The organism is Lentzea sp. NPDC054927, from assembly GCF_053610285.1.
Map to the genome: position 1 here is coordinate 1 of NZ_JBSGXZ010000043.1, position 57671 is coordinate 57671.

The following is a 57671-nucleotide window of genomic DNA, read 5'->3' on the forward strand; positions in this document are numbered from 1 at the left end:
GGGATCCTCGGCGTGTGCAACGGGTGCGTCGGGCGCGTGGTGCGGGTGCGACCCCCAAAGGACGTGTACCAGGCCGCGCAGTGCGGCCTGGTCGACGTTTCCGAGCGTTCGGCCCCAGTGCGTCACGACCGGCAGGCCTGCGCCCTGGAGGGTGATGACGACGCTGGAGGTGTCGTCGTGCAGGTGCACGACCTCCGTGTTGTTCATGCGGGCCCCGTCCACATCAAACACAAATGAACATTGTGCCGATCCTCAGATGCGGGGCCCACGTTGTCAAGCGTGTGAACTTGTTGAGTTTTGTCCGATCAGACAACCAGGCTGAGCAGCCCCGCGACCACGAAACCGACCACGGAGAGGATGGTCTCGAGGACCGTCCACGACTGCAGCGTCTCCTTCACCGACAGCCCGAAGTAGCGGGACACGATCCAGAACCCGCCGTCGTTGACGTGCGAGGCGATGATCGAGCCGGACGCGATGGCCATGACCACCAGGGCCAGCTGCGGTTGCGAGAGGTTCATGTCCGCCAGCACCGGTGCCACGATGCCCGCGGTCGTCACGATCGCGACCGTCGCCGAGCCCTGCGCGATCCGGATGACGCAGCTGATCACGTACGCCAGTGCGATCACCGGCAGGCCGAGGTCCGAAAGTTCGCCGGCGAGCGTCTTGCCGATGCCCGTCGCGGCCAGCACGGCGCCGAAGAAGCCACCGGCACCGACGACCAGGAGGATCATCGCGACCGGCCGCAGCGAGGCGGCGGACAGCTCCGCGATCTTCGCGCGCGTCATGCCGCGCCGGAAACCCAGCAGCCAGAACGCGATCAGCACCGAGATCGTCAACGCCACCGCAGGGGTGCCGAAGAACGTGGCGATCGAGTACGGCCGCGAACCCTTCTGCAGCAGGATCGAGCCGAATGTGCCGGCGAGGATCAGCACGAGTGGCAAGCCGATGATCGACAGCACCAGGCCGAGCGACGGCGCCTCGCGGTCGCCGTTCTCCTCACGGGCGGCCTCTGCCGCGACCAGCATCTCCTCCGGCACCGGCACGTTGATGCGCTTGCCGATCCAGTACGAGTACAGGACACCGCCGACGAACCACGACGGGATCGCCACCGCGAGACCCATGATGATGATCCAGCCGAGCGACACCTTCAGCAGACCGGCCGCCGCCACCGGTCCCGGGTGAGGTGGCATGAACGCGTGCATGACCGAAAGGCCCGCCAGCAACGGCATGCTGAACAGCACGATCGACTTGCCGCTGCGCTTGGCCGCCACGTAGACCAGCGGCGCGAGCACGAAGATGCCGATGTCGAAGAAGACCGGCACACCGAAGATCAGGCCGGCGAGACCGATCGCGACCGGCGCCTTCTTCTCGCCGAACGCGTTCATCAGCTTGTCCATCAGGACCTGCGCGCCACCGGACGCCTCGAGGATCGCGCCCAGCAGCGTGCCGAGCCCGATGATCGCGGCGATGTGGCCGAGGATGCTGCCGAAGCCCTTCTCCAGCAACGAGTCCGAGGCCTTCTGCGCCGACCCGACCAGCGTCTCCGTCGGCACGCCCGCGGCGAGCGCCACCAGCAGTGCGACGACGATCAGCGCGATGAACGGCTCGACCTTGAACTTGATGATGAGGAGCAGCAGCACCGCGATGCTGACTACCGCGAGGGTCAGCAGACCCGGTGTTGAGTGTTGCAACCAGTCGATCACGGGCGGCTCCTGAGTGAATGGCCTGGCAATGCGCCGGTGGCGGTTCCGTCGTCGATCACCGGCACCCCGTTGCAGAACACGAACGGGATGCCGGCGGCCTGCTGCCGAGGCTGGTCGAACGTCGCCGTGTCGGCGATCGTCGAGGCGTCGAACAGCACCAGGTCGGCCGCGTAGCCTTCGCGGACCAGACCTCGGTCGGTGAGCCGCAAACGCTTGGCGGCGCGGCCGGTGAGGTGCTCGACGCACTCCTCCAGGCTCAGCACGCCCAGTTCACGGACGTAACGCGCGAAGTAACGGGGGAACGTGCCCCACGCGCGTGGATGTGGCCGGTCACCCACGAGCAGCCCGTCGCTGCCGCCGGTGTGCGCCGGATGCTTCATGATCGCCTGCACGTTCTCCTCGTGCCCCACGTGCATGAGACACGAGGTGCCCATGCGTTCGTCGACCAACACGTCGAAGTACAGCTCGGCGGGGGCCTGTCCCAGCCGCAGCGCGGACGCGTGGACGCTGGCGCCGACCAGGTGGGAGTTGCGGTCGTTGCGGACGCCGTTGATCTCGATGGAGTCCCAGTCGACCGGTACGCCGTGGCACCCGTCCGAGCCGATCTCCTCGATCTCCTCCCGGATGCGCTCGCGGGTGTCCACATCGGACAACCTCGCCAGAGTGCTGTCCGGGCCGCCTTCGGTGGCCCACGACGGCAGCAGCGCGCTCAGGTAGGTCGCGCCCGGCAGGTACGGGTAGGTGTCGAGTGAGATGTCGGCGCCGCCCGCGATCGCGTCGTCCAGCAACGACAACAGCTCCGGCGCCCTTCCCTTGTTCACCGGGAAGTTCATCGTGGCGTGCGCCAGGTGCAACGGGCACCCGGACCGTTTCGAAACGTCCACCATCTCGGCGTACGCCTCCAACGCGCCGGCGCCGTAGCTGCGGTGGTGCGGGCTGTAGAACCCGCCGTAGCTGCCGACGACCTCGCAGAGCTGCACCAGTTCGGACGTCTCCGCGTACATGCCGGGCGTGTAGGTGAGCCCGGACGACATACCGAAAGCGCCCTCCACCAACGACTTCGCGAGCTTGTTCTTCATCACGAGCATCTCGGCGTCGGTGGCGGGCCGGTCCTCCCAGCCCACGGCCAGCATCCGCAGCGTCCCCTGCGGCACCAGGTACGCGGCGTTCACCGCGATGCCCTGGTCGAGCCGGTCGAGGTACTCGCCGACCGAGCGCCAGTTCCAGTCGAAGCCGGGCGGGTCGTCGTTCCACCCGGCGAGCTGACCGCGCAGCGTCGCCAGCACGTCGTCGTTCACCGGCGCGTACGACAGCCCGTCCTGACCGAGCACCTCGGTCGTGACGCCCTGCGAGACCTTCGCCAGGTGGTCCGGCTCGGCGAGGATCCGCAGGTCGGAGTGCGAGTGCATGTCGATGAACCCCGGCGCGAGCACCAGCCCGTCCGCGTCGATCGACCGCGTGGCCGAGATCGCGTCACCGATCGAGGAGATGACGCCGTCCTTGATCCCCACATCCGCTCGGTAAGCCGGTGTGCCCGTGCCGTCGGCGATCAGTGGACCGCGCAGGACGACGTCGTCCATCGGAACGCTCCCTCTAGAAGTAGGTGCGAATCAGGTCGACCACGGTCGTGCCCTCGACGACCGGGATGAGCTGCCACTTGTCGAACACCGTGCAGGGGTGCGAAAGGCCGAGCCCGACCCAGTCACCGACCCGGACCGTGGACTCTGGCCCCAGGGACAGGAACGCGTGCTGGTCGTTGAGCGCGGTGACCTTCGCCTGGGTCAGCGGGGCGACCGCGCCGTCGTACCGGCGCACCAGCTGCGGTTCCGGCAGACCCTCGTCGAACGACGCGTCGCGCTTGCCGATCGTCAGCAACGCCAGGTCGCGCTGCGGCCGGGACGTCACCTGGGCCCACGCCCTGAGCGCCGGGCGGAACGGTTCCACGCCCTCGATCCGCGAGAACGGCGAGATCCCGCGGTAGAAGCCGTCGTCGTGCGTGATGTACGCACCGCTGCGCAGGACCGGGGTCACCGGCACCGGCCACGGCTGGGCCAGCGTCGCCGCCACCTGGTCGAAGTACGCGCTGCCACCCGCGGTGACGATCACCGAGTCCAGCTCGTCGAGCATCCCGGCGTCGGCCATCCGCAGCACCAACGTCCGCAGGTCGGCCAGATAAGCGTCCACAGTGGACTGTGAGGACTCGGAGGCGTCGTGTGCCAGCGCGCCCTCGTAGCCGGAGGCGCCGGCCAGCCGCAGCACCGGGCTCTGGTCGATCGCCCGCGCCACCGCCAGCGCGGTCTCGAGGTCACGAGCGCCGGTGCGGCCGCCGGGAGCGCCCAGTTCGACCAGCACGTCGATCGGCCGCGAGGGTGTGAGCTCCCGCAGCGTCTCGCTCAGCCGCGTGACGCCGGCCTCGGAGTCGGCCCAGCAGCTGAACTCGAAGCCGGGGTCGCTGTCCAGCTCGGTGACGAGCCAGCGCAGCGCACCGAGGTCGAGCAGCTGGTTCGCGAGCAGGATCCGGCTGACCCCGAACGCCCGGTACACCCGCAGCTGGGACGCGTTGGCCGCGGTGAGGCCCCAGGCGCCGTGCTCGATCTGCCGCTGGAAGAGCTGCGGTGCCATCGTCGTCTTGCCGTGCGGTGCCAGCTTGACGCCGTGGTTGGCACACCACTTGGACATCGTCGTCAGGTTGTGCGTCAACGCGTCCGCGTCCAGCACGACGAGCGGGCCGACGAACTCGTCGGCGAAGAGGTCCAGCCGCCGGTCGGCGACCTCGCCGATGGTCGAGCCGAACGTGCTCGAGGGCAGGCCCTTGAACCGCCAGCTGATCCGTTCCGACCTGATGTCCGCGACGGCCGAGAGGTCCATCTCCATCAGATGTTGCATATTTTGCAACTCCCATTGCGCGATGTGATGCTGGAGTGTGTAGCATTCGGTCTCGCCGCCGTCAACGAACACCTCTGGAGCGCGCATGCGGTTCGAACACGTCGGCGGTGTCGTGTGTCTCGGTGAAACCATGGTGATGATGGTTCCGGCAGAACCCGGTCCCGTGCATCTGGTGCGCACCTGGCACCGGGCCGTCGGTGGCGCTGAGTCCAACGTCGCCTGCCATCTCGCGCGCCTCGGCGTGCGGTCGTCGTGGGTCAGCGCGGTCGGAGACGACTCGTTCGGGTTGGCGGTGCTCGACACCGTGGGCGGCTTCGGCGTGGACACCTCGCGGGTGCTGATCGACGCGACCCGGCCGACCGGCCTCTACGTGAAGGAAGCCTCGCCGAACGGCAGTCCGGTCCGGTACTACCGGCGCGGCTCCGCGGCGTCCGGCATGGGACCCGAGATGATCGACCGGCTCGGGCTCGGCGAGGTGAAACTGGTGCACGTCAGCGGAATCACGCCCGCTCTGTCCGATTCGTGCCTCGCGCTGATGCGTGAGTTGCTGCGCCGGCGGCGGCACGGGTTCCGGATCTCGTTCGACCTGAACTGGCGGTCCGCGCTGTGGTCCGACCGCGACCCGCGCGTGCTGCGGGAGCTCGCGAACATGGCCGACGTGGTGCTGGCCGGATCCGACGAGGCGGAGCTCGTGTGGGGCACGGGTGATCCGCAACGGCTGCGTGAACTGCTGCCCGGTCCGGCGTCGCTCGTGGTGAAGCAGGGCGCGGAAGGCGCGACGCTGCTCGAAGGGAGTTCGTCGTACTTCGAACCGGCGCTGAAAGTCGAGGTCGTGGAACCGGTCGGGGCTGGTGACGCGTTCGCCGCGGGGTTCCTCGCTGCCACGCTGGCGGGGGAGACTCCGTCGGTCCGGTTGCGTGCCGGGCACCTCCAGGCGGCCTCCGCTTTGCTGACCGCGGAGGACGTCGGAGATCCTTTGCCGGACGACGTGACAGATCCGCTGCTGCACGCCGACCCGCAGACCTGGGCGTCCGCCCGCCTGGAGGTGTAGATGAGCCAGAGTCTCGACAGAGCGCTCACACTCGTGAGTCAGCTCGCCACGGGACCGAAGACGCTGGACGAACTGTCCGGCGTGATCGGTGTGCACAAGTCGACCACGCTGCGGTTGCTCCGCACGTTGGAGTCGCATCGGTTCGTGCAGCGCGACGGCGTGCACCACTACCGCCTCGGCACCGCGTTGTTCGACCTCGCCAACCGCGCTCTCGAGGAACGCGACGTCCGGCGTGCGGCCGAACCGGCGTTGCGTGACATCAACTCCCGCCTCGGTTACACGATCCACCTCGCGTCCTATGAGGACGGTGAGGTGATCTACATCGACAAGTACGAGTCGACGCACCAGATGCGCATGTACTCGCGCATCGGCCGCCGTGCGCCGTTGCACTGCACTGCCGTGGCGAAGATCCTGCTGGCGGACTTGTCCTCCGTTGCGCTGCAGAAGGTTTTGTCGACGATGGAGTTCCCGCGCTTGACGGCGAACACCATCATCGGCCCGACGGCGTACATGGCAGAGCTGGATCGCGTGCGCACCAACGGTTACGCGGTCGACAACGCCGAACACGAGGACTTCATCCACTGCATCGCCGCCCCGATCAAGGGCGCGCGGGGTGAGGTGCTCGCCGCCGTCTCGATGTCGGTGCCCAAGGTGCTGCTCGACTTCGAAGGGCTGCTCGCCCACCTGCCCGACCTGCTCGCCACCGCCGAAGCTGCTTCAGTCGAATGCGGTTACGTTCCAAGATGAATAAGGGGAAGTCCGTTGTCCAAGGTTGAGATCAAGACCGCCGACGCTCCGCAGCCGGTGGCCCGTTTCTCGCAGGGTGTGCGCAAGGGCAACATCCTGCAGGTGGCCGGTCAGGTCGCGTTCGACCCGAAGTCCGGTGAGATCGTCGGCACCACCGTCGCGGAGCAGACCCGCCAGACGTTTGCGAACCTGCACGCGGTGCTCGCCGCCGGTGGCGCGTCCATCGACGACGTGGTGATGATCCGCGTCTACCTCACCGACACCGCGCACTTCGCGGAGCTGAACGAGGTCTACGGCGAGTTCGTGACGGACCCGGCGCCGGCCCGCACGACCGTCTACGTCGGGCTTCCCGCCGGTCTGCTGGTGGAGATCGACGCACTGGCCGTCGTCGACTGATCTGTTCGCAGCAACGGCGGTTCGGACGGTTCGCAGGGCCTCCGGACCGCCGTTGACGTTGTGACACCATCCGCACATGAAGTGGTACGCGGACAGACCTGCCAGGTTCACGCGTCAGCTGATCGCCGACCTTCTCGCCGTCGGGTGGGTGGCCCTGTGGATCTGGGTCGCGAGCACCGCCCACGACTGGGTGCTGGAGCTCAGAGCACCTGGTGACGGCCTGGTCAACGCGGGCGGCGACATTCGCGACGTCTTCACCAACGCCGCCAGCAAGGCCAAGGGCGTTCCGTTCGTGGGCGACGACCTGTCCGGCGCGCTGGGCAACGGCACCAAGGCCGGCGAGACCCTCATCGGCGTCGGCAACACGCAGATCGGTGTGGTGCAGGACACCGCGTTCTGGCTCGCCGTGGCCGTCGTCACGATTCCGGTGCTGTTCCTGCTCATCACGTGGTTGCCGGTGCGGCTGCGGTACGCGCGCAAGGCCGGCAACATCGCGAAACTGAGGGACAAGCCCGATCTGCTCGCGCTGAGGGCGCTCACCAGCCTGTCGCCGAAGGAGCTGAGCAAGTTCTCCGGCGATCCCGCGGTGGGCTGGCGCACCGGGGACACCGACGTCATCGACGACCTGGCCCGCAGGCAGCTCCTGGCGCTGGGGGTGCGGGCATGATCGCGCTCTCAGTGATCGCCGCCGTCGTGGCGATGTGTGCGACGGCCATCGCGTTGTGGCAAGCGCGTGAGGCGAAGACCGCTCAGGCCGCCGCCGGCAAGGCGCAGGACGCGGCCCAGCGGGCGCAGGACGAGGCGCAAGCCGCTCGCAAGGCAGTGGAACAGGCGACGGCCAGCGCGTTGCAGTCCAAGACGGCGGTCGAAGAAGCCAGGAAGGCCGCCACGGACGCACAGGACGCGGCGACGGCGTCCCGGCTGCTGGCGGACGAGGCCCAGTTCGCGGCCCAGCAGGCGACGGCGCAGATCAACGAGCTCACCGAGTTCCTCGCCGCCGAACGCAGCAGGAGGGGCATGCCGACCTTCGCGATCACGCCAGGCGCGCCCGACGAGTTCCGGCTCAGCTACTTCGGCGGGCCCGCGGTCATCGACGAGCTGACGGTGTCGGTCGTGCCCGGATCACGGGTGCTCGGGCTCTCCCAGTACGACGAGCCCCCTGCCGAGCACCTCAGCCTCGGCCCGCTCCACAACGGCTCCGCCGTCACGTTCCGGGCGGCCACCGGGCAACGGGCCTCGGCGGTGTTCCAGATCAGGGCGGAGCCGTGGGAACCGGTCGTGGTCAGGGCAGATCAGTAGTAGGTCAGTAGACAGGGCCGGTGAACTTCTCGCCGGGACCCTGGCCGGGCTCGTCCGGCACGGCCGAGGCCTCGCGGAACGCGCGCTGCACCGACTGCAGGCCGTCCTTGAGCGGCGCGGCGTGCGGGCCGAGGTACTCGGAGGTCGCCGTGACCAGGCCGGCCAGGCCCGTGATCAGGCGGCGGGCCTCGTCCAGGTCGCGGCGCGGGGAGTTGTCGGGGTCCGGGTCGGCGAGGCCCAGGCGCTCCGCGGAGGCGGACAGCAGCATCACGGCCGCCCGGCTGATCACCTCGATGCTGGGGACATCGCCCAGGTCACGGATGCTGTCTTCAAGCGGATCGGTCACCCCGACATTCAAGCAACCCCACGTCACACCTCCTCGATTCGGGGGTTGACAAGAGCGTCTGCTAGTATTTCTGACGCGACCAGCTCTCGTTAGTGCGAGAGCGGCAAGTGGAGCCCCGCTCCCACCCGCGTTCACCGTCTCAAGAGGTGGCCGGGTCCGGTCCTCCTGACACGCAGGGCACACGGGTGCCCCAGAGCCAGGTAAGTGATCGGTCGGAAGCGGGCCCTGTCGTCGAACATCGACGACGGGGCTCTTGTCTTTGGCGCAAACGAGTCTCAAAGGACGTGAATGACAAGTCCCTCGAACCGAGGTGCTCCCGTCAGCACCGAGCCGCGCATCAACGACCGCATTCGGGTGCCGGAGGTCCGTCTGGTCGGACCGAATGGTGAGCAGGTCGGGATCGTTCGCATCGAGGACGCGCTCCGACTCGCGCAGGAAGCGGATCTGGACCTCGTCGAGGTCGCCGCGCAGGCTCGACCGCCGGTCTGCAAGCTCATGGACTACGGCAAGTTCAAGTACGAGACGGCGCAGAAGGCCCGCGAGTCTCGTCGGAACCAGCAGCTGACCGTGATCAAGGAGCAGAAGCTCCGGCCGAAGATCGACCCGCACGACTACCAGACGAAGAAGGGCCACGTGGCCCGCTTCCTGTCGCACGGGAACAAGGTCAAGGTGACCATCATGTTCCGCGGCCGCGAGCAGTCGCGCCCGGAGCTGGGTTACCGGTTGCTGCAGAAGCTGGCGGAGGACGTCGCGGAGCTGGGCTTCGTCGAGTCGAACCCGAAGCAGGACGGCCGCAACATGATCATGGTGTTGGCGCCGCACAAGAACATCAAGGCGCGTCCGGTCAAGCAGGACGGCGACGTCGAGACCGACGAAGCCACCGAACCCGCTGAATAGGACGCATGGCCGCCCCCGACCCGGTGGGTAGCACGAGACGAGGACGGAAATGCCGAAGAACAAGACGCACAAGGGGACCTCGAAGCGAGTCAAGGTCACCGGCAGCGGGAAGCTCGTCCGTGAGAAGACGGGCAAGCGTCACCGCCTGGAGGTCAAGTCCAGCAAGGAGACGCGCGCCATGGCCGGCACGGTCGTGGTGTCTCCCGCTGACGCGCCGCGCTTGAAGAAGCTGCTCGGTCTCTGACCGTTTTCCCCTAGCTAACTCGGGGCGGCAGTGCCAGATCTTCTGGCGAACACCGCCCCCATGAGATCGACAGGATGGACCCGTGGCACGCGTCAAGCGGGCTGTAAACGCCCAGAAGAAGCGCCGTACCACCCTTGAGCTGGCCAGCGGTTACCGCGGCCAGCGCTCGAGGCTGTACCGCAAGGCCAAGGAGCAGGTGCTCCACTCGCTCAACTACGCGTACCGCGACCGCCGTGCGCGCAAGGGCGACTTCCGCAAGCTGTGGATCCAGCGCATCAACGCCGCTGCCCGCGCGAACGGCATGACCTACAACCGTCTCATCCAGGGCCTTCGCCTGGGTGGCGTCGAGGTCGACCGCAAGATCCTCGCGGACCTCGCGGTGCACGACGCCAACGCCTTCTCCGCTCTCGTGGAGATCGCCCGTGGCGCGCTTCCCGCCGACGTGAACGCTCCGGCCGGGGACCAGGCCTGAGCGAGCACCCTCGCGGCAGCTTTCATCGACCCGAGGCAGATCCGTTCACCGAACGGACGCCTCGGGTCGTTGCTGCTCGCCACCTGACCCGCCGCCAGGGCCGCGACAAGGCCGGCCGCTTCCTCGTCGAGGGAGCCCAGGCCGTGCGCGAGGCACTCGCCTGGAAAACCGGTGAGGTGCACGAACTCTTCGTCACGGCAACGGCCGCGGACCGCAACGCCGAACTGCTCCAGTCCGCCTCCGAGCGAGGCATCAGGATCAGCGAGGTCACCGACAAGGCCGCCGCGTCGCTGTCGGAAACCGTGACGCCCCAGGGCCTCGTCGCCGTCTGCGACGCCGTGCCGCAGCCGCTCGGCCAGGCACTGCGAGGCACCCCGCGCCTCGTCGCCGTGCTCTACGGCGTCTCGGACCCCGGCAACGCGGGCACCGTCACGCGCGTGGCGGACGCGGCAGGAGCCGACGCGGTGATCTTCGCGGGCGACACGGTCGACCCGCACAACGGCAAGTGCGTGCGTGCCTCCACCGGCTCGCTCTTCCACCTGCCGATCGCACGTTCCCGCGACACCGCCGAGGTTTTCGCCGCCTGCCGCGCAGCCGGGCTGAAGCTCGTGGCCGCCGACGGCTACGCGAAGGACGACCTCGACACCGCCTCGCAGCGCGGTGATCTGGAGGAGCCGACGGCGTGGGTGTTCGGCAGCGAGGCACACGGTCTGCCGGACGCGGTCGTCGCCGAGCTGGACACGTCGTTGAAGGTGCCGTTGTACGGTGGAGCCGAAAGCCTCAACCTGGCCACCGCCGCCGCCGTGTGCCTCTACGCCTCGGCACGTGCGCAGCGCATGCCCAAGGCCTGAGCACACCCTTTGCGAACCTGACGCCGCGGAGCCCGCACGGCGGGTAAAACCGTTGCGCCCCTTGTCCCGCCGGCGAGACAGGTCTCGCCGACCCCTTGTGGCTCGCATCACAGCGAGCTCCTCTTCGGTGCTGCTCGCGCAGCTGTGACTTCCCGCGCGCTGGAGCAGACCCTGGAAGGAGATCGCCGGGCCGGGGGCATGGCGGAACGTCAGGGGGTTTCGTGCCTGCAGTGCGTCACGCGGATTCGCGTCTGGTTCCCGCCTCGTCCGCGCAGCGCAGGATGTACTTCTCGTCGATGCTGCGGCCGGGCAACAGCGCTGACGCCTGGGGCACCGTGCTCGAAGTCAGCGGGGAGCTCGCGGTCGAGCAGCTACGACGTGCGCTCGAAGTGCTGCGGGACAGGCACGAGGCGCTGCGTTCCACCTTTGTGGAGCGTGGCGGTGCCGTGTTCCAGGTGGTGCACGACGACGCCGAACCGATCCGGATCGACGTCGTGCCGGCCGGAGGGGATTCGCCGGACGAGCGCCGCGAGTGGGCGGAAGCGCGGGCTCGGCAACTCCTCGACCGTCCGTTCGACATCGCGTCAGGGCCGTTGTGGCGAGCGGGTGTGGTGCGGGTCGCGCCAGGGCTGCACCTGGTGGCCTTCGTGTTCCACCACATCATCATCGACGAGATCTCCGCGCAGGTGTTCGCCGAGGAGCTCCGGCTCGCCTACGCCGACCCGGACGCGCCCGAACTCGCGGAACCGGCCGCGCAGTACTCCGACTTCCTGGCGGCGAACAGCTCCGAGGTGGATCAGGCCGGCCTGGATCACTGGCTCGGCCGGCTGGCGGGTCTGGAGCCGGCTCGGTTGCCGGAGGACAGCACGGGAAGTCCTGACGGGACAGTCGGTTCGCGGTTGCCCGTCGTCGTCGCCGAGAACACGCTGAAGGAGTTCGAGGCGTTCTGCCGGGATCGTGGGGTCACCACGTTCACCGGCATGCTCGCGGTGTACTTCGTTCTGCTGCAGCGCTGGACCGGCGCGCGGGACATCGCGATCGGCACACAGGTGTTCGGCCGGCCGCACTCGTCGCTCTTCGGAACGATCGGGTTCTTCGCCAACACGGTGGTGCTGCGCTGCCAGGTCGCGCCCACGCAGACCTTCGGTCAGTTCCTCGACCGGGTGAGCGACATCGTGCACGACGCGCTGGACTACCAGGACGTGCCGTTCGAGGCGGTGGTGGACGCGCTGGCTCCTCAGCGGGACGCCGATCGCAACCCTCTGTTCCAGGCCGCCATCGGCTACGGCTCGGTGGACATGAACGACTCCTGGGCGCTCGAAGGTCTCCAGGTGCGGTCCCTGCCGGACCCCGCGGACCTGTCCGGCCTCCAGTTCGACCTGTCACTGGACGTGCTGCAGGTCGCGGGCGAGGTCGCGATCACCGTCGAGTACGACCGCCAGCGGTTCTCCGAGGCGGCCGTGCGACGGCTGGCCGAGGCCTATCCGAGCCTGCTCCGCTCACTCACCACGGCACCCGACGTCCCGCTCGGCAGCGTTCCGCTGCTCGACCAGGAGGCGCTGGCGGACACGCTCGAGCTCGGCGAGGGCGAAACCGGTTACAGCCCAACGGATCGCACGTCGGTCTGGGAGCTGTTCGAACGGACGGCCGCGGCCGCGCCGGATCGTGTGGCGGTCAGCGCTCAGGGGGAGCGACTCACCTTCGCCGAACTGGCGAGCAGGGCCCGCGCGACGGCCGCCGGTCTGCGGGCGCGCGGTGTGCGGACCGGCACTGTGGTGGGTATCTGCCTGCCCAGGCGCGCCGACCTGATCGTGACGATGCTCGCCACCTGGTGCGCGGGCGGCGCGTTCCTGTTGCTGGACCGGCAGCAGCCGGAGAGCCGCCGTCGCGTGCTCCTGCGGGAGGCGGGCGCCGTGCTGGTGGTCGCGGACGAGTCTTTCCCCGACGTGGCAACGGTTTCCGCGGCCGTGCTGCGGACAGGGGCGGCCGAACCGGTGGCGGTCGGCCGCCCTGGCACCGCACCGGCCTACGTGGTCTTCACCTCGGGTTCCACCGGAAAGCCGAAAGGCGTGGTCGTCGACCAGGCCGGCCTGGTCGCGCTCGCCACCACCCAGCTGGCGCCGATGTACGCACGGCTGCCGGAAGGCCGTCAGCACAACATCGGTGGCCTGAGCTCCCTGACCTTCGACGCGTTCATCAACCAGTGCCTGGGCATGGTCGCCTTCGGGCATCGGCTGCTGCTGATCGACGAGGAGGAGCGGATGGATCCGTTCCGGCTCCTCGCCCGCGGCGGCGACCCCGAGTCGGCGATCGACGTGCTCGACTGCAGCAGCAGCCAGATGGAGGTCCTGGTCGACGCGGGCCTGCTCGAGGTGCCGCATCCGCCAGTGCTCCTGGTCATCGGTGGTGAAAGCGCGTCCGACCGGTTGTGGCAGCGGCTGCGCGACCAGCCGGGGCTGCTCGCGTTCAACACCTACGGCGTCACCGAGTGCACCGTCGAGTCGACCATGGTGGAGATCCGCGAGCACGCACAGCAGGTGGCGGGGCGCGCCGCCGGCACGTCCCGGCTCTACGTCGTCGACGACCAGCTCCAGTTGCTGCCGCCGACGTTCATCGGGGAGATCTGCGTCGGTGGACTCGGTGTGGCCCAGGGATATGCGGGACAGCCCGGGTTCACCAGCGAGCGGTTCGTCGCCGACCCGTTCAGCGATGTTCCCGGGCAGCGCATGTACCGCACCGGCGACATGGGCAGGTTGCGCCCGGACGGACAGCTGGAGTTCTGGGGCCGCCGCGACGACCAGGTCAAGGTCCGCGGTCTGCGGGTCGAGCCCGGCGAGCTGGAGGCCGTGCTGGAGGGGCACCCCGCCGTCGCCCGTGCGGCGGTCATCGCCACCGACGCGGGCACGCGGATGGCGCGGCTGGTCGCCTTCGTCGTGCCTGGCGAGGAGGGCCGCGACGGGCTGACGTTCTCCGCCGTGCGGGAGTTCCTGCGAGGCAAGCTCCCGGCACCGCTGCTGCCGGACCGGGTGGAGGTGCTCGACGGCTTTCCCGTCACCCCCAACGGAAAGCTGGACCGCAGGGCACTCGCGGCGATCAGGCCGCAGAGCCAGGAGCCGGACGCGGACCAGGACCGCACGACACCCGCCGACCCTCAGGAACGGCTGCTGTGCGAGATCGTGGCCGAAGTGGTCGGCGTGGCGCGGGTCCGCCTCGACGACAACTTCTTCGACCTGGGCGGCAACTCGCTGCTCGCCATGACGGTCATCAGCAGGGTGCGCTCCGCGTTCGGCCGTGAGCTGGGCATCCGGACGATCTTCGAGTCGCGGTCGATCAGGGACGTCGCGGCGCGGCTCGGTGCGCGGGACAGCGCGCCGCGGCCCGCGCTGCGCAGGAGGGAGAACCGGTGATGGAGTGGCTGCCGGCGCGACTGCGGGAGCAGGGCGGCGCCGAGGCGATGGCAGGGCACGAGGGCAGCGTCACCCACGCCGAGCTCGCCGAGCGGACCACCGGCTGGCTGACCGAGCTGGATCGGCTCGGGGTGGCGGCCGGCGAGGTCGTGGCGGTCGTCGGGAACATCTCGCCGGACGTGGTCGCGCTCTTCACGGCGCTCGCTGTCCGCGGCGGTGTCGTGGTTCCCTTCGCCCCCAACGATCCACCCGCGCAGGAGCGGGCGCGCCGGATCGCGACCGCGCACGTGACCAGGGTCGTCGAGTTCACCGGTGGCGGCGAGTGGACGGTCGAGCAGATCGCGGCACCCGACGGGCCGGCGCCGGACCTGCTGGCGAAGCTCGCCGAATCGGGCGAGGCCGGCCTGGTGCTGTTCTCCTCCGGTACGACCGGTGAGAGCAAGGCGGCCCTGCTCTCGTTGCCGCGGCTGTTCGACGGTTTCGCCGGCGCGCCGGCGAGGCCCCGGCGGACGCTGCAGTTCATGGCGCTCGACCACATCGGCGGCGTCAACACGTTGTTCCGCACGCTCGTCGCCGGCGGCACGGTGGTCACCGAGCCGCACCGCACGCCGAAGCACGCCTGCGAGGCCATCGCACGGCACCGCGTCGAGGTGCTGCCGACAACGCCGACGTTCCTCAACATGCTGCTGCTCTCCGGCGCCCACCGGGACCACGACCTGTCCTCGCTCGAACTGATCACCTACGGCACCGAGCCGATGCGGGAGGTCACGCTCGCGCACGCGGCGAAGGTGTTCCCGCACGTGCGTTTCAAGCAGACCTACGGCCTCACCGAGACCGGCATCCTGCCCACGCGTTCCGTCTCGTCGGACTCGCTGCGGATGGACGTCGGCGGGCACGGGTTCCGCACCGAGGTGCGCGACGGGGTGCTCTGGATCAAGTCGCCGAGCGCGATGCTCGGGTACCTCAACGCACCCAGCCCGTTCGACGAGGAGGGCTGGCTCGACACCGGTGACGCGGTCGTCGTGGCGGAGGACGGAACGCTGCGCGTGCTGGGACGGCTCTCCGCACTGATCAACGTCGGTGGCGAGAAGGTGTCACCGGCCGAGGTCGAGAACGTGCTGCTCGAAGCGGGCAACGTCCGGGACGTCGTCGTGACCGGACGCCCGAACGCGGTCACCGGGCACATCGTCACGGCCGTCGTCGAGGTGGTCGAACCGGAGGAACGGCGTGCGCTGAACAAGCGGCTGCGCCAGTTCTGCGCCGAACACCTCCCACCGCACAAGGTTCCCGCGGTCATCACCGTCTCGGACGTGCCGTTGCACGGCGAGCGCTTCAAGCGAACGGGAGGTGCCGGGTGAACACCCCGGTGGATCAGCGTCCGGTCGCGGTCGTCAGCGGTGGCAGCCGCGGCCTGGGACTGGCCCTCGTCACGGACTTCCTGGAGCGCGGCTACCGGGTGGAGACCTTCAGCCGCAGCGAGTCCGCCGAACTGGCCGCCCTGCGCGAGTCGACCGGTGCCCTGTCCTGGTCCGCGGTCGACGGCACGGACGCCGACGCGGTCGAGGAGTTCGTGCGCGCGGCCGTGCGCCGCCATCGCCGCATCGACGTGCTGGTCAACAACGCGGCCGTGGGGCTGGAAGGTCTGCTGACGCTGACCTCGGCGGCGGCGATCGACGCCGCGCTGCGCACCAACCTGACGCTGCCGGTGCTGCTCACCAGGGCCTGCCTGAAGCCGATGCTCGCCCGCAGGACCGGTGTGGTGATCAACCTGTCGTCGATCAACGCGCTGCGCGGGCAGACCGGTGTGGCGGTGTACGGCGCCGCGAAGGCCGCGCTCGACGGGCTGACCCGCGGCCTGGCCAAGGAGGTCGGTCCCGCCGGGGTCCGGGTGGTCAGCGTCGCCCCCGGCTACTTCGACAGCGACATGACCTCCGGGATCGGCGAGGACCAGCTCCGCCGCATCGTGCGCAGGACACCGCTGGGCCGGATCGGCACGGTGGCTGACGTGCTCGGTGTCGTCCGGTTCCTCACCTCACCCGCGGCGAGCTTCATCACCGGCCAGACCATCACTGTCGACGGCGGCTACACCTGCTGAGCCTCGCGACCACGAACGGGAGTGTGATTCGAATGAACAGGCGCGAGACGGTCATGGCCGCTCTGCTCGAGATCGTGAACGAGGTGGCGGGGCCGGTCGAGCACCTGGATCCCGACCAGCTCCTCGTCGACCAGCTCGGGCTGGAGTCGCTGCACCTCGCCCGGCTCGTCGCCGTGCTGGAACTGGAACTCGACGCCGACCCGTTCTCCGACGAGGTGCCCATCACGGGCGTGCGCACCGTCGGTGACCTGCTCGACGCGTACGACCCGGTCGTGCGGCCCAGGCTCGGCGCGGTCGAGTCGTCATGACCCTGCCGCACTCGGGCGGGGGCCCGATCGCCATCGTCGGCATGGCCGCGCGCTTCCCGGGAGCCGCGGACCTGGACGAGTTCCGGGACGCGGTGCTGACCGGTCGCGAGTCGATCCGCGGCCTCGGCGAGGAGGAGCTGCTCGACGGCGGGGTGGACCGCGAGTGGCTCGGAAACCCCGACTACGTCAGGGCTCTCGCGTCGATCGACGACGTCGACCTCTTCGACGCGGCCTTCTTCGACGTCTCCGGCCGCGAGGCCGCCGTGATGGACCCGCAGCACCGGATCTTCCTGGAGACGTGCTGGCACGCGCTCGAGCACGCGGGTCTGCGCCCGCCGGCGGGAGCGGGGGCGAACGTCGGCGTCTTCGCGGGCAGCGGCGGAGTGCTCACCAGCTACCTGCCGGACGTGCTGGGCAGCTCTGGTCGGCTGGAGGACCCGACGGCCTCGCTCGAGCAGCTCGGGTCCGACAAGGACTTCCTCGCCACGCGGGTGTCGTACAAGCTCAACCTGACCGGGCCCAGTCTGACGGTGCAGACGGCGTGCTCCACCTCGCTGGTCGCGGTGCACCTCGCCGTGCAGAGCCTGCTGCGCGGTGAGTGCGAGGCGGCGGTGGCGGGCGGTGTGAACATCCGGCTGCCGCACACCGCCGGGTACTGGTACCGCAGGGGCGGCATCCTGTCGGCGGACGGCCGTTGCCGCCCGTTCGACGTCAGCGCGCAGGGCACGATCTTCGGCAGCGGAGTCGGTGCCGTCGTGCTCAAGCCGCTCGCCGACGCGTTGCGTGACGGCGACACCGTCCACGCCACCATCCTCGGCACCGCGATCAACAACGACGGCGGCGGCAAGTCGAGCTACGGCGCCGCCAGCCAGCCCGGCCAGCTGGCCGCGATGCGCCGGGCGCTGGCCGTCGCCGGCGTCGACCCGGCCACGATCGGCTACGTCGAGGCGCACGGCACCGGCGTGCCGCTCGGTGATCCCACCGAGGTCGGCGCGCTGAAGAAGATCTTCGGCAGGGATGCTCCCACCGCCATCGGCTCGGTGAAGGCGCTGATCGGGCACATGGAGGCGGCGTCGGGCATCGCGGGCCTGATCAAGGCCGCGCTGGCGCTGCACTCCGGCCGGATCCCGCCGAGCCCGTACTTCACGGCGCCGCACCCCAGGCTGAAGCTCGACGAGACGGGCCTGTTCGTCAACGCGGAGTCGTTGCCCATGGCGGGATCCCCGCGCCGGGCGGCGGTCAACTCGCTGGGCATCGGCGGTACCAACGCGTTCGCGGTGCTCGAGCAGGCACCGGAACGCACGCGGGCGGACCGGCGCCCTGGCCACGACCTCGTGACGATCAGCGCGAAGAGCGCGGACGCGTTGCGGGAACTGGCGTCGAGGTGGGCGAGCCGCCTGCGCGAGCCGGGTGCCGGGCTGACGGACCTGGCCCGCACCAGCCACGCCGGCCGGCGGGCGTTGCGGCACCAGGTGAGCGTGCTCGCCGACAGCGAGCACGGGGCGGCCGAGCGCATCGAGTCGTGGCTGCGGGACGGAACCGGGCAGGCGGACGCGGGCGAAGCCGCGCGCACCACGCCCAGGGTCGGGTTCCTCTTCTCCGGGCAGAGCTCCGAGTACGCCGGCATGGGCGTCGAGCTGTACCGCGACCACCCGGCGTTCCGCGCGGCGGTCGACCGGCACGCGGAGACGTTCCACCGCCTCACCGGAACCTCTCCGCTCGACGTGTACGCGGACCAGGCGGCACAGGCGCGGGCCGACCTGCTCCAGCCGGCGGTCTTCCTCCTCCAGGTCGCGCTGGCGGAGTTCTGGGCATCGTGCGGCGTGGTGCCGGACGCGGTGGTGGGTCACAGCCTCGGTGAGTACGCGGCGGCCTGCGTGGCCGGTGTGTTCGGCGTCGAGGAAGGACTCGAACTGGTCTGCGCGCGCGGTCGTGCCTTCGCGGCCGTCGAGGGCAACGGCCGGATGGTCGCCGTCGGCTGCACCGACGTGGCCGAGCTGGAGCGACTCGTCGACGCCCGAGGCGGTGCCGCCGCAGTCGCCGCGTACAACGCGCCGGAACGGATCACGGTCTCCGGCACGGACGCCGCGATGACCGAACTGGAGATGGAGTTCGGTCGGCGCGGATGGGGGACGATCCCCCTGGAGACCACGCACGCCTTCCACTCGCCGCTGGTCGCGGACGCCGTGCCGGGTCTGGTCGCGGCGGCTGATCGGATCGATCACCGGCCGCCCACCGTGCCGATGGCGCTGAACCTGACCGGCACGTGGTCGCGCGGCGCCGAGCTCGGTCCGCGGTACTGGGGAGGTCAGCTCACCTCGCCGGTGAGGTTCGCGGCCGGCCTCGGCGAGCTGCTCGCCGGCGGCTGCACGGTGTTCGTCGAGGTGGGGCCCGGCCGGGCACTCACCACCGCCGGGCGCGCCCAGGCCGTCGGTGAAGTCGTCCTGCTGCCGGGGCTGGCACCCAGGAATCCGGATCTGGCCGGCGTGCTCGCGCACCTGGCCCGCCTGGAACGGGCCGGGGTGCCGGTCGACTGGGAGGCCTACTACGCGCCGTTGCACGCGAGCAAGGTGCCCGCCCCGCTGTACCCCTTTGCGCGGACCCGGCACTGGATCGCGGCGGGGCCGCCGCGCGCCGAGGTGCGACCGGTCCGCGATCTGCCCGAACTGACCCGGCTCGCCCTGCCGCAGGCCGTGCAGCGGCGGTACGAGACCACGGTGGCCGCGACGGCGCCGCGGGTGCTCGCCGACCACGAGATCGCCGGCCGTCTCGTCGTGCCAGGGGCGTACCACACCGCCTGCCTGGTGGAGGCCGTCGCCGCTGAGTCGGCCGCGGTCGTCGAGGACCTGGTCTTCCCGCGAGCGCTGGAAGTCGGCGAGTCGGACCGCGTCGTCCAGCTCGTGCTGACGCCGGCGGGGGACGGCAGGTTCGTCGCGCAGTCGCTCGGCCTGGCGGAGGGCGCCGACCCGCTCGCCGACGAGTCGTGGCAGGTGCATGCGGAAGGACGGATCCAGCAGGCCGACGTTCCCGCACGGCCGGCTGATCTGCCGGCCTACCGCGCGGGCACACCGGTTTCCCCCGTTGATCTTTATCCGCGGTTCGACAGTGCCGGCTTCCGGTTCGGGCCCGCGTTCCAGTGGATCGACCAGCTGCGCCTGGACGGCGAGGACAGCACCGGCGACCTCACGTTCGCGGCCGGCTCGCCGCGCGAGCGGACGATGGCGCTGCTCGACTCCTGCGTCCAGCTGGCCATCGCGGCGCGGATCGTCAGGCAGGCGCGGGAGGACGGCGTGCTGCTGCCGTTCCGGATCGAGCGGGCCGTGTTCCACGCGTCCCGGCACGCGGTGACGTCCGGTGTCGCGCTCATCCGGCATCGCGGAGCCGACGGCGCGCGGGCGGTGGCGGACGTGTCGCTGGTCGATCACGACGGCATCCCGCTGCTGGAGCTCTTCGGCCTGGAACTGCGGGCCGTGTCGTTCCGTTCGCCGGCAGCCGCGATCTACGCCGACGAGTGGGAACCGGTCGAGGCGACCGCCGGCACGCCCGTCGCGGGACCGTGGATCGTGCTCGGCGACCGCCAGGGGAACTGGCGGCACGCGGTGACTGCACTGGAGGCGCACGGCGGCAGGTGCGTGATCGCCGAGGTGGGCCCTGCCTTCGCCCGCCACGACGACGGCCGGTACGAGCTGGACCCCGCCGACGCCGGCCAGGTAACGCGGTTGCTGCGCGAGACCGGGCCCGCGAGCGTGCTGCACTGCCTCGGCCTGGACGCGCGGGACACGCGCACGGCGTGCGGCAGCGTGCCCGCACTCGTGCAGGCCGTCGAGAAGGTCGGCTGGGCACCGGATTCCGTGGTGCTGCTGACCCGCGGGGCGGTGGCGGTGCGCGAGCCGGCGGAGGTCGGTGATCCGCACGGGTCGATGCTGTGGGGCCTCGGCCGCAGTGCCGCGCTGGAAGTGCCGCAGCTCGGCGTGCGGCTGTTCGACGTGGATCCGCGGGACGTCTCCGGCGCGCTGCGTCTGCTGCCGGAGTCGCACGGTGCCGAGATCGCGATCCGGGACGGCCGGAGCTACCGGCCGGTGCTGCGCCGCGATTCGACGCTGACGGCACGTCCGCGCCGGTTCAGCGCGGACGGGTGCTATCTGATCACCGGTGGGACCGGTGCACTCGGTCTGCGCACCGCGGCGTGGCTGTTCCAGCGCGGCGTGCGCCACGTCGTGCTCGCCTCGCGCCGGGCCACCGAGGCACGGGACGAGGTTCGCGAACTGGAGCGGTCCGGGATGAAGGTCAGCTTGGCCGCCCTGGACGTGACGGACGGGGTCGCGGTCGAGCAGGTGGTCGAGCGCGCACAACGGGAGTGGGGAGGCCTCAAGGGCGTCGTCCACGCCGCCGGCGTGCTCGACGACGCGGTGCTGCCGCGGCTCGGCTGGGACCGCTTCGAGCCGGTGCTCGACCCGAAGGTGACCGGCGGCTGGCACCTGCACCGCGCCACCCTGGGGCTCGATCTGGAGAACTTCATCCTGTTCTCCTCGACGACCGCGCTGCTCGGCGCGCCGGGGCAGGCCCACTACGCGGCGGCCAACGCGTTCCTCGACGGGCTCGCCCACTACCGGCGAGGGCTGGGGCTGCAGGCGCTCAGCGTCGCCTGGGGACCGTGGGAGGCGGGCATGGTGGCCCGGCTGAGCGAGCGCCTGCGGGCCAGGGTGCTGGACGGCGGGTTCACGCCGCTGGCGTCCGATCCGGCCTTCGCCGCTCTCGACCGGCTCGTGGCTGGGCCCGGCGGTCAGTACGGCGTCTTCTCCGTGGACTGGTCCCGCTATCTGGCCAGGTTCCCCGGCGGGAGGGCCGTCGGCGCGGCCCAGGAGCCGGGTGCGCCGGAAGGAGCGGAGCCGGTCCGGCGGCTGCGGCGGGATTGGCTCGGCGCGACCTGGGAACACCGCCGCGAGCTGGTGCTCGACTACCTGCGCGGCATGCTGGCCACCCGCCTGGGCATGGCCGAGTCCGCCGTCGTGGAGGACCTCTCGTTGCAGGAGGCGGGGCTCGATTCGCTGCTGGCGGTCGAGGTGCGGGGCCAGATCTTCCGTGATCTGGACGTCGACCTGCCGCTCACCGGCCTGCTCGAGGGCAAGGCACTGCGCCTGCTCGTCGACGAGCTGTCCGACCGCATGGCCCTGGACGCACCGGCCTCACCGGCCGAGCCCGTCGTGGCGCCGGCCGCCGCTTTCTCGCCGGAGGAGGCGGAACGACTGCTGGCCGACCTCGACTCACTGACTGAGGACCAGATCCAGGCGTTGCTGCCCTGGCTGGCCGATCGGGACGGGATCTCATGACCGACTACGACATCCGCAAGAGGCTGGAGGCGGCGCTCCGATCGCGCGCGGTTCAGGCACGGACCGAGCACCCGCTCTCGTACGCCCAGCGCCCGTTGTTGTTGCTGCACCGGATGAACCCGGACAGCGCGTCCTACAACGTCGCGTTCACCGCGCGGTTCACCGGCGGGTTCGACTCCACGGCGCTGCACGCCGCGGTCCAGTCGCTCGTCGGACGGCACGCGGCCCTGCGCACCACGTTCGGCCGCGAGAGCCAGACGGTCCACGGGTGGCTCGAACCAGGCTTCGCGGAGCTGGACGCCGGTGCGTGGAGCGAGCAGCAGGTCGAGGACGCGGTGCGCTCGGCTTACCGCGAGCCGTTCGACCTCGCCACCGGGCCACTGGTGCGGGTGCGGACGTACGTGGTGGCGCCGGGCGAGGCCGTCGTCCTGCTGGCCCTGCACCACGTGGTGTGCGACTTCTGGTCGTTGAGCGTCATCGTGGGGGAGCTGGAACAGCTCTACCTCGCGGAAGTCGAACGACGCTTGGCGCAGTTGCCTGGACAGAACCTGCCGTACAGCGACTTCGTCACCTACCAGCGCGCGCTGATCGACGGCGAGAAGGGTGGCAGGGCGCGCTCCTACTGGCACACCCAGCTCTCCGGCCGGCTGGAGCCCGCGCGGTGGCCCCGGTTCGAGCTCGATCCCGCGGACACGACCGAGGGCGGGTCGATCGTGTTCGGCATGTCCGCCGAGCTCACCGACGGCGTGCTGGCGCTGGCCAAGGACGAGAGGGCCACGCCTTATTCCGTGCTGCTGACCGCTTTCCAGGTCCTCGTCAGCCGCTACACCGGGCAGCGGGACGTGCTGGTGGGCAGTCCGTTCGCCGGCCGGACCGACCCGTCGCTGGCCGGGTGCGTGGGGAACTTCGTCAACCCCGTCGTGCTACGGGCAGACCTGAGCGACGCGGTGTCCTTCCGCGAGCAGCTCGGCAGGACCCGCACGACGGTCGTGGCGGCGCTGGAGCACCAGGACTACCCGTTCGAGCTACTGGTCAGCGAGCTGGCGCCGCGCAGGGTGGACGACCGCAACCCGGTCTTCCAGGCGATGTTCAGCTATCAGAAACCCAGCAGGTACCCGGCGCTGGCGGGGCTGTACGTGGCCGACGAGGGTGCGGCCGGCGTCGGCTGGGCCGGGCTGACCGCCGTGCCGTACCGGCTGGACCAGCAGGACGACCAGCTGGAGCTCGTGCTGGAGGTCGTCCACGACGGCGACCGGCTCGTCGGGCTGCTCAAGTACCGGAAGTCCGTCTTCTCCGCGGCGGCGGCCCGTGGCGTGATCGGCAACTACCTGGCGCTGCTCGGGTCCGCGCTCGCGGACCCCGGCCGCGGCGTGGCGGACCTGCCGATGGCCGTCGAGGTCGAGCCCGGCGGCACCGCTCCGGTTCGCGAGGTCGTCAGCGCGGGTGGTGGCGCGGCCGCGGTCGCCCACGAACGGCGGGTGGTCGCTGCCTGGCGGCAGGTGCTCGGGCGCGAGGGCATCGGGCGCGACGACAACTTCTTCGACCTCGGCGGCAACTCCATGTTGCTGATGCGGGTGCACGAGCTGCTCGCCGCCGAGGCCGCGGACCTGACGGTGAACGAACTGTTCCGCTACCCGACCGTGGCGAGCCTGGCGAGGCGCCTCGGCCAGACCGCCGTCGCCGCCGCGGGTCCCAGCCGCGGCCGGGCGTCGAGCCGGCGGGCGCAGCTGGCCGACGGAACCGCCCGCAGCGCCCGGCTGCGCGCGCGGGAGCGCAACCGCACCGACGGGGGTGCGGATGTCTGACGAGATCCGGGCGAACGACGTGGCCGTGATCGGGATGTGCGGCCGCTTCCCCGGTGCGCCGGACGTGGCCCGGTTCTGGCGCAGGCTGCGTGCCGGTGACGACATGCTGACGGACTTCACCGAGGCCGAGCTCGCCGCGGCAGGGGCACCGGAACGGGTGCTGAAGGATCGCGCCTACGTCAGGCGCGCGCCGATCCTGCCGGACGCGTTCGACTTCGATCACGAGTTCTTCGGTTACACCCAGCGCGAGGCGAAGCTGCTGGACCCGCAGCAGCGGATCCTGCTCGAGGTCGCGTGGGAGCTGCTCGAGACCATCGGCTACTCGGGCGGAGCGGACGATCAGGCCATCGGCGTCTTCGCCGGCGCGTCGATGAACACGTACCTGACCAACGCGGTGGCCCGCGCCTGCGACCCGCTCGGCTACCACGGCACCGAGCTCATGATCGCCAACGACAAGGACTACCTGACCACCAGGATCTCCTACAAGCTCGGCCTCAGGGGCCCGAGCGTCAACGTGCAGACCGCGTGTTCGACATCGCTGGTCGCCGTGCACATGGCGGTGCAGAGCCTGCTCTCCGGCGAGTGCGACATAGCGCTGGCCGGTGGTGTCTCTGTGATCGTCAACAGCTACCCCGGCTACTTCTTCAGCGAGGGCATGATCCTCTCCCCGGACGGGAGGTGCCGCCCGTTCGACGCCGACGGCGCGGGCACGACCTTCGGTGACGGGGCAGGGCTCGTCGCGCTGAAACGCCTCGCGGAGGCGATCGAGGACGGCGACCAGGTCCTCGCGGTGGTGAAGGGCTCCGCGATCAACAACGACGGTTCCGACAAGATCGGGTACACCGCCCCCGGCATCAGCGGCCAGCGCGCGGTGATCAGCGAGGCGCAGGCCGTCGCCGACGTGGACAGCGACACCATCACCTACGTCGAGGCCCATGGCACCGCCACGACATTGGGCGATCCCGTCGAGTTCACCGCGCTGACCGAGGCCTTCGTGGACGGCGGCGCCCGCCAGGGTCAATGCGCCCTCGGCTCGGTCAAGGCGAACGTCGGCCACCTCGCCGCTGCGGCCGGTGTCACCGGCTTCATCAAGGCGGTGCTGGCGTTGCGGCACGGGGAGATCCCCGGTCACCCGTACTTCACCCGGCCCAACCCCCGGATCGACCTGGCCGGCAGCCCGTTCCACATCAACACCCTGCCGATGGCCTGGCCGTCCGGCGACACCCCGCGGCGAGCGGGCGTCAGTTCGTTCGGCATCGGCGGCACCAATGCGCACGTCGTGCTGGAGGAGGCTCCCGTGCTGCCCGACCGGCCGCCGTCGGGCGGCCCGCAGCTGCTCGCGGTGAGCGCCAGGAGTGAGACGGCGTTGCGGGAGCTGGCAGGGCGGCTGGCCGACGTGCTGGAGTCGGACGCGCCCGATCTCGCCGATGTGGCTTTCACGCTGCGGCAGGGGCGGCGCGGCTACGCCTACCGCACCGCCGTGGTCGTGGAAGACGCCGCCGCTGCTGTGGCGGGTTTGCGTGCGGGGGCTGGTGGCGCTGTGGCGAGGACTGCGCGACGCGACGCCGTTGTCGTAGGCGACGCAGCTGCCGTGGCCGGACCGCGAGCGGTGTGTGGCCCTGTGGTGGCCGAGAGCGTTCCGGCCGTCTCCTTCCTGTTCGGTGACGTCGCGGCAACGGAGTTCGAGGCGTTGGCCGCGACGTTCTCGGCCGTCGCCGACATCGCTGGGCGGTTCGCCGGTGACCCGCTGACGGATCAGGTGACCGCGGGCCAGGTGCTCGCGACGCTGTGGACCGAGTCCGGCGTGCGGCCGGTGGCGGTCGGAGGGGCGGGGGCCGGCGAAGTGCTCGCCGCGTGCTTCGCCGGTGCGTTCGACCTGTCCGATGCCGTGGCGCTGTTGTCGTGGCGGGCAGGGTTGCTCGACCACGCTCCCGAAGTGCGGCCGGTGGTGCCGGGAATTCCGGTGCTGTCGGCGGTGGTCGGTGGCGAGCTGCCGGAGTCGCGGCTCCTCGATCCGTTGCACTGGACCAGGGACGTGTGGGAGGGCGACCGGCTGGCGGAGGCGTTCGCCGGATCGACGGTGCTGCCCATCGGCGGCGACTCGGACCTGCCGCCCGTTGTCAGGTTGCTGACCGCCGCGGCCGAGTTGTGGACCGCGGGTGTGCCGGTGGACTGGTCGGACTGGTCCGGCGAGCGGCGTTGTCGTGTGCCGCTGCCCGCGCATCCACTCAACCGCGTGTTCCACCACATCGCGCCGCCGGCGGAGCCTGCGGTTGCCGCGCGGCCGGGCGGCGAGGAGCTGAAGGCGGCGCTGGCGTTGCTGTGGTCGGAGGTGCTGGGGACCGAGGTCGACCGCCACGACGTCGGCTTCGTCGACCTGGGCGGGGACGAGCTGCGCGCGGTCAGGCTCGCCAAGCGGGTCGAGGAGGGGCTCGGTGTGCGGGTGAGGGCGGTCGAACTCCTCAGAAATCCCACGATCGACCACCTGGCGGCACGGCTGGACGGGCTGACATGAACCACGAGGAGAACACCGTGGAGCCACTGCTCCGAGAGATCGTCACCGTCGTCGGCGACTACTTCGACGTCGAACCCGGCCGGCTGGGCGCGGCCGTCCCGTTCACCGAGCTCGGCGCGGACTCGATGGCGCTGCTCGGCATGCTGAGGCTGCTGGAAGACCGGTACAGCTGCAAGCTGTCGCTGCGGCAGCTCTTCGGTGACATCCAGACGCCGGCTGATCTGGCCGGTTACCTGCGCGCGCACGCTGCGGCCGACAAGCTGCCGGGAGCACAGCCCGTTCCAGTGGCCACCACCGTTGTCAGCCCTGCTCCCGCACCGGCGGCACGCCCCGCGGCGGCAGTTCCCTCGACGGCGGTGCAGGACCTGATCAAAGAGCAGCTCCTGGTCATGCAACGCCAGCTCGAACTGCTGGCAGGCGGCGAACCGGCAGCCCAACCCGCACCCACGCCCGAACTCTCCGTGCGGCCGGTCCAGGCCAGGTCGGTGGTTCCGCTCGCCCCCGGCGCACGGGCAGGCGCGGCCGGTCCCGCGGAGACGACGCAGCGCACCCGTTACCTGAAGGAGCTGTCCGACCGGCTCGGCGCGCGGACCAAGGGCTCGAAGGAGTTCGCCCAGCGGTACCGGCCGCTGATCGCCGACAGCCGCTCCACCGTCGGTTTCCGCCCCTCCACCAAGGAGATGCTGTACCCGATCGTCGCCGAGCAGGGCCGCGGCGCGCGGCTGTGGGACATCGACGGGAACGAATACGTCGACCTCACCCTCGGCTACGGTGTCCACCTGCTCGGGCACAATCCGCCGGTCATCACGGACGCCGTGCGCGAGCGGCTGGACGTCGGGTTCAGCCTCGGGCCGCGCACCCAGCTGGTCGAAGACGTCGCCGCCGGCATCATCGAGCTCACCGGCATGGAACGGGTCGCCTTCCTCAACAGCGGCACCGAAGCGGTCATGACGGCGGTTCGCCTCGCGAGGGCGGCGACCGGCCGCGACAAGATCGTGGTGTTCTCCACCGCGTACCACGGTCATTTCGACAGCGTGCTCGCCGTGCCGTCGCACGAGAACGGCGTCTTCCACAGCAAGCCGCTCGCGCCGGGCGTCTCGCCGCGAGCGGTGGAGAACGTCCACGTGCTCGAGTTCGGCACGGACGAGGCACTCGACTTCATCGACCGGCACGGCTCCGAGCTCGCCGCGGTCCTGACCGAACCGGTGACGCTGCGCACCCCCGGCGTGCAGAAGCCCGACTTCCTGCGCAGGCTGCGGGAGATCACCCGCAACCACGGCACGATGCTCCTCTTCGACGAAATGGTGACGGGCTTCCGCTGCCATCCGGCCGGCGTCCAGGGCCTGTACGGCATCGAGGCCGACCTGGCCACCTACGGCAAGATCGTCGGAGGCGGCATGCCGCTCGGCGTGATCGCCGGACGCGGCGGGGTCATGGACTCCATCGACGGCGGCGTGTGGAACTTCGGCGACGACTCCGGTCCGACGGTGGAATCCACCTTCTTCGGCGGCACGTTCAACCAGCACCCGCTGACCATGGCGGCGGCCAAGGCGGTGCTCGACCACCTCCGCGCGGAGGGGCCCGCGTTGCAGCGGGACCTCGACCACAAGACGGAGGTGTTCGTCGATCAGCTGAACGCCGACTTCCGCGAGCTGGACGTGCCGATCGAGGTGCGCAGGTTCTCCTCGATGTTCAAGTTCGAGCACGAGACGAACATGGACCCGTTCTACTTCAACCTGCTCGACCGCGGCGTGTTCGTCTGGGAGCTGCGCAACTTCTTCCTGTCCACGGCGCACGAGCAGGCCGACCTCGACCACATCCGCACCGCCGTGCGCGAGTCCGTTGTGGAGCTTCGGAACAACGGGATGCTCGGCGAGAGCCGCACGGGCCCCACCCGGACCGTGCCGCGCAGCACGCTGGCACAGCGGCAACTGCTGGCACTCGACAGCGGCGACGCGCTCGCTTTCGAGATGTCCATCGGGTTCTGGCTCGACGGCGTGCTCGACCACGACGCGCTGCGCGCCGCCGTGCGGGGCGTCGTCGCTCGCCACGAGACCCTGCGGACCACGTTCAGCGAGGACGGCGAAACGCTCGTCGTGCGTCCCGCGACGGAGATCGCGCTGACCGACGTGCTGATCGAGCACACCTGTGGGAGCGAGGACGACCTCGCGCGGTTCCTGGACACCTGGGCGGAGTCCCGGCTCGACGGACGGGTGTTTCGCGTCGCGGTTGTGCGGACCGAGCCGCAACGGCACCTGCTGCTGATCACGGTGCACCACGCGGCGGTGGACGGCTGGTCCTACAGCGTCGTGCTCGACGACCTCGTCGCGATCTACAACGCCGAGTGCCGTGGCACGAGGGCGGACCTGCCGCGGCCCGCGCAGTTCCGCGACTACGTGGCCTGGCACGAGCGGGTCACGGCGGGCCCCACGGCCGCCGCTCACCGCGACCACTGGCACTCCCTGCTGAAGGAGGCGCCGGCGTTGCGACTGCCTGCGACCCGGCAGCGGCCGGACTTCCCCTACCGGGCGGAGCGGCACAGCGTCCTGCTCGACCCCGAGTTCTGCTCGCGGATGCGTGACGCCGCCCGCGCGGAGGGCGTCACGGTGTTCGCCTACCTGGTCGCGGCCTGGGGTGCCTTGCTGCACCGGGTGACGGGGCAGGACGACGTCGTCGTACCGGTCGCGTCCGCCCGGCGCCCGCCGGAGCTGGACCAGGTGGTCGGGTACTGCTCGAACCTGTTGCCACTGCGAGTGCGGCGGCCGGCGGACGTCCTGGTCGCCGACTACGTGGCCGAGGTGCTGGAGCAGCTGGTGATCGGGCTCGAGAATCAGGACCACCCGTTCGCGAGTCTGGTCGCGGAGCTCGATCCGCACGGGGAGGGCCTGCGCGGCGAGCTGTTCACGACGTCGATGTCGTTCTACCGCCAGGTGGAGGTGCCTGCCGTGGACGGGCTCGTGGTGTCGGAGGCCGACCCGTTGCCGATCAGGCACATCGGCAATCCCCTGGCGCTCAACATCGTCGAGCGCGCGGACGGCTTCCGGTGCGACTTCGAGGTCGCGACCGACGTCGTCGACCGGGATCTCGTCGAGCGCATCCCGCGGCACTACCGGAACCTGCTCGGTGCCATGGTCGCCGACGGCGAACGGCCGCTGGCCGAACTGAACCACGAGTAGCTCGGGACCAGCGAGAGGGTCGGCATGTTTCCGTTGTCGTTCGCGCAGTGGCGGTTGTGGTTCATCGGCCAGCTGGAGGGGCCGAGCGCGGTCTACAACGTGCCGCTGGCGTTGCGGTTGTCCGGTGCGCTGGACGTCGCCGTGCTGGACGCGGCGCTCGCCGATGTGCTGGAACGGCACGAGGTTCTGCGGACCGTTCATCCCGTTGTGGACGGTGAGCCGGTGCAGCGGGTGCTGCCGGCCGACGAGGCCGAGCTGCGGGTGGAGTGGGCCGACGCCGGTGTGGACGAGCTCGCGGGGCTAATGGCGGGCGCCGCCGGTCACGTGTTCGACCTCTCGGCGGAGATTCCCGTGCGTGCCAAGGGTTTCTCGATCGGACCGGACGAGCACGTGCTGGTTTTGCTCGTGCACCACATCGCGTGTGACGGCTGGTCGATGGGTGTGCTGGGCCGTGATCTCGCCACCGCCTGTGCCGCGCGACTCGACGATGCGGCGCCGGTGTGGGAGGAACTGCCGGTCCAGTACGCGGATTACACGCTGTGGCAACGGGAGTTGCTGGGTGCGGCAGATGATCCGAGCAGTGTTCTGGCGCGGCAGTCGGGTTTCTGGCTTGCCGCGCTGGAGGAGTTGCCCGAGGAGTTGGCGCTGCCGTTCGACCGGCCGCGTCCCGCTGTGGCGAGTCATCGTGGTGCGGAAGTGCCGGTGGCCTTGGACGCACGGGTGCACGCGGGCATCGTGGAGTTGGCGCGTTCGGCGGGCGTGACGCCGTTCATGGTGTTGCAGGCCGCATTGGCGGTTTTGCTGTCGCGGCTGGGCGCTGGAACGGACATCCCGCTGGGCACGCCGGTCGCGGGTCGTCCTGACGAGGCGTTGCACGAGTTGATCGGCTGTTTCGTCAACACGGTGGTGTTGCGGACCGATGTGTCGGGGGATCCGACGTTCCGCGAGCTGCTGGCACGGGTCCGGGAAACGGACCTGGCCGCGTTCGAGCATCAGGACCTGCCCTTCGAGCGCCTGATGGAGATCCTGGACCCGCCGAGGTCGCTGGCCCGCCACCCGCTGTTCCAGGTGATGCTGAGCTTCGACCTCAGCGACGAGGTCTCCTTCGAGATGCCGGGGTTGCGGGTCGGCGAGCTGGCGGTGCACGGCAGGGACTCGGCCAAGTTCGACCTGAACTTCGAGTTCCGCGAGCGGTTCGACGACGGCCGGCCGGCGGGGATCGCGGGGGTGGTCGAGTACGCCACCGACCTGTTCGACCACGACACGGCAGAGGCGATCGCGGGACGGTTCGTGCGGTTGGTCGAGCAGCTGGTCGCCGATCCCGGCAGGTCCGTCGGCAGGGCGGACGTCCTGACCGACGGGGAACGGCGGTTGTTGCTGGAGGAGTGGAATCCAGGCGTTCTGGACGTGCCGGGGGACACCCTGCCCGCGTTGTTCGAGACTCAGGCCCTGCGCACCCCGCACGCGGTGGCGGTGACGTGCGACGGGGTCTCGCTGTCCTACGCGGAGCTGAACGCACGGGCCAACCGCTTGGCCAGGCTGCTCGTCGGCCGCGGTGCGGGGCCGGAGCGGTTCGTGGCGGTGATGCTGCCCCGCTCGGTGGACATGATCGTGGCCGTGCTGGCGGTGCTGAAGGCGGGAGCCGCCTACCTCCCCGTCGATCCGGCGCTGCCGCCGCAGCGGATCGAGCTGATGCTGGACGACGTCGCCCCCGTTCTGGTCATCACCGGGGAGACGTTCGCCGCCACCGCGGAAATGCCGTCGGACGACCTCTCCGACGGTGAGCGGGTTTCGCCGCTGCTGCCGTGGCACACCGCCTATGTCATCTACACCTCCGGCACGACGGGCCGTCCGAAGGGCGTGCTGATCCCGCACCGCAACGTCGCGAGCCTGATGAGCGCCACCGAGCACACGTTCGGGTTCGGCCCTGACGACGTGTGGGCGATGGTCCACTCGCTCAACTTCGACTTCTCGGTGTGGGAGATCTGGGGTCCGCTGCTGCACGGCGGTCGCCTTGTCGTTGTGCCGCAAGACATCGCACGGTCTCCGGCGGACCTCCTGGACCTTCTTGCCGCGGAAGAGGTGACGGTGCTCAACCAGACGCCGTCGGCGTTCTACGAGCTTTCCCGCGCCGGGTCACGGGAACTTCGGCTCCGCTACGTCATCTTCGGCGGGGAGGCGCTGTCGTTCGAGCGCGTCCAGGAGTGGTACGCCGGTCACCCGGAGAGTTCCGCGCAACTCGTGAACATGTACGGCATCACGGAAACCACCGTGCACGTCACCGTGCTGGCGCTGGATTCAGGTGTGGTGCGCGGCTCGCGCAGCGTCATCGGCACCGCGATCCCGGGTCTGTCCGTGTACGTGCTGGACGCGCACCTGCGCTTGGTGCCACCGGGCGTCGCTGGGGAGATGTACGTGGCAGGGCCGCAGGTGGCGCGTGGCTACCTGAACCGGCCGGGGCTGACCGCCGAGCGGTTCGTGGCGTGCCCGTTCGGTGCGCCCGGCGAGCGCATGTACCGGTCGGGCGACCTCGCCAGGTGGCGGCACGACGGCAGCCTGGAGTACCTGGGACGCGCGGACCACCAGGTGAAGATCCGCGGGTTCCGCATCGAACTCGGCGAGATCGACGCGGTGCTCGGCGCCCTGCCCGGCGTGGCACGGGCGGCGGTGGTCGTGCGCGAGGACCGGCAGGGGGACCGGCGGATCGTCGGGTACGTCGTCCCGGCGGACGGTGCTCGGCCACGGCCGGCGGAGCTGCGCGCGGCGATGGCGGCGGTGCTGCCGGAGTACATGATCCCGTCGGCGCTCGTGGTGGTGGACGCCATCGCGCTGACCTCCAGCGGGAAGCTGGACCAGCGCGCGTTGCCCGCGCCCGACTACTCGGGTGCGGAGGCGGGCAGGGCGCCGCGATCGTCGCTGGAAGTCACGCTGTGCGGCCTGTTCGCGGAGGTGCTGGGGGTTGAGCGGCTCGGCATCGACGACAGCTTCTTCGACCTCGGCGGCCACTCACTGCTCGCCACGCGGCTGACCAGCCGGGTGCGCGCGGAACTGGGCGTGGAGGTGAGCGTGCGCGACGTGTTCGAGTCCCCGACGGTCGCGGGCCTCGCGCACCGTCTCGGCGTCGGCGGCGCTGAGGTCCGGCGTGCGCTGACGCGGGTGGAACGGCCGGAGCGCGTGCCGTTGTCGTTCGCGCAGTGGCGGTTGTGGTTCATCGGCCAGCTGGAGGGGCCGAGCGCTGTCTACAACGTGCCGCTGGCGTTGCGGTTGTGCGGCAAGATGAACGTCGAGGCGCTGGAGTCGGCGCTGGCGGACGTGCTGGGGCGGCACGAGAGCCTGCGCACGGTCTTCCCGGCGGCGGGCGGCGAGCTGGTGCAGCGGGTGGTGCCGGCCGGCGAGGTCGTGCCGCCGCTGGAGTGGGCCGACGCCGGTGCGGACGAGGTCGGGGACCTGGTGGCGGGCGCCGCCGGTCACGTGTTCGACCTGTCGGCGGAGATCCCGTTGCGCGCCTGGGGTTTCTCGGTGGGGGCGGACGAGCACGTGTTGCTGTTGCTCGTGCATCACATCGCCGCCGATGGTTGGTCGATGGGCGTGCTGGGCCGCGATCTCGCCACCGCCTACGAAGCACGGCTGAACGGTGCGGCGCCGGCGTGGGACGAGCTCCCGGTGCAGTACGCGGACTACACGCTGTGGCAACGGGATCTGTTGGGATCGTTGGATGACCCGGCCAGCGTGGTGGCGCGGCAGTCGGCGTTCTGGCGCGCCGCGCTGGAGGAGCTGCCGGACGAGCTGGACCTGCCGTTCGACCGGCCGCGTCCCGCTGTGGCGAGTCATCGAGGTGCGGAAGCGCCGGTCGTGCTCGACGCGCGGGTGCACGCGGGCATCGAGGAACTCGCGCGTTCGGTGGGCGTGACGCCGTTCATGGTGGTGCAGGCGGCATTGGCGATGTTGTTGTCGCGGTTGGGCGCCGGAACGGACATCCCGCTCGGCACGCCGGTGGCAGGACGCGCGGACGAGGCGCTGCACGACCTGGTGGGGTGCTTCGTCAACACGGTGGTGCTGCGGACCGATGTGTCCGGGGATCCGACGTTCCGCGAGCTGCTGGCACGGGTCCGGGAAACCGACCTGGCCGCGTTCGAGCATCAGGACCTGCCCTTCGAGCGCTTGACGGAGATCCTGGACCCGCCCAGGTCGCTGGCCCGCCACCCGTTGTTCCAGGTGATGCTGAGCTTCGACGCCGGCGCCGAGATCTCCTCCACCACGGCGAGTCTGCGGGTCCGCGAACTGGAGGTCCCCGAACCGGACTCGGCCAAGTTCGACCTGAACTTCGAGTTCCGGCTGCGGTTCGCGGCCGACGGCGAGCCGGCCGGGATCGTGGGTGCCGTCGAGTACGCCACCGACCTGTTCGACCACGACACGGCAGAGGCGATCGCGGGACGGCTGGTGCGGCTGGTCGAGCAACTGGTCGCCGATCCGGGAACGCGGTTGTCGCAGGCCGAGATCCTCACTGCGGCGGAACGCGATCAGCTGCTCAACGGGTGGAACGACACCGGTGCGCCGGAGCTGGCGACGACCGTTCCCGAACGGTTCGCGGCGCGGGCGGCGGCGGTACCGGACGCTCCTGCGCTGGTGTTCGAGGGACGTACGTGGTCCTACCGGGAGCTGGACGAGGCTTCCGGACGGCTGGCCGCGCACCTGACCGAGCTGGGTGCGGGCCCCGAACGGCTGGTCGCCGTGGTGCTGGACCGGTCTGCAGAGCTGGTCGTGACGCTGCTGGCCGTCCTCAAAACGGGCGCGGCGTACGTGCCTGTGGACCCGGACTACCCGGCCGTCCGGATCGGGTACGTCCTGTCCGACGCGGCACCGGCCCTGGCGGTCGTCGGAGCCAGGACCGCGGCGCTGGTGCCCGCGGGAGTGCCGGCGGTGGTGCTGGACGATCCGGAGACGGCGGCTGCGGTCGACGCGCTGACGCCCGCGGGAGTGTGCGCACAGCTGCGCGGCGGTCATCCGGCGTACGCGATCTACACGTCGGGGTCGACCGGACGACCGAAGGGTGTGGTGATCAGTCACGCGGCGCTGGCGAACTTCCTGGCAGGAATGGAAGATCTCGTCGGTCTGACACCGGACGACCGGATGGCCGCGGTGACGACGACAGGCTTCGACATCGCCGCGCTGGAGCTGTACCTGCCGCTGGTGTCGGGGGCGGCCGTGGTGCTGGCGACGCGCGACCAGGTGCTGGATCCGTTGGCGTTGCGGGAACTCTGGGAATCGCACGGGGTCACGGTGATGCAGGGCACGCCGAGCCTGTGGCAGGGGCTGGTGACCGCCGCCGGTCGATGGCCGCGGGTGCTGGTGGGAGGTGAGGCGCTGTCCGCGGACCTGGCCCGCTCGCTGGCCGGACTGGCAGGCGCCGGCCGGGTGCTCAACCTGTACGGCCCCACGGAGACCACGATCTGGTCGACGACAGCGCCCGTTGGCGGTGGTGCGCACACTCCGCCGATCGGCACACCGATCCGCAACACCAGGGCCTACGTCCTGGACGACTTCCTGCAGCCGGTGCCGATCGGCGTCGCCGGGCACCTCTGCCTCGCCGGCGACGGTCTCGCCCGCGGCTACCTGTTCCAGCCCGCGCTGACCGCGCAGCGGTTCGTGGCCGACCCGTTCGGTGCTCCCGGCTCGCGGATGTACCGCACGGGCGACCTCGCCCGCTGGAACCGCGACGGCGAGCTCGAGTTCCTCGGCAGGACCGACAACCAGGTCAAGCTGCGCGGCTTCCGCATCGAGCTCGGCGAGATCGAGAGCCTCCTCGGCCGGTACGAGGGAGTCACCCAGGCCGTCGCGGTGGTGCACAACGACCCGCACATCGGCGAACAGCTCGTGACCTACGCCGCCACGACGTCCGGCGCCATCACCCCGGCCGAGTTGCGCGACCACCTCCGTGCCGGGCTGCCCGACCACATGGTCCCCAGCGCCGTGGTCGTCCTGCCGGCACTTCCGCTCACCCCGAACCGCAAGATCGACCGTGCCGCACTGCCCGCCCCCGTGCTCGCCGGCGACCACGGCGGACGGGCGCCCCGCTCCCGGCGCGAGGAAGTCCTTTGTGGACTCTTCGGTGACGTGCTCGGTGTCGGTGACGTGACGATCGACGACGACTTCTTCGACCTGGGCGGGCATTCCCTGCTCGCGAGCATCCTGGTGGCGCGCGTGCGCTCGGAGCTGGACGTGGAGCTGGGGATCAGGACGCTGTTCGAGGCACCGACCGTCGCCGGGCTCGCGGGACGGCTCGACCGCGACCAGAGCGACTCCTTCGCGACGCTGCTCCCGTTGCGCATCAAGGGAAGTCTGCGCCCGGTGTTCCTCGTCCACCCGATCGGCGGGCTGAGCTGGTGCTACGCCGGGCTGCTGCCGTACCTCCCGGAGGGCCACCCGGTCTACGGCCTCCAGTCGAGCGGGTACACCGACCCCGACCGTCGGCCGGGATCGCTCGAGGAGCTGGCGCTGGCGTACCTCGCGGAGATCAGGAGGGTGCAGCCCGACGGCCCGTACACCCTGATGGGCTGGTCGTTCGGCGGCACGGTCGCGCACGAGATGGCTGTGGCGCTGGAAGAAGCCGGCGAGAGCGTGTCGTTGCTGGTGCTGTTCGACGCGAGCCCGTCGACCGGAGACCCGCGGGACGCCGACGAGTCGCAGGACCTCGTCGAGCAGTCGATCACCGAGGCCGGCGGCCGGGATCTCCCCGAACTCCTCGCCGCACGGATCACCGGGCTGTCCGAGATCACCCGCCACTGCCTGCGGCTCTTCGACACCCACCGGACGCGGATGTTCGGGGACCGGATCGTCAGCATCGAGGCGGCCGGTTCCGACGTCGACTGGACCGGCTTCGCCAAGGGCGAGGTCGAGGTGCACGCGGTCGACTGCGCGCACGAGGAAATGATGGATCCCCGGCCGGTGCGTGGGTTCGGGCCGATCCTCCTCGACCTCATGACCCGATCAGAAAGCGAGGAACTCCTCCCGTGACGCGATCCACGTCAGAACCGTCCGGTGTGCTCAGCCCGGAGCAGGTCGGCGAGCTCAACGACGACATGCACTGGCTCTTCGACCTCATCCTGGGGAGCAACCGGCACATCGGGTACTGGGGGCAGGCGGACGAACCAGGAACCTCTCCGGAGGACCGGTTCACCGACTACCTCGCCACGCACCTCGCGGCCGGCCCGGGCTCTCGGGTCCTCGACGTCGGATGCGGGGCCGGCGGCCCCGCCGTCCGGCTCGCCACGTCGTCGGGCGCGTCGGTCACCGGCATCACGGTCAGCGGTGAGGAGGTCCGCAGCGGCACCGCGCTCGCCGACCGGGAAGGCGTCGGTGACCTGGTGCGGTTCGAGCGGGTCGACGCGATGAAACTGCCCTACGCCAACGGTTCGTTCGACGCGGTGTGGGCCGTCGAGGCGCTCATGTACATGCCGGACCGGATCACGTGCCTCAGCGAGATCCGCCGGGTGCTGGCCCCCGGCGGTCGGCTGGTGTTCACCGACTACACCGAGCGCCTGCCGCTCGGGCCGGTGGAGCGGGCGACCCTGGTCGAGACCTTCAAGCTGAACGCGCTCAGTCGACCTGGCGAGTACGACAGCGTCCTTTCCGGACTCGGGTTCGCGGACGTCGAGCGGCACGACCTGACGGAACAGCTGCGGCGAACGTGCGAGGAGAACCTCCGCCGGCTGCCGGAACGGGCGCGCCTGGTCGAGGAAGAGGCGGGGGAGAAGTTCAGCGCCCACTACCAGGACCACGAACGGCGTGCCGCAGCGCTGCAGAGCGAGCACCTGGGTTACGTGGTGATGGTGGCCCGCGTTCCGTAGGCCTTGGCCACCGAGGAGAACACCGGCCAGGCGAAGATCGTGACGACGACGGCGACGACGAGCGCCAGCCAGTACGGCGCCGTCAGCCCGAACTGCTTGGCGAGCACGCCGCCGAGCAGCGCGCCGACCGCGTTTCCGCCCACGATGACGAACAGGTTCAGGCTGGCACCGCGGCCCATCATCTCCGGCGGGGTCAGGCGCTGGCGCAGCGAACTGTTGACCATGACCCACATCGCGTTGTGGATCCCCAGTGCGAACAGCGCGAAGCCGACCAGGTAGGCGTTGAGCGACCACGCCAGCACCACGTAGGTCGCGATCTCGACGAGCAGGCCGACGCGCAGCGTCCACGCGGCCGTCACCCGCTTGATGAGGCGGTCGCCGAACGCCGAGCCGAGCACGCCGCCGATCGCCATGGTCGTGAGCAGCAGGCCGAAGCCGACCGAGCTGAGGCCGAGCCGTTCCGTGGCGAGCAGGACGAGGACGGCGTAGGCGCCGGTCATCGTGATGTTCAGGACGCCGGTCAGCACGTTCATCGCGCGCAGGACCGGCTGGCCCATGAGAAAGCGGACGCTCTCGGCGATGTCCGAGCGGACCGAGGCGATGCCCTGCTTCAGGCCGCCCTTGGCCGGCCCGGCGGTGCTCGGCTCCCCACCGGCGTCGCTCTGCCGCGCCACGGCCCGGTACGTCCCTGGGATCAGCGCGACCAGCACGGCGCTGATCGCGTAGGTGCCCGCGTTGGCCAGGAACGGAATGCTCGCCGCGACCACGAACAGCAACCCGCCGAGCGGTCCCGCGATCATCTGCTGCGTCGTGATCGACCCGCTGAGCAGCCATCCGTTGGCGCGTTCGAGCAGCTTGTCCGGCACCATCGCGGGGACCAGCGACTGGCTCGCCGACCGGAACAGCACCTCGCCGCTCTCGATGAGGAACAGGGACGCGAACAGCAGCCACAGCGGCGCGTGCTCCAGCAGCACCAGGACGCCCAGCACCGTCATCACGGCGACGCGTGCCCAGTCCAGCCGGATCATCAGCCGCCTGCGGTCGACGCGGTCGACGAACACGCCACCGGGCAAGGTGAACAGCAGCCATGGGATCCAGATGACGACCGAGGTGATCGCGACGGTCAGGGGGTCGTTCGTCCGCGAGGCCACGTACAGCGGGGCGGAGATCGTCACGAGCCCGGTGCCGAGCGCGGCTGCCGTGTTCGCCGCCCAGAGTTTGATGAAATTGAACCCCAGGCCTGGCTCCGCCGTTTTCTCCACTGTTTCCCCCATGCGAAAGAACGTAGCAGTCGCATCACGTCCGGGCGGACGCCCTCATAGCGGATGCGGGCAAAACGCGGATCCGTGATGAGCGGATCGAGATGAAGCACACAGAATGAGGTGGTGGCCGGACATCGCCGAGCAGGGGCGGTCGCGATGCCCGTACCAGTGCTTGGCTGGGCATCCACGTTCAGCCACCCGGGCGAACGCGAGCCTGATACAGTGGCCGTGTACACACGAAGCGTAACTGGGGGTTGCGATGCGTGCAGATTTCGTCTTGCCACGCCCGAACGGCGTGGCCGGTGCGGGCCTGGTAGCGGTGAGCGCTTCCGGGCGGCCCATGGGAACGGGTGTCCGGCTCCACAAGTCCGGACTGCTTTTCACTGCCAAGCAGAGCCTTGGGATGTGGGAGAAGCTCGGTGTCAATTTGTTCTCCGTAGCGGATTCCTCGGCCTGGTGGATCGCCGACTGGCTCGTTTACGGGGAAACCACTTTCCAGGACCGTTATGTCGAAGCCGTGAAAAGGACGTCGCTGAGCTACCAGACCCTCCGCAACTACACCTGGGTGGCGCGCAGGTTTCCGTTGCCTCGCCGGCGGCAGAACCTGAGTTTCAGTCATCACCTCGAAGTGGTGGCTCTGGAACAGCCGCAGCAGGATTACTGGTTGCGGAAAGCGGAAGAGCTCGGGTGGAGCAGGAACAAACTGCGCGGGCAGGTGCGGAGCAGCCGGATCGCGCAGGGCGACGACGCACCCGCGGCGGTCGAGGGTCGCGAAGTGGCCGGCGTCGACACCGTCGTGCCGGCGCAGCCGACGGGAACACCGGATCATGCGGTTCCCCTTCCCTCGCCGGAAGCACGCCTGCTGCGCCTGCAGTTCTCGGCCGAGGACCTGGAGAAGTTCGAGCAGGCCGCCAGCCGGGAGAGCGAGCCGGTCGAGGCGTGGGCCGCGGAGATGCTGCGCCGTGCCGCCGGCTTCTGACGGTCAGGCCTTGCCGGCCGTCAGGGTGCTGAGCGCGTCGCTGAGATCGCTGAGCACCGGGTTCCTGAGGATCACGCGGACCGCGCGAGGGATGCCGAGTTCTTCGCTCAGCACCTGCCCGAGGCGGATCGCGATGATCGAGTTGCCGCCGATGTCGAAGAAGTCGTCCTTGATACCGATGCCTTCTTCGCCCGTGAGCTTGCGCACGCTTTCGACCACCAGCGCGTCCATGGGGTTGCGGAACTCGCTATCGGTCGTCATGGGCTCGGCACCTCTCCAACGCGTTCTTCGTCCATCGCTTTGATCAAGCCGGCGGGCCTCATGTCCGTCCAATGCGCGGAAACGTACTCGAGGCAGTTCTCGCGGGTGTCCTCGCCGTGCACCGCGGTCCAGCCGGCCGGTGTGGTGCGGAACGCGGGCCACAACGAATGCTGGTTCTCGTCGTTGACGAGAACCAGGTAAAGGCTTTCGTCGTCTTCGAACGGATTCGCCACGGACCTCTCCTGTGGAATCAGTCTAACGGCCGCCATCGGGCCGGCGGCAAGCATCGCAACGGACACCGGACATGATTGCGCTCGTCTCGCCGGCGAGACAAGATCGGCACAGCCTGGCCCGCGTGGTCATCCAGTTCGGCAACTCGAGTCGGCACTGTTCGTGAGGTGGGTGGGGTAATGTCTGATCGTGTTGCCGTGGTGGGGATGTCCATTCGCGCGGCTGATGCGCGGAACACCGCGGATTTCTGGCGACTCCTGCGCACCGGCGGTTCCGGCAGGCGCGAGATCAGCCAGGATGAATTGGCCCTGCGCGGAGTTCCTGAGCGTCGGTACAAAGATCCCTCCTACGTTTCCGCCGCATATCCGATGGCGGATTCCCTCGGATTCGACCTGAAGGCGTTCGGCCTCGGTCGTGCCGAAGCGGAGCTGACCGATCCACAGCACCGGGTGATGCTGGAGGCGTGCTACCGCGCTGTGGAGAGCTCGGGCTGCTTCATCGGCGCGTTGCCGGATCGCGTCGGAGTCTTCCTGGGGCTGCAGACGAACGACTACGGCGCGCGGATCGAGTACCGCTCCGCCGCTGCCGGCCTCGATCTGGATCTCGCCGCGCTCGCCGTCGGCACGAGTCCCGACTACCTGTCCAACCGGGTCTCCTACGCCTGGGGGCTCACCGGTCCGTCGATGACCGTGCTGACCGCCTGCTCCTCGTCGAGCGTCGCGGTGCACCTCGCGAGCCAGGCGATCCTCGCCGGTGAATGCGACTCGGCACTGGCCGGCGGCGTCGCGGTGAGCGTGCGGGACGCGGGTTACCTGGCCAGGGAGGGTGGCATCTACTCGCCGCGCGGACGGTGCGAGCCGTACACGGCCTCGGCCGACGGCACGGTGGAGGGCAACGGCGTCGCTGTCCTCTTCCTGCGCAGGCTGGACGCGGCGCTGGCAGCAGGCAACCCGATCCTCGGCGTGATCGCCGGTACCGCGGTGAACAACGACGGCCGGGAGCGCGCGGGCTTCACCGTGCCTGGCGTCGCGGGCCAGATCGAGCTGATCGGGGAGGCGCTCGACGTCGCCGAACTGAGTGCCGCGAGCATCGGCCTGCTGGAGGGCCACGGATCGGGCACCGGCATCGGCGACGCGCTGGAGATCGACGCCGCCACCGAGGCGTTCCGCTCCGCCGGGGCGGGAACAGGCGAATGCCGGCTGCACTCGGTCAAGGCGAACGTCGGCAACCTCACCGCGGCGGGCGGCGCGGCCGGGATCATCGCGAGCCTCCTGGCTCTGCGCCACGACGAGATCCCGCCCAACGCCCCGCTGATGGCAGGGGCCCGTCCGGTCGACCTGGCCGGCACCCCGTTCGTCCTGGCGGACAAGCCGATCGCGTGGCCACGAACGGAACTGGGCAGGACCGCCGCGATCAGTTCGTTCGGGCTGGGCGGCACGAACGCGCACGTCATCGTCAGCGACGAGGAACGGGCGGTGCGCGATGCTTCCCGCAAGGGGAGGTCCTGGCAGTTGCTGCCGCTGTCCGCGGACGACCCGCAGCGCCTGACTGAGGTCGTCGGCGCGGTGCGCGATGCCGTCGTGGACTCCTCCACCGACACCCGGCGGGACATCGGTCACACGCTGCGCACCGGCCGCCCGGAGCTCACCGCACGCGCGACCGCGCTGGTCCCGGTCGACGGCCATGCCACCGACGTCGAGTGGCCGGCCGCGGACAGGTTCCGCACCGCCCCGGAGTCGCCGCCCACCCTGGTCTTCGTGCTCCCGGGCGAGGACGTGGGCGCGTCGGACGCGGCGTCCGCGCTCTACGTGACGGAGCCGGCCTTCCGATCGGCCGTCGACGACGGTCTCGCGGTCATGACCCAGGCGCTCGCTCCCGGAGAGTTCGCGGCCGTGCGCGACGCGTTCCGGCAGAGCGGGTCGCCGGCCTCGCGACCGGTGGCGCACCTGGTGGGCGTCGGGCTGCACGCGCTGCTCGGCGAGCTGGGCATCCGGCCGGACGTGCTGCTGGGACGGGGTGCCGGTGAGCTGACCGCCGCCGCGCTGAGCGGTGTCCTCTCGTTCGAGGACGCGGCACGGGCGGTGTGCCGGCGCGGTCAGTCCGGGCCGGACCTGCGGATGCGCGACGTGCGGTTGCAGGCGCCCAGGACGCCGACGATCTCCGGCGTCACCGGGTCGTGGCTGACCGGGGAGGAAGCGTGCGATCCCGGCTACTGGAGCGTGCAGCTCGGTGAGCCGGTTCCGTTCGACACGGCCGTGCGGACGGTGACAGCTGAGTATCCGGAGACCGTCTACCTCCAGCTGAGCGGCAGGACCGAGCTCGGTGCGGTGCCGGACGACGCCGTCGTGACGGTGCTGCCCGACGTGCTCCGTGCCGTCGGCGGTCTGTGGGAACGGGGCGCGCGGATCGACTGGGACGCCTACGCCGAACGTGATCACGCGCTGCGGATCGAGGTGGCCCCGAGGCGCTTCTCGCGGACGCCGTGTCTGCACCCGGCGCTGCTGGACGACTGCCCCGGGATCGACCCGGCGGAACTGACGGGGGAGCAGAGCGGCCGATGACTTCCACCCCGACCTCGTTGGCACAGCAGCGAATCTGGTTCATCGAGCAGCTGGTACCCGGCACCGCGCTGCACCACCTGCGGGCTCAGTTCGCCGTGCGCGACGAGCTGGACCCGGTCGCGCTGGAACGCGCGGTCAACGCCGTGATCGACCGGCACGACGTGCTGCGCACCCGTTTCCGCGTCGTGGACGGCGTCCCAGCCCAGGAGGTGCTGCCCGAGGCACGGGTGGTCGTGCGTCAGCTCGACGTGTCCGGCGACGCGGTCCTGGCCGGGGTGGAGGAGTTCGCCCGCGAACCCTTCGACCTCGCCGGTGCTCCGCTGGTGCGCGTGGGACTGGTGCGTGGCGGGGACACCACTGTGCTGGTGTTCGTGCTGCACCACCTCGTCGCGGACGCCCGGTCGATGGACGTCTTCCTGCGCGAGGTCACCGAGTTCTACCGGCAGGACGGTGTCCCGGAGCTGCCGGAGCTGCCGTTGCGGTACGCCGACTTCGCGCGGTGGCAGCGTGAGCGGGCGGGCACGCCGCAGGCCGTCGAGCAGCGGACGGCGCAGCTGGGCGAGCTGGCGGGTGTCCCCACGGTGCTCGACCTGCCGGCCGACCGCCCACGGCCCGCCGTGCAGACGCTGGCCGCGGACTCGGTGTCCTGGCAGGTTCCCGCCCATCTCGCCGGCGAGATGGAGAAGGTGGCGCGGGAGCACGGCGCATCCCTGCGGGCGCTCGCGCTGGCCTCGTTCTCGGTGGTGCTGGGGCTGTGGTCGGGGCAGTCGCGACTGCTGGTGGCCACGCCGTCGGCCGGCCGGCCGACGGGGGAGACCGAACCGATGATCGGCCCCTTCGCCACCACGCTGGTCATCCCGGCGGATCTGACCGGCGACCCGTCGTTCGCCACGCACCTCGAACGTGTGCGTGACGTGCTGCTGCGGGCGGAGTCGCGTCAGGACGCGCCGTTCGAGGAGCTCGTCGACGCCGTCGCGCCGGAGCGAAGCCTGTCCCACAACCTCCTGGTCCAGGTGATGGTGGAGGTTCAGGACGATCCCCCGCCCGCGGTGGACCTGCCGGGCGCCGCGCTGGAGCGGCTCGACGCGCTGACCGGCACCTCGCAGTTCGACCTGGTGCTCGACGTGACCCCGCTCGACGACGGCCTGGACTGCCGGCTGCGGTACTCGACCGATCTCTTCGACCGGGTCGTGGTGGAGCGGTTCGGCGGCCATCTGCGGCGGTTGTGGGAGATCGTCGCCACCGATCCCGGCGTTCGCGTCGAGGGTGTCGACCTCGCGGACGCGGCGGAACGGGCCGTGCTGGCCGAGCTCGGCACGGGCCCCACGCGTCCCGTCGACTCCCGTGCGCTGCCGGCCAGGCTGGCCGAGACGGCAGGTCGCCGGCCGGATGCCGTGGCGGTGCGGGCGTCCGACGGCACCTACACGTTCGCGCAGTTCGTCGAACGCGCCGAGACGATCGGGGCCGAGCTGGTGGCACGCGGGCTGCGGCCGGGTGATCTGGCCGGCGTCGCGCTCCCTCGCGGGCGCGACCTCCCCGCCGGTCTGCTCGGTGTCTGGCTCGCGGGAGGTGCGTACGTCCCGCTCGACCCGGCGTACCCGCGGGCCCGGCTGGAGCACATGACCCAGGACGCCGGCATCAAGGTGCTCCTCAGCACGCGCGAACTCGCGGACCGCGTCCCGGTGCCGGCGGGCACCGAGGTGCTGCTGCTGGACGAACCGATGTCCGCCCTTCCCGCCGCACCACCGGTCATCGACGGCGACAGCGTGGCCTACGTGATCTACACGTCCGGCTCGACCGGACGCCCCAAAGGAGTGCTGGTCGGCCACGCGAGCCTCGGGAACCTGCTGAACGACTTCGCGGCGGCGTCGAGCTTCACCACGAGCGACCGGCTACTCGCGCTGACCTCCCTCTCGTTCGACATCGCCGGCCTCGAGCTCTGGCTCCCGTTGCTCACCGGCGGCACGCTGGTCGTCGCGCCGGCGGGTGCCGGTGGCGACCCGGACCGGTTGCACGAGCTCCTCGCCGCCGAGGAGATCACCGTGGTGCAGGCGACTCCGGCGACCTGGAAGCTCTACACCTCCTCCGCTCGGGTCGCACCGCCCGCGCTGCGGCAGATCTGGAGCGGTGGCGAACACCTGCCGCACTCGCTCGCCCAGGCGCTCACCGCGCTCGGACCCGAGGTTCACAACCTTTACGGGCCTACGGAAACCACCATCTGGTCGACGCGTGCGGTGCTGCGCCGCCACGACACCGCCACCGGGATCGGGAAGCCCATCTCGAACACCAGCCTGGTCGTCACCGACGCCGCCGGTCGCCCGGTGCCGCTGGGAGTGCCCGGCGAGCTGTGCATCGGGGGCGCCGGTCTGGCGTTCGGCTACCTCGACCGTCCCGAACTGACGGCGGAGAGGTTCACCGAGGTCAGGGGCGTACCGGTGTACCGCACCGGTGACCTCGTCCGATGGCGCTCCGACGGCGACCTCGAGTACCTGGGACGTCTCGACGACCAGGTGAAGATCCGCGGGCACCGCGTGGAGCCGGGCGAGGTCGATGCCGCCACCCGTGGCTGTCCCGGCGTCCGCGACGCCTGCACGCTGGCCGTGCACGACCAACTCGTCACCTTCGTGACGCCGCGGGACACGGCGGAGGAGTCCGGCGACACGACGGACGACTGGCGCACGCTGTGGGACACCACCTACGCGGAGGGCGAACCCGCCGCACAGGACGACCTGAACCTCAAGGGCTGGCAGAGCAGCTACACCAAGCAGTCGCTGCCGGAGCCGGACATGCGGGACTGGGTGGCGCGGACCGTCGAGCGGATCGCCGCGACCGGCGCCCGCACGTTCGCGGAGATCGGCTGCGGCACCGGCCTCCTGCTGCTGCGGCTCGCCCCGGACGCCGATCGCTACCTGGGGGTCGACTTCTCCCAGAAGGCCATCGCCCACGTGTCGGACGCGGTCATCAGGCGCGGATTCTCCGACCGGGTGCGGCTCGCCACGGCGGCCGCGACGGAGATCGGTGACGTGGCCGCCGGCGACCTCTTCGACTGCGTGGTGCTCAACTCCGTCGCGCAGTACTTCCCCAGCCTCGACTACCTCACCGCGGTGCTGACGGAGGCGAGCAGGATCGTCGCTCCCGGCGGGCACCTGTTCGTCGGCGATCTCCGCAGCCTGCGACTGGCGGAGGCGTTCCACGCCAGCGTGCTGCGAACCGACGAGCGGCTGCGACCGGACGAACTGCGCACTCTCGCGGCCCGGCACGCGCTGGAGGAGGACGAACTGCTGATCGACCCCGGCTATTTCGCCCGGTTGCAGGACGCGCTGCCGGCGGTGACCGGGATCCAGGTGTCGCTCAAGGAGTCCGCCTTCGACAACGAGCTGACCCGCTTCCGCTACGACGTCCTGCTGGAGATCGGCGGGAAGGCGGCGGAACAGGCACAGCCGCGTGAGCACTTCTCCTGGGAGGAGGTCGCCGGCCTCGCCGGCCTGGGCCACCTGCTCGGCGCGTCGGCTGCGGCCGCTGTCGTCGTCGACGGCATCCCGAACGCCCGCGTCGCCCGCTTCGCCGGACTCGTGGGGAACGAGGACGTCGCCGTGACGGCGTGCGCACCGGAGGAACTGGACGAGGTGGCGGCCCGGCACGGCTGGCAGGCACACCACTCGTGGTCCTCGCGCTGCCCGGAGCAGGGACGCGTCCGCACGACCTTCACCCGCGGCGGGAAGCCGTTCGTCCACGAGCGGCCGGTGGTCAGCGGGCCGGTCGGCAACGACACCAGGCAGGGCGCACTGCTGCGGGTGCTCAAACACAGCACGCGTGCGTTCCTGCGGCAGCGCCTGCCCGAGTACATGGTGCCGAACCGCGTCCTGACCCTGCCGGTCCTCCCGCTGACCCCGAACGGGAAAACCGACCGGAACGCCTTGAAGGCCATCGCCGCGCAGCAGACGTCGAGCACGGACCACGTCGCCCCGAGCGGACCTGCCCAGGACCTGCTGCACGAACTGTGGTGCGCGGCGCTGGGTGTCTCCAGGGTCAGCGCCGCGGAGAACATCTTCGACATCGGTGCCACGTCACTGCTGGTGGTGCGGGTGCGCCAGGAACTGCTCGCCCGGCACGGCATCGACGTCCCGCTGACCGCGTTCTTCGTCCACCCGACCATCTCCTCGCTCGCCCAGGTGCTCGAGCCCCGCGCAGAACACCGGTCAGAGGGTGTCCGGGCCGCGAGCTCACGAACGCGGAGTGCCACGGCAGCACGCCGTCGCGACCACCGCAGAAATGAGGAGAGGCGGCGCTGATCCGTGGCTAGGGTGTGCCGGTGCGCGAACCCGAGATCGAACTCCTGTGCTCCCAGCTCGCCTCCTACTACGTCTTCCCGGACACGGCCAACGAGATCGCGACCGTCCTGCGCACCCGCCTGGCCGAGGGCGCTTACGCCGACGCCGCGGACGACGAGGAGTTCGCGGCCCGAGTCACCGCAGACCTGCAGAGTGTCAACGGGGACAAGCATCTCCGCCTGCTCTTCAGTCACGACGAGGTCCCGGAAACCGGCCAGGCCTCCGCCTGGGACCCGGTCGCCTACCGGAAGGAAGCCGAGCTCGACGCGTTCGGCATCACCAAGGTCGAGCGCCTCAAGGGCAACGTGGGCCTGCTGAACCTCCGCCTGCTGCACGACGCCGAAATCGCCACCCCGGCCTACGTCGCGGCCATGAACATGATCGCCCACACCGACGCGCTGATCATCGACCTGCGCAACAACGGCGGCGGCGACCCCAACACCGTCGCCCTGATCTGCAGCTACCTGTTCGACGAGCGCGTGCACCTCAACGACATCTACAGCCGCCCGGACGACACCACCGAGCAGTACTGGACCCTGCCGCACGTCTCAGGCCCGAAGTTCGGCGGCGAGAAGCCGATCTTCGTCCTCACCAGCGAGCGCACCTTCTCCGGCGCGGAAGAGCTGAGCTACAACCTGCAGCAGACCAAGCGCGCCACCCTCATCGGCCAGACCACCAAGGGCGGCGCCCACCCCGGCGAGCGCTACCGGGTGGGCCCGCACCTCAAGTCGTCGATCCCCAACGGCCGCGCGATCAACCCGATCTCCGGCACCAACTGGGAAGCCGTCGGCGTCGTCCCGCACGTCGAGGTGCCGGAGGACGAGGCGTTCGACGTCGCCTACAAGAAGGCCCTCGAGCACGTGCTGACGCTCGGCAAGGACGGCCCTCGCCGCACGATCGCGGAAGCCGCCGAAGAAGCCCTGAAGGGATAGTGCAGCGGCCGCTGCCCGATCGCAGCGGCCACACAACACACTCGCGCGGCTAATCCAGTCGAGAGGTCAGCTCGCGCACCAGCGGATCGGTGCCGGACGGCTTGTTCTGGCGCCGCAACGCCTCCGACAGCACCGACAGCACGGTCCCGACCTGGATGTCGTCGGGCAGCAGCGATGCCGCCCGGCGCGCCTCGGCTTCCGCGCCCTCGGCGTCGTCGGCGTTCAGCAGCACGTGGGCTGCCCGCAGCACGACGAACACCCGCCAGCTCTCGTCTCCCAGCGACACCACCAACGACTCGGCGTCGCGGTAGTGCTTCATCGCCAGGGCGAACTCGCCCGCCTGGCCGTGCACCCACGCGCGGATCGCCACGATCTCCGCCTGCCGCCGGGTGACCTCCTGCGGGTCGTCCAGCGTCGGCAGCAGCGCCTCGGCCTCGTCGACGGCCGCGCGGGTCTCGACGATCTCGTCCTCCGGCAGGTTCGAGGCCAGCTCGATCAGCGAGCCGATCGCCTCCGTGGCGTTGCCCTCCTGCTGCCACAGCGCGGAAGCCGCGCGCCACGACGCGGTCGCTTCGTCGTGCTTCTCCAACCGGCCCTGCACGGAGGCGAGTGCGTCCAGCAGGAACGCCCGGCGCCCGATCTCCTCCGGCGGCAGCAGAACGGAGGCTTCACGCAGGTACCGCTCGGCCGCCGGGAGTTCGCCCAGCTTGCGGCACACCTGCCCGAGCCGGAACACCACCTGCAGCCGCAGGTCCTCCTGGCCGTCCTGCAGCAGCCGCAGCGACTCCTCGAGCACCTCGGCGGCCTCGACGAACCGGTCCGTCTGCACGTAGCCGCCGCTCAGCGCGAAGCAGAAGTGCGCGGTGTGGCCGGGGGAGAGGTGCACGCGCGAGACCGCCACGGCCTCGCGCAGGTCGGCCAGGCAGGCGCCTTCCTGGTCCAACTCCTGGATCGAGGCCACCTGGTACCAGCGCGCCTCCGCGGATTCCGGCAGCGGGAACGCTGTCACGAACGCGCGGGCTGTCGCCATCGCGTCGGCAGCGCGGCCCATCAACGTCTCCAGCCGCAGCCGCAACCGGAAGCCCTCGAACCGGGCGCTCGCCGGCAGCTCGCCCGCCATGGCCGCCACGATCGCCGCGTACGCGCCGTCGAGGTCCTGTTGCCGCGCCTGGTGTTCCGCCGCCTCGACCAGCACCCGGCCGCGCAGCTCCGGAACGTCCAAAGAGGACGCCAGTGCCAGCATCTCGGAGGCTCGCTCGTGGGCGTGCGTGTCGTCCAGCAGTTCGGCCAGCGTCAACGCCGCGACCGTCCGGGTGAAGTCGCTCTCGGCCTCGGCCAGGCACCGCTCGGCGACCGCCAGGCCGTCCTCCATCCCGATCGCCAGCCGCGCCTGGTAGCGCAGCGCGAGATCGGCGGGCAGCGCGGTCAGCAGCGTTTCGAACGCCGCCGGGTCGAACGGCACGAGCCCCGTCGTCATCCGCCGGATGCCCGCGTGCGCCGCGAGATCGGGCGGCAGCAACGAGTCCATGTCCGCGGGCAGCGAGTCGAGCATCCGCCGCGCCTTCACGAAGTCGCCCTGCTCGTACAGGGTCACCATCGCCTCGGCGATCTCCACCGGGTCGCCGAACACGACGGACTCCTCGGCGGGAGCCGCCGTCACCACCGGTGCGGACGGAACGGCCAGCTCGACGTGCGGGTAGTCGGGCTGCGCCAAGGACTGCGAGACCCGCTCGTGCCACGCCGGCGTCCCGTTGCGGTCGTCGAAGGAGTCCGCCAGCTCGAGCGCGCGCGCCGCGAGACGGTCGAGCAGCGCGGATGCCGTCATCAGACCGACGTTCGGCACGTCGAACTCCACGTCGGGCGAGATCCGTTGCAGCAGAACGGAAGCGCACTCGGCGAACGACATCTCGTCGGCCGGCAGCTGGACTGTGGTCACCTTGTGCAACGACCGGCGCAGGATCTCCTCGCCGCGGGGTACGTTCCCCGTCAGCGCGCAGAACCTGATGTGCTCGTGCACGTACGAGGTGATCTCGTCTTCCTTGATCAACCGGTACGCGGTCGTGTGCGCGTGCGCCGCCCGTTCGGTGTCGCCGATCTCCAGCAACGGCCACAGCAGCGCGGACAGGATGCCCTGTGGCTGCGTGGCGCAGTTCGTGTTGCCGGACAAGCCTTCCCAGCCGTGCGCGGCCGCTTCCTGGTGCCGGCCCAGCCGGGCCAGCATCCAGACCTGCTCCTCGACCACGCACGCGTCGCAGTCCGCCATCGGGCCGGACTCGGTCGCCAGGTACTTCCCGAGGTGCTCGGCGAGACCGACCATGTCACCGACGTGGTAGGCGTGCTCGGCGCGCGCACCGTGCACCGGCTGCACCGAGAACCCGAGCCGTCCGTACCGGTCGGCGAGCTGCCCGATCACCGCTTCCAGCTGCTCCAGCGTGAACCGCGGGTCCCGGCGCAGGCCGGTCGCGACCCACTTGTGCGACCAGTTCAGCGAGTGGATCTCGTACTCGTTGAACGCCTCCGGGTCCTTCTCCTCGGCGGCGCGCACCCACGCGAACGGCGCCAGCATCAGGTCGTAGCGCGCCAGGTAGTACGCCGAGTCGATCATCGCGACCCGGCACGACACCCCGAGCGGCAGGTGCCCGAGCGCGTCGGACATGCGCGCGGCACGTTCCAGCGCCTCGTGCTTCGGCATGCCCGTCGGCATGTTGTACGCCTCGAGAAACGCTCTTTCGGCGTCCTCGGCGGTGAAGTCGGCCATGATCACTTACCCCCAACGGCGCGGTCGAGAAGTTCGAGGAACGAGCGGTTCAGCGCCGCCGTGTCCTTCGGTCGCATCGCTCGCCGAGCCTGCAGAACGGCGTGCACGTACAGAGATTCCAGCGTCAGCTCGACCAGCGCCGGGTCGGTCAACCGGGCCAGGCGCTGCACGAGCGGGTTGCGGCAGTTCAGCACCAGCTGTTCCGCGCGGGAGGAGTCCGAGCCGGCGGTCAGCTGCCCGAGCAGCTCCGCCCACAACGGGTCCGTCGTCTCCTCGGCGGTCTGCTCGGTGTCGAGCTTGCGCTGCTGCTCGGCGTTGCTGATCAGCAGCGCGGGCAACGAGACCGGGTCGAAGTCGCGGATCACCGCGTCGCAGTCGTGCCGGTCCAGCGCCGCCGCGGCCTCGGACAGCCGCAGCCGCAACGCCGTCTCGATGTCCGGCTCCGGATCGGCCAGCGCCGCCAGCAGCTCGGAAGGCGCCACCCGGCGCGCGACCGCGGGGCCGTCCAAAGCACTGAGCCGGTTCAGCAGCTCCATGTCGTAGGCGTACCCGGCGTTGACCAGCCCGAGTCCCTGCGCGGCCGCGACCGGTGCCAGCTGGTGGAACTCGTCGACGTCCGGGATGTAGAGGATCGCGCCGTGCTTGCGCTTGAACTGCCGCAACGGGATCGCGCCGTCCGTGGTCTCGAACGGCAGCCAGCGCTCGACCAGCCGCAGCATCTCGTCGTCGGAGCGCGCCAGCGACTTGATGCCCAGGTGGTGTGCCGCCAGCAGCTCACCGGCGCGGCGCGGTTCGATCGCGTCCAGCCTGATCAGCCAGTCGCGGATCTGCTCGCCCAGCTCCTCGCGGACCGCCAGCAGCATCTCGTCCTGGTACAGCGACTCGCGCGACGCCGTCGGCCGGATCGCGGACGCGTCGACCACGCACCGCACGAAGTACGCCCAGTCCGGCAGCAGGCCCTCGACGTTGTCACCGACCAGCATTCGCTTCAGATACACCCGGTGCGTCTGCCGCGTCCCGGGGTGCACGCCCTCCGGCAGCACGAACGCGACGCCGGTCAGCCCCGCGGCCTCGACCTCGATCGGGATCGCCTCGAACGGCTTGAACCCGAAGGTCTGCTCGCAGTACTCGGTCAGATCGGCGTCTTCGTCGTCCCACGGCCGTTCGCCCCGCGTGACCACCGCGCCGTCCAGCGTCACGGCGGCCGGGAGCAGGTCGCCGTAGTCGCTCACCAACGGCCGCACGACGTCCGCCTCCAGCCAGTGCTCGCTGCCGCGCGACGCGGTCAGCACCACCGTCGTGCCGACCGGTACGACCTCCGCTGTGTCCACTTCGGACACCGTGTAGTTGCCCGATGAATCCGCTTCCCAGCGCACCGCCGAACCACCGCGAGCGGACCGCGTGATGACTGTCACTGAAGAAGCGACGAGGAAGCACGACAGCATGCCCACGCCGAACTGCCCGAGGAACCCCTCACGGGCGAACCCCAGGTCATCGCGCTTGGAGGTGCGGCCGAGCGTCGACAGCAGCTCGTGCACCTCGGTCTCGGTGAGGCCCACTCCGGTGTCGGTGATCCTGAGCTCCGGACCGCAGGTGATCGTGACCTCGGCCGGGCAGGACGGGTCGAGCTCACGCCTCGCCGTGATCGCGTCGACGGCGTTCTGCAGCAGTTCCCGCACGTAGACGCGCGGACTGCTGTACAGGTGGTGGCTGAGCAGGTCGATGATGCCGCGCAGGTCGACGCGGAAGGTGTGCGACATGATGCCGCCCATCCTAGGGACGCGTAAGGGGCCGGTGCCGCTCTTTAACGGAACGTCCGGGAGAGGTCAACACGTCACCGACTAGGATCGGCCTGTTGATTTCCGAAGTCCGTGACGGGAGCTGTCCACCAACCATGTCCGGAGCCAACGACCCGTACGACCCGAAGCAGGTCGCGGCGCTGTCGGCCGAGCACCTCGACGCCGCTGTGCAGAAGGCGCGCGAGGCGTTCGCCGGAGCTGCCGACCTCGAGGCCCTGGCGGCGGTCAAGCCGGGCCATCTCGGTGACCGGTCGCCCGTGCTGCTGGCCCGCCGCGAGATCGGTGCACTGCCTCCCAAGGCGAAGGCCGACGCCGGCAAGCGGGTGAACGAGGCGCAGTCCGCGATCAAGACCGCGTTCGACGAGCGCTTCGCCGTGCTCCAGGTCGAGCGCGACGAGCGGGTGCTGCGCGAGGAGTCCGTCGACGTCACGCTGCCGTGGGACCGCTTCCCGCGCGGCGCGCGCCACCCGATCACCACGCTCGCCGAGCGCATCGGCGACGTCTTCGTCGCCATGGGCTACGAGATCGCGGAAGGCCCCGAGCTCGAGACCGAGTGGTTCAACTTCGACGCGCTGAACTTCGGCAAGGACCACCCGGCCCGCTCGATGCAGGACACCTTCTACATCGCGCCGTCCGACTCCGCGCTCGTCCTGCGCACGCACACCTCGCCGGTGCAGGCCCGCACGCTGCTCGACCGCGAGCTGCCGGTGTACGTGGTGTGCCCCGGCCGCACGTTCCGCACCGACGAGCTCGACGCGACCCACACCCCGGTGTTCCACCAGGTCGAGGGCCTCGCGGTCGACAAGGGCCTGACCATGGGCCACCTCAAGGGCACGCTGGACGCCTTCGCGCGTTCGATGTTCGGCGAGGACTCCAAGACGCGCCTGCGCCCGTCGTTCTTCCCCTTCACCGAGCCGTCGGCAGAGGTCGACGTCTGGTTCCCGGAGAAGAAGGGCGGCGCCGGCTGGGTCGAGTGGGGCGGCTGCGGCATGGTCAACCCCAACGTGCTGCGCGCCACCGGCGTCGACCCGGACGTCTACTCGGGCTTCGCGTTCGGCATGGGCCTCGAGCGGACCCTGCAGTTCCGCAACGGCCTGCCCGACATGCGGGACATGGTCGAGGGCGACGTCCGCTTCACCCAGCCATTCGGAACGGAGGCCTGAGCCGGATGCGAGTCCCGGTCAGCTGGCTGGTCGAACACCTCGGTTTCGACGAAGTCCCCACGCCCGACGAGCTCGCCGAGGCGTTCATCCGCATCGGCATCGAGGTCGAGGAGGTGAGCCCGCTCGGTCCCGTGACCGGCCCGATCGTCGCCGGTCGCGTCGTCGAGATCGAGGAGCTCACCGAGTTCAAGAAGCCGATCCGCTACTGCAAGGTCGAGGTCGGCCCCGAGCAGGTCAACCAGATCATCTGCGGTGCCACGAACTTCGTCGAGGGCGACTCGGTCGTCGTCGCGCTGCCCGGCGCCGTCCTGCCGGGCGACTTCACGATCGCCGAGCGCAAGACGTACGGCCGCGTGTCCCAGGGCATGATCTGCGCCTCCGACGAGCTCGGCATCGGCGACGACCACTCCGGCATCCTCGTGCTGCCCACCGGCACCGCGCAGCCCGGCGACGACGCGCTGGAGCTGCTCGGCCTGAACGACACCGTCATCGAGCTCGCGCCGACCCCCGACCGCGGCTACGCGTTCTCGGTCCGCGGCCTGGCCCGCGAGATCGCCTGCGCGCTGGACGTGCCGTTCGGCGACCCCGGCGTGATCGAGATCCCCGAGGCCGAGGGCGAGGTGTGGCCCGTCCACATCGAGGACCGCGCCGCCTGCTCGCGGTTCGTCGCGCGCAGGGTCACCGGTGTCGACCCGACCGCGCCCACGCCGTGGTGGATGATCCGCCGCCTGATGCTCGCGGGCATGCGCTCGATCTCGCTGCCGGTCGACATCACGAACTACGTGATGCTCGAACTGGGCCAGCCGCTGCACGCGTTCGACGCTTCCTCGCTCTCCGGCGCGCTGACGGTCCGGCGCGCACACGCGGGCGAGAAGCTCACGACGCTCGACGACTCGGTGCGCGCGCTCGACACCGACGACATCGTGATCGCCGACGACTCCGGCGTGATCTCACTGGCCGGTGTCATGGGCGGCGCGTCCACGGAGGTCCAGGACGCGTCCTCGGACATCCTGCTGGAAGCCGCGAACTGGGACCCGGCGTCCATCGCGCGCACGGTCCGCCGGCACAAGCTGCCGTCCGAGGCCGCGAAGCGCTTCGAGCGCACCGTCGACCCCGCGCTGGCGCCGGTGGCGCTGGAGCGGGCGGCGAAGCTGCTCAACCACTACGCGGAGGGCCAGATCAAGCCGGGCCGCACCGACGTCGGCCGGGCCACGCTGCCCGAGCCGGTGTCGATGCCGATCGACCTGCCGGACCGCATCGCGGGCGTCCGCTACGCCCGTGGCGTCACCGCTCGCCGGCTCGGCCAGATCGGCTGCCAGGTCTCCGTGACCACCTCGGACGACGGCCAGACGATCGTCACGGCCGTGCCGCCGACCTGGCGCGCGGACCTCGTGCAGCCCGCCGACCTGGTGGAGGAGGTGCTGCGGCTGGAGGGGTACGACACGATCCCCTCGGTGCTGCCGCCCGCCCCCGCCGGCCGCGGCCTGACCGAACAGCAGCGCCGTCGCCGCACCGTGTGGCGCACGCTGGCCGAGGACGGTTTCGTCGAGGTCAAGCCGTTCCCGTTCATCGACCCGTCGGTGTTCGACAGCTTCGGCCTGGCCGCGGAGGACATCCGCCGCAACACGGTCGGCGTGCTGAACCCGTTGGAGGCGGACAAGAACGTCCTCGCCACCACCCTGCTGCCCGGGCTGTTGGAGACGCTCCAACGGAACCTGGCCCGTGGTGCCAAGGACGTCGCGCTGTACAACATCGCGCAGGTGACTTTGCCGCGCGCGCAACAGGTTCCGGTGCCGTCCCTGGGCGTCGACCGCAAGCCGACCGAGGCCGAGGTCGCGTCGATGCTCGCCGCGCTGCCGCAGCAGCCGCTGCACGTGGCGGGTGTGCTGGTGGGCCACCGCGAGCTCGCCGGCTGGTGGGGCAAGGGCCGCATGGCCACCTGGTCGGACGCCGTCGAGGCCGCCCGCCGCGTCGGTGAGGCCTACGGCGTGTCGTTGCGCGTCGTGGCTTCCGACCTGCTCCCGTGGCACCCCGGCCGCTGTGCCGAACTCCGCGTGGGCGACTGGCCCGTCGGTCACGCCGGCGAGCTGCACCCGAAGGTGATCGAGGCCCTGGGCCTGCCCAAGCGCACCGTGGCGTTCGAACTCGACCTCGACGCCCTCCCGCTGGACGACCACCGCCCGGCGCCGATGGTGTCGGCGTACCCGCCGGTGCTGCTGGACGTCGCGCTCGTCGTGGACGCCTCCGTGCCGGTGCAGTCGGTGTCCGAGGTGCTCGGCCGCTCGGCCGGTGAACTGCTGGAGGACATCCGGCTGTTCGACGTCTACACGGGCGAGCAGGCGGGCGAGGGCAAGAAGTCGTTGGCGTACTCCTTGCGGTTCCGCGCGCCGGACCGCACGCTGACGGTGGAAGAAGCGACGAATGCTCGCGATGCGGCCGTCGCAGCCGCCGCCGAACGTTTGGGTGCAGCCCTCCGCGCCTGATCGGTTACACTTGGTGAAGCCCGGGATTCTTCGTGAATCCCGGGCTTTTCTGCGTCATGAGTGCCCTGACCTCTAGTCCGCGTGCGCGGGTAGCCGATCCATGCGCGATGACAACAGTGCCTGCCGGGCCCTTGTTCTGGTGTCTTGTGCACGCTGTGTAGTGATTGAAGGTTCTTCAAACTTGGTGCCGTACCCACCGAGCACCACCCCAGGAGAACCAAATGCGCAAGCGCACCGCAGTCATCGCAGCAGTCGCCGTCCTCGCCGTCGGCGGAGGCGTCGCCTACGCCGCCTGGTCCAGCACCGGCGCCGGTTCCGGTTCGGTCGGCTCCACCGCGAGCGTCAACTCGACGATCAGCCCGGTCAACGGCGCGGGCGGCCTGTACCCCGGCGCCACCGTGAGCTTCCAGGTGACGATCAACAACCCGAACGGCTACCCGGTCGCGGTCACGTCGATCAGCGCGGGCGCCTCGCAGCTGACCGCCGACGGCTGTGCCGCGGGCACCGTCACCAGCCCGGCCGTGAGCAACCAGGGCACGATCGCCGCCGGTGAGTCCGGCACCTACACGCTGCAGGCGACGATGAACGCCGACGCCGCGGACAACTGCAAGTCCCAGACCTTCACGCTGCCGCTGACCGCCGCGCTCGTCTCGGCCGCCTGAGTCATGCGCCGCGCCCTGATCGTGCTCGCCGCGCTGCTGGTGCTCTCGCCGGTGTCGAGCGCGGCGGACAGCCCCGCCAAGGCGTTCACGATCGCGGACGCCGGCGCCGCGACGGGGTTGGTCCCCGGTGGGACGGTGACCCGGCAGGTCCGGGTCACCAACCCCAACAACCAGGCCATCAAGGTCACCCGGCTCGACACCTCGGTCGGGCGACCCTCCCCGAACTGCCCGGCGAACACGGTGACCGTGGACGCCCTGGCGGCGCCGGTCCTCATCGCCAAGAACAGCTCCGCCGACGTGCACCTCACCGTCCGGATGGCCCGCACGGCCCCGGACGCCTGCAAGAACCTCGTCTTCCCCCTCACCTACTCGGGAACGGCCATCAAGCCATGATCAGCTTCAGGGAACTCGTCCGGAGGCGGTACGTCCGCCGGGGTGTCATCGTCTTCGCGGTCATGACGGCCGCGCTCGGTTCCGGCGTCGCCTACGCCGCCTGGACCAGTTCCGGCACCGGCAGCGCCACCACGAAGGCGGGCACCGCACTGGCTCCGGTGGTGACCGGCGGCGCGGTCACCACCGGTCTGCTCTACCCCGGCGGCAGCGGCAGCGCCGTCGTCACGGTGTCGAACCCCAACCCGTACCCGGTGACGGTCACGTCGATCGCGCCGAACGGCACCGCCACGTGCGGCGTCTCCTTCGCCGAGCGGTTCCCCGGCACCCAGCTGGCCGCCCAGAGCGGTCCGGTCGCGATCACGTTCACGGTGTCGATGGCGTTGAGCGCGGCGAACTCCTGCCAGGGCGCGGCTATCGACGTCCCGGTGCTCGTCACGATCGCGAGCGGGACCGGCGCATGAAACGGCCCGTGATCGCGGGA

38 protein-coding genes and 1 pseudogene (1 of these 39 running past the window's edge) are annotated in these 57671 nt (G+C 70.5%); 29 read left to right on the forward strand and 10 right to left on the reverse strand.

Features of this window, described 5'->3' with window-relative positions:
• The 4 genes from ACWGE0_RS37275 to ACWGE0_RS37290 form a co-directional block, all read right to left on the reverse strand.
• On the reverse strand, positions 1-207 hold a 207-nt coding region (locus ACWGE0_RS37275), incomplete at its 3' end, for a hypothetical protein (protein ID WP_452265583.1).
• 98 nt (positions 208-305) lie between these two features.
• A complete protein-coding gene (locus tag ACWGE0_RS37280; RefSeq protein WP_452265584.1) occupies positions 306-1703 on the reverse strand; it encodes a GntP family permease in 1398 nt (465 codons plus the stop codon).
• Positions 1700-3283 carry an N-acyl-D-amino-acid deacylase family protein gene (locus tag ACWGE0_RS37285; RefSeq protein WP_452265585.1) on the reverse strand — a complete coding sequence of 528 codons (1584 nt, stop codon included), beginning with the start codon at positions 3281-3283 and terminating at the stop codon, positions 1700-1702. The genes ACWGE0_RS37280 and ACWGE0_RS37285 overlap by 4 nt, the downstream gene beginning before the upstream one ends.
• A gap of 13 nt (positions 3284-3296) precedes the next feature.
• Complete coding sequence (locus ACWGE0_RS37290) at positions 3297-4577, reverse strand: amino acid deaminase (RefSeq protein ID WP_452265586.1); 1281 nt, start codon at positions 4575-4577, stop codon at positions 3297-3299.
• A gap of 97 nt (positions 4578-4674) precedes the next feature.
• Between ACWGE0_RS37290 and ACWGE0_RS37295 the strand changes: the two genes are divergently transcribed.
• The 5 genes from ACWGE0_RS37295 to ACWGE0_RS37315 all read left to right on the forward strand — a co-directional run bounded on the left by ACWGE0_RS37295 (position 4675) and on the right by ACWGE0_RS37315 (position 8082).
• Positions 4675-5640 (forward strand): sugar kinase, encoded by a 966-nt coding sequence (locus ACWGE0_RS37295; protein ID WP_452265587.1) that lies wholly within the window; start codon positions 4675-4677, stop codon positions 5638-5640.
• Complete coding sequence (locus ACWGE0_RS37300; protein ID WP_452265588.1) at positions 5641-6387, forward strand: IclR family transcriptional regulator; 747 nt, start codon at positions 5641-5643, stop codon at positions 6385-6387.
• A gap of 15 nt (positions 6388-6402) precedes the next feature.
• A complete protein-coding gene (locus ACWGE0_RS37305; RefSeq protein ID WP_030481733.1) occupies positions 6403-6783 on the forward strand; it encodes a RidA family protein in 381 nt (126 codons plus the stop codon).
• Between the two features lie 76 nt (positions 6784-6859).
• Positions 6860-7450 (forward strand): hypothetical protein, encoded by a 591-nt coding sequence (locus ACWGE0_RS37310; RefSeq protein ID WP_452265589.1) that lies wholly within the window; start codon positions 6860-6862, stop codon positions 7448-7450.
• Positions 7447-8082, forward strand: coding sequence for a hypothetical protein (locus ACWGE0_RS37315; RefSeq protein ID WP_452265590.1), 636 nt, complete (start codon positions 7447-7449; stop codon positions 8080-8082). The genes ACWGE0_RS37310 and ACWGE0_RS37315 overlap by 4 nt, the downstream gene beginning before the upstream one ends.
• 4 nt (positions 8083-8086) lie before the next feature.
• Here ACWGE0_RS37315 and ACWGE0_RS37320 read toward each other — a convergent pair whose 3' ends face one another.
• Entirely contained in the window at positions 8087-8428 is a 342-nt protein-coding gene (locus ACWGE0_RS37320; RefSeq protein ID WP_090012317.1) for a DUF1844 domain-containing protein, read from the reverse strand.
• Positions 8429-8716: 288 nt separating this feature from the next.
• Here ACWGE0_RS37320 and infC point away from each other — a divergent pair, with 288 nt between their 5' ends.
• From infC to ACWGE0_RS37390, 14 genes and pseudogenes are all read left to right on the forward strand, one after another.
• Entirely contained in the window at positions 8717-9325 is a 609-nt protein-coding gene (gene infC, locus ACWGE0_RS37325; RefSeq protein WP_452265591.1) for a translation initiation factor IF-3, read from the forward strand.
• 49 nt (positions 9326-9374) lie between these two features.
• Complete coding sequence (gene rpmI, locus ACWGE0_RS37330) at positions 9375-9569, forward strand: 50S ribosomal protein L35 (protein WP_319970580.1); 195 nt, start codon at positions 9375-9377, stop codon at positions 9567-9569.
• An 82-nt stretch (positions 9570-9651) separates the two neighbouring features.
• Positions 9652-10041: a 50S ribosomal protein L20 gene (gene rplT / locus ACWGE0_RS37335; RefSeq protein WP_086663967.1), complete on the forward strand. Its 390-nt coding sequence runs from the start codon at positions 9652-9654 to the stop codon at positions 10039-10041.
• Positions 10038-10892, forward strand: coding sequence for a TrmH family RNA methyltransferase (locus ACWGE0_RS37340; protein WP_452265634.1), 855 nt, complete (start codon positions 10038-10040; stop codon positions 10890-10892). The genes rplT and ACWGE0_RS37340 overlap by 4 nt, the downstream gene beginning before the upstream one ends.
• 221 nt (positions 10893-11113) lie before the next feature.
• Entirely contained in the window at positions 11114-14299 is a 3186-nt protein-coding gene (locus ACWGE0_RS37345) for a non-ribosomal peptide synthetase (RefSeq protein ID WP_452265592.1), read from the forward strand.
• Positions 14299-15657: an ANL family adenylate-forming protein gene (locus ACWGE0_RS37350; protein WP_452265635.1), complete on the forward strand. Its 1359-nt coding sequence runs from the start codon at positions 14299-14301 to the stop codon at positions 15655-15657. The genes ACWGE0_RS37345 and ACWGE0_RS37350 overlap by 1 nt, the downstream gene beginning before the upstream one ends.
• Positions 15654-16394: an SDR family NAD(P)-dependent oxidoreductase gene (locus ACWGE0_RS37355; RefSeq protein ID WP_452265593.1), complete on the forward strand. Its 741-nt coding sequence runs from the start codon at positions 15654-15656 to the stop codon at positions 16392-16394. Before ACWGE0_RS37350 ends, ACWGE0_RS37355 begins: the two co-directional genes overlap by 4 nt.
• 32 nt (positions 16395-16426) lie before the next feature.
• Positions 16427-16702, forward strand: coding sequence for an acyl carrier protein (locus ACWGE0_RS37360; RefSeq protein ID WP_452265594.1), 276 nt, complete (start codon positions 16427-16429; stop codon positions 16700-16702).
• The gene (locus ACWGE0_RS37365) at positions 16699-22032 is read left to right on the forward strand and encodes a type I polyketide synthase (RefSeq protein ID WP_452265595.1); all 5334 of its coding nucleotides are present in this window, start codon (positions 16699-16701) and stop codon (positions 22030-22032) included. The genes ACWGE0_RS37360 and ACWGE0_RS37365 overlap by 4 nt, the downstream gene beginning before the upstream one ends.
• Entirely contained in the window at positions 22029-23837 is a 1809-nt protein-coding gene (locus tag ACWGE0_RS37370) for a condensation domain-containing protein (RefSeq protein ID WP_452265596.1), read from the forward strand. Before ACWGE0_RS37365 ends, ACWGE0_RS37370 begins: the two co-directional genes overlap by 4 nt.
• Positions 23830-26352, forward strand: coding sequence for a type I polyketide synthase (locus ACWGE0_RS37375; RefSeq protein ID WP_452265597.1), 2523 nt, complete (start codon positions 23830-23832; stop codon positions 26350-26352). Before ACWGE0_RS37370 ends, ACWGE0_RS37375 begins: the two co-directional genes overlap by 8 nt.
• A gap of 17 nt (positions 26353-26369) precedes the next feature.
• Entirely contained in the window at positions 26370-29528 is a 3159-nt protein-coding gene (locus tag ACWGE0_RS37380; protein ID WP_452265598.1) for an aminotransferase class III-fold pyridoxal phosphate-dependent enzyme, read from the forward strand.
• 15 nt (positions 29529-29543) lie between these two features.
• Positions 29544-36542 (forward strand): annotated as a pseudogene (locus ACWGE0_RS37385) (amino acid adenylation domain-containing protein); the annotation flags it as partial.
• Positions 36539-37375 carry a methyltransferase domain-containing protein gene (locus ACWGE0_RS37390; RefSeq protein WP_452265599.1) on the forward strand — a complete coding sequence of 279 codons (837 nt, stop codon included), beginning with the start codon at positions 36539-36541 and terminating at the stop codon, positions 37373-37375. The pseudogene ACWGE0_RS37385 and the gene ACWGE0_RS37390, both read left to right, overlap by 4 nt.
• Here ACWGE0_RS37390 and ACWGE0_RS37395 read toward each other — a convergent pair.
• The gene (locus tag ACWGE0_RS37395) at positions 37345-38649 is read right to left on the reverse strand and encodes an MFS transporter (RefSeq protein ID WP_452265600.1); all 1305 of its coding nucleotides are present in this window, start codon (positions 38647-38649) and stop codon (positions 37345-37347) included. The genes ACWGE0_RS37390 and ACWGE0_RS37395 overlap by 31 nt on opposite strands.
• A gap of 247 nt (positions 38650-38896) precedes the next feature.
• Here ACWGE0_RS37395 and ACWGE0_RS37400 point away from each other — a divergent pair, with 247 nt between their 5' ends.
• Complete coding sequence (locus ACWGE0_RS37400; protein ID WP_452265601.1) at positions 38897-39616, forward strand: LmbU family transcriptional regulator; 720 nt, start codon at positions 38897-38899, stop codon at positions 39614-39616.
• Between the two features lie 3 nt (positions 39617-39619).
• Here the strand turns inward: ACWGE0_RS37400 and ACWGE0_RS37405 are convergent, their stop codons facing one another.
• Both ACWGE0_RS37405 and ACWGE0_RS37410 read right to left on the reverse strand, forming a co-directional pair.
• Positions 39620-39877: a phosphopantetheine-binding protein gene (locus ACWGE0_RS37405; protein ID WP_452265602.1), complete on the reverse strand. Its 258-nt coding sequence runs from the start codon at positions 39875-39877 to the stop codon at positions 39620-39622.
• Entirely contained in the window at positions 39874-40110 is a 237-nt protein-coding gene (locus ACWGE0_RS37410; RefSeq protein WP_452265603.1) for an MbtH family protein, read from the reverse strand. Before ACWGE0_RS37410 ends, ACWGE0_RS37405 begins: the two co-directional genes overlap by 4 nt.
• A 177-nt stretch (positions 40111-40287) precedes the next feature.
• Between ACWGE0_RS37410 and ACWGE0_RS37415 the strand changes: the two genes are divergently transcribed.
• From ACWGE0_RS37415 to ACWGE0_RS37425, 3 genes are read left to right on the forward strand one after another with little or no spacing between them, the layout of a single operon-like run.
• Complete coding sequence (locus ACWGE0_RS37415; RefSeq protein ID WP_452265604.1) at positions 40288-42669, forward strand: beta-ketoacyl synthase N-terminal-like domain-containing protein; 2382 nt, start codon at positions 40288-40290, stop codon at positions 42667-42669.
• Positions 42666-46961: an amino acid adenylation domain-containing protein gene (locus ACWGE0_RS37420; protein WP_452265605.1), complete on the forward strand. Its 4296-nt coding sequence runs from the start codon at positions 42666-42668 to the stop codon at positions 46959-46961. The genes ACWGE0_RS37415 and ACWGE0_RS37420 overlap by 4 nt, the downstream gene beginning before the upstream one ends.
• 20 nt (positions 46962-46981) lie before the next feature.
• Positions 46982-47932 (forward strand): S41 family peptidase, encoded by a 951-nt coding sequence (locus ACWGE0_RS37425; protein ID WP_452265606.1) that lies wholly within the window; start codon positions 46982-46984, stop codon positions 47930-47932.
• Between the two features lie 49 nt (positions 47933-47981).
• On the opposite strand, the gene ACWGE0_RS37430 is transcribed toward ACWGE0_RS37425, so the two are convergent.
• The gene (locus ACWGE0_RS37430; RefSeq protein WP_452265607.1) at positions 47982-50690 is read right to left on the reverse strand and encodes a hypothetical protein; all 2709 of its coding nucleotides are present in this window, start codon (positions 50688-50690) and stop codon (positions 47982-47984) included.
• 2 nt (positions 50691-50692) lie between these two features.
• Entirely contained in the window at positions 50693-52450 is a 1758-nt protein-coding gene (locus tag ACWGE0_RS37435; RefSeq protein WP_452265608.1) for an HSP90 family protein, read from the reverse strand.
• Between the two features lie 134 nt (positions 52451-52584).
• Here ACWGE0_RS37435 and pheS point away from each other — a divergent pair, with 134 nt between their 5' ends.
• The 6 genes from pheS to ACWGE0_RS37465 form a co-directional block, all read left to right on the forward strand.
• The gene (gene pheS / locus ACWGE0_RS37440) at positions 52585-53652 is read left to right on the forward strand and encodes a phenylalanine--tRNA ligase subunit alpha (RefSeq protein ID WP_452265609.1); all 1068 of its coding nucleotides are present in this window, start codon (positions 52585-52587) and stop codon (positions 53650-53652) included.
• Positions 53653-53657: 5 nt separating this feature from the next.
• Positions 53658-56135: a phenylalanine--tRNA ligase subunit beta gene (pheT, locus tag ACWGE0_RS37445; RefSeq protein WP_452265610.1), complete on the forward strand. Its 2478-nt coding sequence runs from the start codon at positions 53658-53660 to the stop codon at positions 56133-56135.
• A 221-nt stretch (positions 56136-56356) separates the two neighbouring features.
• The gene (locus ACWGE0_RS37450; RefSeq protein ID WP_452265611.1) at positions 56357-56797 is read left to right on the forward strand and encodes a hypothetical protein; all 441 of its coding nucleotides are present in this window, start codon (positions 56357-56359) and stop codon (positions 56795-56797) included.
• A gap of 3 nt (positions 56798-56800) precedes the next feature.
• Entirely contained in the window at positions 56801-57190 is a 390-nt protein-coding gene (locus tag ACWGE0_RS37455; RefSeq protein WP_452265612.1) for a hypothetical protein, read from the forward strand.
• Positions 57187-57651 carry a hypothetical protein gene (locus tag ACWGE0_RS37460; RefSeq protein WP_452265613.1) on the forward strand — a complete coding sequence of 155 codons (465 nt, stop codon included), beginning with the start codon at positions 57187-57189 and terminating at the stop codon, positions 57649-57651. The genes ACWGE0_RS37455 and ACWGE0_RS37460 overlap by 4 nt, the downstream gene beginning before the upstream one ends.
• Positions 57648-57671, forward strand: partial view of a hypothetical protein gene (locus ACWGE0_RS37465; protein WP_452265614.1) — the 5' portion only. 336 nt of this gene lie beyond the right edge of the window; 24 of the gene's 360 nt are visible here — the first part of the coding sequence; its start codon is at positions 57648-57650; the stop codon falls past the right edge of the window. The genes ACWGE0_RS37460 and ACWGE0_RS37465 overlap by 4 nt, the downstream gene beginning before the upstream one ends.

Excerpts from the sequence above, each read along its gene's own strand:
- ACWGE0_RS37285 (WP_452265585.1), bottom strand. The coding sequence starts at position 3,283 with ATGGACGACGTCGTCCTGCGCGGTCCACTGATCGCCGACGGCACGGGC.
- ACWGE0_RS37290 (WP_452265586.1), bottom strand. The coding sequence starts at position 4,577 with ATGGAGATGGACCTCTCGGCCGTCGCGGACATCAGGTCGGAACGGATC.
- ACWGE0_RS37295 (WP_452265587.1), top strand. The coding sequence starts at position 4,675 with ATGCGGTTCGAACACGTCGGCGGTGTCGTGTGTCTCGGTGAAACCATG.
- ACWGE0_RS37300 (WP_452265588.1), top strand. The coding sequence starts at position 5,641 with ATGAGCCAGAGTCTCGACAGAGCGCTCACACTCGTGAGTCAGCTCGCC.
- ACWGE0_RS37310 (WP_452265589.1), top strand. The coding sequence starts at position 6,860 with ATGAAGTGGTACGCGGACAGACCTGCCAGGTTCACGCGTCAGCTGATC.
- ACWGE0_RS37315 (WP_452265590.1), top strand. The coding sequence starts at position 7,447 with ATGATCGCGCTCTCAGTGATCGCCGCCGTCGTGGCGATGTGTGCGACG.
- infC (WP_452265591.1), top strand. The coding sequence starts at position 8,717 with ATGACAAGTCCCTCGAACCGAGGTGCTCCCGTCAGCACCGAGCCGCGC.
- rpmI (WP_319970580.1), top strand. The coding sequence starts at position 9,375 with ATGCCGAAGAACAAGACGCACAAGGGGACCTCGAAGCGAGTCAAGGTC.
- ACWGE0_RS37350 (WP_452265635.1), top strand. The coding sequence starts at position 14,299 with ATGGAGTGGCTGCCGGCGCGACTGCGGGAGCAGGGCGGCGCCGAGGCG.
- ACWGE0_RS37360 (WP_452265594.1), top strand. The coding sequence starts at position 16,427 with ATGAACAGGCGCGAGACGGTCATGGCCGCTCTGCTCGAGATCGTGAAC.
- ACWGE0_RS37365 (WP_452265595.1), top strand. The coding sequence starts at position 16,699 with ATGACCCTGCCGCACTCGGGCGGGGGCCCGATCGCCATCGTCGGCATG.
- ACWGE0_RS37370 (WP_452265596.1), top strand. The coding sequence starts at position 22,029 with ATGACCGACTACGACATCCGCAAGAGGCTGGAGGCGGCGCTCCGATCG.
- ACWGE0_RS37375 (WP_452265597.1), top strand. The coding sequence starts at position 23,830 with ATGTCTGACGAGATCCGGGCGAACGACGTGGCCGTGATCGGGATGTGC.
- ACWGE0_RS37395 (WP_452265600.1), bottom strand. The coding sequence starts at position 38,649 with ATGGGGGAAACAGTGGAGAAAACGGCGGAGCCAGGCCTGGGGTTCAAT.
- ACWGE0_RS37400 (WP_452265601.1), top strand. The coding sequence starts at position 38,897 with ATGCGTGCAGATTTCGTCTTGCCACGCCCGAACGGCGTGGCCGGTGCG.
- ACWGE0_RS37405 (WP_452265602.1), bottom strand. The coding sequence starts at position 39,877 with ATGACGACCGATAGCGAGTTCCGCAACCCCATGGACGCGCTGGTGGTC.
- ACWGE0_RS37415 (WP_452265604.1), top strand. The coding sequence starts at position 40,288 with ATGTCTGATCGTGTTGCCGTGGTGGGGATGTCCATTCGCGCGGCTGAT.
- ACWGE0_RS37420 (WP_452265605.1), top strand. The coding sequence starts at position 42,666 with ATGACTTCCACCCCGACCTCGTTGGCACAGCAGCGAATCTGGTTCATC.
- ACWGE0_RS37430 (WP_452265607.1), bottom strand. The coding sequence starts at position 50,690 with ATGGCCGACTTCACCGCCGAGGACGCCGAAAGAGCGTTTCTCGAGGCG.
- ACWGE0_RS37435 (WP_452265608.1), bottom strand. The coding sequence starts at position 52,450 with ATGTCGCACACCTTCCGCGTCGACCTGCGCGGCATCATCGACCTGCTC.
- pheS (WP_452265609.1), top strand. The coding sequence starts at position 52,585 with ATGTCCGGAGCCAACGACCCGTACGACCCGAAGCAGGTCGCGGCGCTG.
- pheT (WP_452265610.1), top strand. The coding sequence starts at position 53,658 with ATGCGAGTCCCGGTCAGCTGGCTGGTCGAACACCTCGGTTTCGACGAA.
- ACWGE0_RS37450 (WP_452265611.1), top strand. The coding sequence starts at position 56,357 with ATGCGCAAGCGCACCGCAGTCATCGCAGCAGTCGCCGTCCTCGCCGTC.
- ACWGE0_RS37455 (WP_452265612.1), top strand. The coding sequence starts at position 56,801 with ATGCGCCGCGCCCTGATCGTGCTCGCCGCGCTGCTGGTGCTCTCGCCG.
- ACWGE0_RS37460 (WP_452265613.1), top strand. The coding sequence starts at position 57,187 with ATGATCAGCTTCAGGGAACTCGTCCGGAGGCGGTACGTCCGCCGGGGT.